Genomic DNA, 57671 nt, shown 5'->3' with positions numbered 1-57671 from the left:
CTCCGGGGCCCGCACCACACGCCGCCCCGGACGGATCAGCGAACTCGGCTGAGCGCCGAGCGGATCGGGGTGGGCCCGGTCCGAACCGGCGACCCGACACGGGCCGGGCCAGCGGGTTGCCCGATGAGGTAACGACGGCTGCCCGTTGGTGTTCCTCGATCGCGGTACTGCCGGCACCCGTCGCGCGGCGAGACTGCGCGGCATGAGCGCCGCTGTGGGACTTGCCGAGACCGAGCTGACCGTCGCGCCCGGCGACGAGGTCGGCTGCACCGTACGGGTGCGCAACACCGCCTCTGTCGTCGACCACTTCACCCTCGACGTGGTCGGCGACGCTGGCTCCTGGGCCCAGGTCGAGCCACCGACGATGAACCTGCTGCCCGGCGCCGAGGAGGAGGCCCGGGTCACCTTCCGACCGCCCCGGTCGGCCACCGTCCCGGCCGGCGACCTCGACTTCGGGGTACGGGTCCGGGGCCGGGAGGACCCGGACGGCTCGGTGGTCGAGGAGGGCCGGGTCACCGTCCTGCCCTTCGTGGAGCTCGCTGCCGAGCTGGTGCCCCGGACCTCCCGGGCCCGTCGGACCGGGGCCCACCAGCTGGTCGTGGACAACACCGGCAACAGCGAGACCACCGTCGAGGTGCTGCCCACCGACCCGGACCTGCTGCTCGGCTTCCGGGCCCGGCCCGCCGCGCCGGTGCTGCGTCCGGGCACCGCCACCTTCGTCAAGCTGCGGGTACGCCCGAAGAAGCGGTTCCTGCTCGGCCCCGACCGCAGCCTGCCCTTCCAGGTGGCCGTCACCCGGCCCGAGACCGAGCCGATCACCTGCGACGGGCTGCTGGTGCAACGGGCGGTGCTGCCCGCCTGGTCGCCCCGGGTGGCGCTGGTCGCCGTCGCGGTGGTCGTGGCGGTGGTGGCGCTCTGGTTCGCAGTGCTCAAACCCACCGTGCAGTCCACCGCCAAGGAGGCTGCGCAGGTGCGGACCCAGCAACTCAACCAGGAGTTGAGCGAGGAGGTCGCCGAGGTCAGGACGCAGGCCAGCGAGGCGGCGCAGACCGCCGAGAAGGCCGAACAGGCGGTGACCGGGGGTTCCGCCTCGCCGAAGCCGAGCGCACCGCCGAGCCCGACGGCCGGCACGGGGAACGGCCCGGGTGGAACACTGGAGAACGCCGACCCGGACACCGCCGCCGACTTCCGGGTGGCCACCAACGCCTCCCCGACGTCGAACGAGTTCGCCCTGTCGACGTACCGGCCGGCGGCGAGGAAGGTGCTCTGGGTGACCGACGTCGTACTGCAGAACCCGCACGGCGACGCGGGCGTGCTCCAGGTGCGGCGGGGTGACACCGTGCTGCTGGAGACCGGCCTGAACAACTTCCGCGACCTGGACTACCACTTCGTACAGCCGTTGAAGTTCTCCGCCGACCAGCCGGTCACGGTGGCCGTCCGGTGCACCAACCCGGGCAACACACCGTGCACCCCGGCGGCGTACTTCGCCGGCCAACTGGTGCCGGTCGCACCGGCGACCAGCGCGTCCGCCAGCCCCGGCGCCGCCCGATGAGCGCCCGGCCGAAGTCCGGCGGGGCCACCGACCTCACTCCCGTACGCACCGCGGTCCGCGCCCGCGACCCGATCTCCCAGGCCGGGGTGATCGCCCAGCTCGGCGCCGATCCGGGCGGCGGGGACCCGGCCGGGGTCCGCCCCGTGGTGGTGGCCGGGGACGACGCGACGGCGGACGTGCTGGTGCTCGTCGGGGACACCGTGGACGACTGGCTGCTGGCCCAGCTCGACGCGCTGGCCGCCGCGCCCGGACCGGCACCCCGGCCGGTACTGGTCGTGGGACAGCTCGACGACACGGCGGGGCTCCAGGCCATCGAGGCAGGCGGGCTGAGCATGGTCCGACGCGCGGAGAGCACCGCGTCGCTGCTGCGCGAGGTGGTGCGGGCCGCCGCCCGAGGTGAGGCGCGGCTCCCCACCGATCTGCTCAGCTCCCTGCTGACCCGGGTGGGACGCGCCCAGCGCCAGCTGCTGGCCCCCCGGGGTCTGACCATCCTGCCCCTGTCGCCACGGCAGCTCGCCGTGCTGCGGATGATCGCCGCCGGGGCGGACACCGCCACGATCGCCCGGGACCTGTCCTACTCGGAACGCAGCATCAAGAACATCGTGCACGAGATCACCGTCCAGCTCGGCGTCCGCAACCGGACCCAGGCGGTCGCGCACGCCATCCGCGAGGGTCTGATCTGAACGTCCGACCGTTCCCGGTCGGCGGAAGTAAGGAAGGAGCGGCGACGTGGGCGTACCCGCGGCGAAGTTCGGCGACAAGGTGGTCGGCACCGACACGCACATCGTCATGCTCCCCTCGCCGGTGGGGCCGGTGCCGACCCCGACCCCGATGCCCTTCACCGGCACGATCACCACCGGGTGCAGCACCGACGTGCTGATCGAGGGGAAGCCGGCCGCCGTGGTGGGCAGCGGGGCGGTGAACGCGCCTCCGCACGTGCCCACCGGCGGACCGTTCCAGGTCCCGCCGACCAATCAGGGCACCGTCCTCGCCGGCAGCCCGCTGGTGCTGGTCAACGGCAAGCCCGTCGCCTGGCACGGTGACAAGGTCAACACCTGCAACGATCCCGCGCCCGCGCCGAACGGCACCATCGTCGCCACCGGTCAGGTGCTCGTCGGCTGATGGCACCGAAGGTCAGCGACGCCGGGTGAACACGCCCGGCTGCGCCGTCGGGGACTGCACGAGGAACGTCCCGCTGGTCACCGTCCCGACCGTCGGCACCGCCGCGACCGCCGTGCGGGGACCGGCCGTTCCGTCGGCGAAGACCATCATCGGTACGGCGAACCGGCCGGAGGCGTCCGCCGCCACGGTCACCGCCCCGGTGCCGTCAGCCCAGGCCAGCGAGACCGTCGCGCCCGGTGGGAAGTCTCGGCCGATGCCGGTCACCACCTGACCGGGCCGGCCGACCCCCGGGTTGAACGTCAGGCTCGGGCTGCGGCCGAAGACGCGCAGGGTCAGCGACTGCGCCGCCCGTCCCCCGGTGTCGGTGGAACTGGCCAGGGTGAGCACCGTGCTGGCTGCCCCGATGACGCGCGGGGTCGCCGCGACGTCCAGCACGCAGGAACTGCCGGCGGCGAGCACCGGGCCGCACCCGTTCCCGCTGACCGCGAAGGCCGCCGGGTACGGCTGCGGGCCGAGCGTGGCGGCTACGCTGAGCGGGTAGTCCCCGGCGTTGCTCAGGAGTACCCGGCGGGTCGGGGCGGCCACCCCGAGAGACGCCTCACCGAGGTCGAGCAGGGTCGTGTCGGAGTGCAGCACCGGCACGTCGGGGGCGGCCCCGGTCACGGTCACCGCCAGCCGCTCCCCCGTGCCGTGGACGATCCCGTCCACGGTGACCGTGAGCCGGCAGGCGTACTCGCCGTTGCGGGCCTTCGGGTCGACCCGGACCGTGAGCGTGACGTCGACGCTGCCGCCGCTGTCGACGGTCCGCTCGCCGGGCGTGACGTCGGCGCTGAGCTGCGGGTCGCAGTCGGAGACGCGGACAGTGACGGTGGACGGGATCGCCCGGATGCCGGCAAGGATCGCGGTGGAGACCTCACCGGCGGAGGCCGCCCTGAGCAGCACCCCGTCGGTGCGAGCGGTGATTTCGGTGAACTGACCGGTCTGGTCGAGGCTGGAGAGCGGGGACGCGGTGACGTCGACCGCCACCACCCGGATGCCCCGGGCGGTGAGCGCGGTGATCGTACCGGCGAGGTCGTGGCCGAGGCTCGGATCGTGCGACGGCGCGTCACCGAAGATCACCAGGATCGGGCTGCTGTCGGTGCGGAGGGCGACCGCGCCGGCGGCGACCCGGGACATCGCGTGCAGGTTCGCCTCCGGGGTGTCCCCGCCACCGGCCGCGGTCCAGGTGTTCACCGCCTCCTGCACGGCGGCGGGGTCGGCGGTCAGGTCCTGGTTGACGCGGAAGGCGTACTCGTCGCCGCCGTCGCGGTACTCGGCGACGGCGAACCGGGCGTCCGGCTGTACGGCGCTGATGTCCGCGACGATCCGGCGGGCGTTGGTCTTGACGTCCTCCAGCGCCCCGCCCATGCTGCCGGTGGTGTCGGCCAGCAGCACCACGTCGGGGCGGGGCGGCACGGTGGCCGTGGTGACTGTGCGGGTGAGCGTCGCCGACCCGCCGGGGGTCAACCCGATCGTCGTGTCGGTCAGGCCACCGCCCGGCGGGACGGCGGCCGGTGCGGCGGCGTCCGCGACGCTGATCCGGAACTCCGCTCCGCCGCCCGTGGCCGGTGCCGCGAGAAACGCGGCGTGCCCGGCCGGCGGAGCGCTGGCCACCAGGATTGCCATGACGGCCAGCGCCGACGCGGTGCGCAGTGAGCGGGAGGCGAATGCGGCCATGCCGGCATTGAAGCCGGCCGGGCCTACGCCGCGCAGCGGGTCGGCGGACAGACCTGGGTGCACACCTTCCTGCACCTACGGGCAACGCCGACCGCACCCGCTTCCCTCGAACCGGCCGGCGCACCTGGTTGCCGGCCGGCCGCGTCGGGTCAGGACAGAACCTTGACCGTCATGCCGTCCGAGCAGCGCCGGACCACCGCGACCAGGCTGGCCTGGTGGCTCGCCTTGACCGGGGTGACGGTGAAGTACGCCTTACGGCCCTTGCCGTGCCGCACCACGTAGCTCTCCGCATCGCCGCCGACCCACAGGTCGCCGAACGTCTTCAGCACGTTGTAGATCGGCGTATACATGTCGTTCTCGTCGACGTAGAACATCACCAGGTCCTTGAACTGGACGTAGTGCGTGTACGCGCCGTCACTGTCGAGGGTGGCGATGATCCCGGTGTTGTGGGCGTTGAGCGCCGAGTCGATGGTCACCGTCACGTCCACGCTCTCGCCGATGATCGAGACCACCATCCGCTCGTCCCGGTACATCCGCGCGAAGCGGTTGCCCATGGCCTGCTCGATCCGCTCGACGAGTTCGTCGAGGTCGACCCCCCAACGGCCGAGGTGGACCTGCGCCTCGTCCCAGCCGAACGTCTCGGGCAGGTGGGAGTTGGCCTCGGGGTTCAGGGTGAAGGCCACCCCGAGCCGGAAGGGGTAGGACAACCAGGGATACCGCCTCGCCGCGACCTCGGCGGGCTCGCTGAACGACACGCCCGGCTTCCGGACGACGGTGACCGTCCCCTCGTCGCCGCGGACGTGCCCGGTGTCGTCGCTCTCCTCGTGGCCATGGTGGCCCTGGTGGCCCTGGGCGTGGCTCGGGATGTGGAGCGGGTCGTCGACCCGTTCCTTGCCCTTCTCCAGGGCCTGCACCGCCTGGTGCTCCTTCGCCTCGTGGGCGAGCAGCACGCAGTCGTCGAGGAAGGCGTCCATCACCCCGCCGTCGCGCAGCAGCGCGACGGCGGCCTGCTGGATTTCCTCCCGCCACAGCCGAAACGTGTCGATGTCGGCCGAGAGCGCGTCGGCGAGCACCATGACGTCGTGGTCGTCGCGGACCTGCGTGGGCACGTGCGGGAACCGGGCGGCGGTCCGCTCCAGGGCGGTGAGCATCGCCGGATCGTCCCACGGGCGGGGCAGGCGTCGGTGGAGGATCTCCATCGTCTCCGCGACGTCCTCGGCGTAGGCGTTGGTGACCAGCAGGTACTCCACGGCGCGGAACAGCTCGTGCGAGTACGGGTAGCGTTCCTCGACCCATCGGCCGAACATCCGCGTGCCGTAGTCACCATCCAGGACGGTGGCGAACTCCACGGCAGCGAAGTACGCGGGGTCGGAGGCAGCGTCGTGCCAGTAGGTCTCTCGCCAGGTCATGACCGCTCTTCTCGCTCGGCGACAGTCGACGCGGTCACCATGGCGCAGCGGTGGCCTCACCGACACGCGCGGTCGGCGGTCTTTGGGGCAGTCCGTACTGCCTCACCGGGCACCGCGGGCCGCGGCGCCCTGCGCGGCTCTGCCGCCGACCGAGCGCGGCTTTGGGCCGTTAGACACGGCCCCCACCGAGACCCCTGGCCAGCGCGGCGACATCGCGATTGGTGAGAATGCGGGACCGAGCCGAGCCCGGCAACGCTACCGGTCCGCCGCGCCGTCTCGGCTGCCGCAGGGTCCTGGCGGGGCAGCTGCCGTCGGCTCACGGCTCCTGGGCCGAGGGCGTCCTACCCGTCGCCAGCGTCTGCATCGTGGTCAGCGCGCCGCTGGCGCTCTGCACGCATGCTGCACCGAGGCGGCAGGCGACGGCCGCATGGTCGCTGCACTACTACGACCACGTCGCCTCGCCTTCGCCGCCGTGATCCCCGGACCGCTGTTCGCGCCGGACTAACCGGGCAAACTTGCACATGCACCGCCAACGACACGAGGGGTGGGGGAAGCCCCAGCGCAACGAGCCGGGCCTTCGAGGGTGACGTTTACTCGGTGACCGGCGCGCCGAGACACAGCGCGCACGGTCGGCGGCAAGAGCGGATGTGGCTGTTCGCCGGAAGAGTGCCACGACTACGGTGTTGCTGTGGCGGTGTGGGAGCTCTGGCGGCAGGACGACAACGGCAACCGAGTCCGGATGGGCACCTTCGCTGACCGGGTTGAGGCACTGGCTGAGGTCCTGGCGCTGGAGTCCGGTGTGGTGCACAAGCAGACCTACTGGATCGACGGGCCACCCGGACCGGCCTGCCGCACAAACCGCGACCTTTACCAGCGCCTTGTCCGGGAAGGCGAATGCATGAACGCGGCCGCACGCAGTTTGGACGTGTTCCTGCGTTCGTGGTGGCGGGTTGCCCGGCCGCTGTCGGGTCGGGTCTCGCTGGACCTGGACACGGTTGCCGCGATGGTCGTGGCGGCGGGCACGGTCGAGCCGGCGCCGCTGCAGGCCTCGTGGCGTTCCGCCTCGTTTCGCTACACGGACGAGCCGACGTCGCATGCCGACTGGGAAGCCGTCGTGCTGTCTCAGATCGCGGACCTGGCCGACTTCGCCGACCAGGGACCGCTGGACGAGTACGCCCGGTTCGGTGTTGACGTCCCCCGGGCGGCAGGATGCGTGCGAGCCACGGATCTCCGTTGGTACAACTTTGATCCGCAGGCGTACCTGGAATGCGGAATGGCCGGAGCACTGGGCGGCTGGAGCGAAGACGACGGCCTACGGAAACCAGTTCCTGGCCCCGTCGTGCCGTTGGTGAACGAACCGGAGCCGGGCGAGCACACCATCGGCTCCCTCGGCTGGGCCGATCTCGCGGAACTGGCCCGGTGCGGGCAGGAGTACGAGTAGCACAGACCGATTGCAACGCTTGCGGCAACGCCACTGGGTCGATATCAGGCCGCACCTCGTGTAGCAGCCGGCCTCATCCCAACGAGCAGACGCACACGCTCAATTCAGCCAATGCACACCATCGGCACGCCGACCCGCTGTGCCCGGCACGGCCAACGCGACGACAGCGGCGTGAGCCGATGTCAGCGAGAGCATCTCCCATCGTTCACGGCTGCGTGTTCGACTCGTACGGCGCCGGACGGCATCGGGCGATCGACACCCTTGCATGAGTCACAGGCAGCACCAGCAATACACAGCCTCGCCCGCGTCTCGTGCACGCTGGGCAAGGGCGGCGATCTCCTCGATGACAGGCAGCATCTGGTCGTCAGGCAACGGACCTGCCCACGCCAACTCCTCGATCCGTCCCCATCGCGCCGACAACTCAAGCAGTCGCGTGTCGTTGATCGAGGCGAGGGTGTCCCGCGTGGCGCGGTCGAGCGACATCAGCCACGGCCCTTCCCTTTCGTCCCCGCTCCACAGCAGCTTGAGATCGACCAGGTTCACTCGCCAACTGACTCCGCGAACGAAACTCACGAGCTTGCCGAGGGTCACTGCCGGCTCGATGCCCTTAAGGTCAATCGCATCGACAGTTGCGCCGTCGCTGCTGACAACGACCGGCCCGCCACCGAGATCCTCCATCAGCCTGACAGCCGCAGCGTCATCCTTTGCCCTGAAGTAGTCATACAGCACGCCCATGGCAAGCACTCCACCACAGGGATATGACATCGCTCGAGCACCAGCTTCGCGGCCATCCGACCCTTCGACCACATACATCGATGGTCACGATGGCGACGCCGACACCAGCACCGCGCCAAAACACCCCACTACCAGCGAAGACTCCAACTTCATCAGGTACGGCTTGGAGCGGTCACGTCCCGGGGAGTGGTGTAGGAGCTGACCTGCTACGGCGTGCCGCCGAGATAGAGGCGGGTCATCGCGTGAGTCTCTGTGTGAACAACCAAGAACACGCAGAGAACGGAGTACGCGATGACCCTGGACCAGTCTGCCTTGTTGGACGTACTGGACGCACTCAAGGCCGCCGACGTGAACGATCGTGTCCGGCAGGCCGCGGAGACGATCTACCAGGCGTTGATCGAAGCGGAGTTGACCGCGGTGATCGGCGCGGCCCCACACAAGCGCAGCCAGGCCCGGTTGGCGCAGCGCAACGGCCACCGGTCCCGCACGTTGACCACGACCGCCGGGGACCTGGAACTACGGATCCCGAAGCTGCGCACCGGGTCGTTCTTCCCCAGCCTCCTGGAACGGCGCCGGCGGGTGGATCAGGCGTTGTTCGCGGTGGTGATGGAGGCCTACCTGCACGGCGTGTCCACCCGCAAGGTTGACGACCTCGTAAAGGCGTTGGGCGCCGACTCGGGGATCTCCAAGTCCGAGGTGTCACGGATCTGCGCCGACCTGGATGAGGAGGTCTCGGCGTTTCGGGACCGGTCCCTGGCCACGGCGGCGTTCCCGTACGTGTTCCTCCACGCGACGTACTGCAAGGCCCGTGTCGACCGCAGGGTGGTGTCCCAGGCCATCGTCGTGGCCACCGGAGTCCGCGCCGACGGGTGGCGGGAAGTCCTCGGCTTCGCCGTCGGGGACAGCGAGGACGGCGCCTTCTGGACCGCCTTCCTGCGCAGCCTCAAGGCTCGCGGCTTGGGCGGGGTGCAGCTGGTGATCTCCGACGCCCACACCGGCCTCAAGCAGGCCATCGCCGCGGTGTTCATCGGCACGGCCTGGCAGAGGTGTCGGGTGCATTTCCTGCGTAACGTGCTGGCGCAGGTCCCGAAGGGCAACGCGGAGATGGCCGCCGCCGCGATCCGCACCATCTTCGCCCAACCCGACGCCACCCACGTCCGCGAGCAACTCGACGTCATCGCCGGCATGCTCGGCCGACAACTACCCAAGGTCGAGACCATGCTCCGCGACGCCGCCGACGACCTCCTCGCCTTCACCACCTTTCCCGTGCCGCACTGGAAGAAGATCTGGTCGACCAACCCCCTGGAACGGCTCAACAAGGAGATCAAACGCCGCACTGACATCGTCGGCGGGTTCCCCAACCCCGAAGCCCTGCTCCGCCTCGCCGGCGCCGTCCTCGTCGAAGCCCACGACGAATGGCAGACCGGCGACCGCCGCTACCTCGCCGAAGGCACCATGGCATCGATCACCACACCACCAACCCCGACCACCGCGACAACCGAACTGGCAGCCGCATGACCACCATCGCCTGGCCCGACCGCAGAGCCGACATCACCAACGCCCTGTCCATCCTCGCGACCCTGCGCCCACACCAGACCACGTCCTGGCCCGGCCTGACCGAAGCCGTCCACTGGCTCATCGACGACACCTTCTGGGACCAGCGCCATCCCCGCCACGACATCGGCACCATCCTCGCCAGCACCAACGAGGCCAACGCGATCACCGCAACACTCGAACCCCTGACCGCCATCCTCGACGAACTCGGACCCACCGCCCCCGACGACGACTACCTCGCCCACCCCAAATGGCATGAAGTCACCCACGCCGCAACCCAGGCTCACCAGCTCATGACTGGTAAAACCCCAAGCCAACACCCACACTGAACGGACGAGCAGAGACTCACGGCTCTACACCACTCCACGGAACGCGACCGCTGGAGAAAGAAGAAGAAGAAGAAGAAGAAAAGCACTAGAGCCGGGCCGAGCGGGTCGGCGCGGCGAGGGGCCGACCGACCCGGAACAAGGCGAGCGGCTTGCCACCCACCCGTTCCGCGAGCCGGGCGGCGGTCACCGGGCAGTCGATGAGCTGGCTGAGCGGGTGGACCGCCAAGCCGTGCCTGGCGAGGGCCAGCCACGTGCGCAGGAGACGGCGTCCCGCAGCGATGTGATCGTCGCCGTCCGCCAGCATGACCAGGATGCTGCCGTCGTACCGCAGCAGGCTCCGGCCGCTGACGGCCAGCAGCGCCGCGAGGCCCAACCGGCGGGTGACGGGGTACGCGCGCAGCGAGGCGGCCAGGAACCGCGCTTCAAACCGGGACAGGACGAGAGCCCGGTCGGTGAGTCCGTCGAGGTGGTAGCGCGGATGGCGTGGGTCGAGGCGCAGCCAGTCGCGTAGCTCGGCCGCGACGGCCGGGGTGCCGAACAGCCAGCGGTCGGCGACCACCAGTTCGCGCGCGAGATCCCGGGCGGGAAGGTGGACGAGGCCGGGTTCGAGGTCGGCGAGCACGGCCGGGTTGACGGGCCCGGTCGCGTACCGGCCACGGGCGACCCGGCGGGATTCGATGTCCACGATCGTGAACGGGGTTGGGTACCTGTGCGGCGCGGCGACCAGGCGGGGGCCGGGCGCCGCGGTGACGTTGAGGCCGAGATCGGCGGCGACGATGAGGCACGTCTCGACGAACGCGCCGATTCCGAGGCCGAGGTCCCGTCCGGTCGGGTCAGAGTCCGGCAAGGACCGGGACTGATCGACGTTGATGACGATCTCGTCGGCGTGGTATTCGGGCAGCCATGGCTGCGTGTTGTGTGCGCTCGGCGCCCTGCGGCAGGTCGCCTCGTGCGCCCGTAACTGCTCGACCCACGTCATGCTGACCGCTTCTCGTAGAACGTGTACCCGTGCAGTGGCCGCCCGCCGGCCCGCCGGTACTGGGCGGCCGAGGCGGCGTTCTCCCGCTCGACGAAGGTGCTACGCAGTGTCCGGTACCCGCCGGCAGCGAGGTTGCGGTGCAACTCCCGGGACAGCAGCGTCAGGTACCCCTTGCCCTGTTCCTCGGGCACGGTGCCCTTGATGATGAGCACTGCGTCGCGCCGGTACCGGCCGCGCGTCGCTAGCAGGCGAAGCTGATTGAGTACGCCGAGCCGGCCACCGACCTTCATGAGAAACTCGGAGATGTCCGGCACGGTCACCACGAACGCGATTGGCCGGCCGGCCTTCTCCAGCCAGAGCAGCAACGCCTCGTCGAGCAGGTAAGCGAGGCCGTCGGTCTGCTCCGCCAGTTGCTCGGTGGAGATCTCGGTGTAGTAACCGAGCTGCGCGAAGCTGGCGTTGAGTAGCTGCCGCAGAATCGGCAGCTGCTCGCGGAATTGCCGCCGCGAGCCGTGCCGGATGATGAGCCGCTCCGCGGGGATTCGGGTGTCGTCAAAGGTAAACCCGTAGTCACGGTCGGTGCCGACTGGAGCGCCAGCGGGGATCGAGCCGGCCCCGGAGTCCCGGCTGTCAAGGTCGACCAGCCAGGTGTCGGCCTCGAAGCGGCGCTGGAAGCCGTGCCGCTCATACATCACCGGGTAGTAGGCGGGGTTCCAGGCTGAGTCCACGAAGCCACGCTCGGCGAAGCCGGAGGTGATCACCCCGCCGGTCTGGTTGGGCAGCAGCGCGACCGGTCCGAACAGCGGCCGGCCGTCGGCCCTGGCCTCAACCGTGTCCATGATGGCGGCGAAAACGGCGTCGTCGTCGACGAACTCGGTGTGCCCGAACAGTTGCCGCGGACCGACCTTTGCGTCGAAGGCGGTGCTGCGGTGCACGCTGGTCCGTCCGACCACCGCGCCGCGTCCGTCGCGGATCAGAAACAGTTCGGCGGTGCGGCGGTGTGCGGCGATCACCGACGACAGCAGGGGCACGTACCGGTTGGTCGGGTGCAGCCGAAGTGGGAAGTCGACAAACGCTCGCAGGTCGGCCCGTGACTTCACGGCGGACACTCTCATGCGCGGTGCACCGGCGGGCCGGCCGTCTCGGTGGACAGCGGGGTGAACGTCTGGATGTGCGCCATGCCGTCGGCCTCGGCACGCCAGACGCCGTTGGTGTAGCCCTCGGGCTCGGCGTTGTACAGCCGGATGTAGCCGCCGGTCGCGTTCCGCGTGCCGTGGTCGGTCACCCAGCACATGAGGTCGCGGTGGTGGCGGCTGCGGGCGAACTTCAGCAGCGCGTCACGGTCGCTGAAGAAGGCGATGGTGCCAAGCGTGAACGGGAACTGGTAGTACACGGTATGCCACCGGTATCCGTCCATGCGTTTCATCTGCTTGACCATTTTGAACCAGGTGCGGGTGAGGGTGAGGATCGAGCGTGGCCCTCGGTATCGGGTGGCGCCGACGAACATGGCGGTCGCTCGACCAACCGGCGGCGCGGCGGAAAAGTCGGAGGTCCTCACGTCGTCGCACCCTTCACCAGGTACACATTCTTGATTTTGGATGTTGTGCCGGCGAACGGGCCGGTGCCGTAGTCATGCACTCTCACCCGCAGGTCGGCTGCGGACGGGTCCTCGACGAGGGACTCGGCGAAGTCCCGACTGACGTCGGCGAGGTAGCGGAGCACCCCACCGCGGCAGGTTTCGGCGAGGGCCAGCCGCTCGTCGGGGCCGAGCGCGAGGTCCTCGCGCAGTTGCAGGTTGATGACCGGCCGGCTCTCCAGGTCCGCATGCTCCTCCAGCTCCAGGCAGAAGCTGTGCAGCAGGTGAGCGAGGGGATTGCCGGCGTAGAGCCCGTACTCGACGTCCTGCGGGTAGATGTTGGCACCCATGTACGAGATCGTGCTGTCCTTGCGGCCGAACAGGAACAGCAGCGGCAGCTGCATCCGGTCGGACCGTCCCGCGCGTTCGGCGTCCGACCGCGCGGCCGGGTCCCCGATCGCGGCCAGCACATCCGGGTACGCGATCAGCCGGCCCTCGTCGCCGATGTTGTAGCGGACCTTCGGGTTGAGCACCGCCGTCGAGTTGATCGTGCAGAGCACCTCGTGGTCGGCGTTGGTCTCCAGATACGTCTCGAGCGGGTTGTACTGGAAGATCATAGGCAGCCGGTGCTCGTCGGGGCCGAGCAGGGCGGTCCGCAGGGCGACGTCGGTGCGTAGCCGGCGGCGGACCCAGACGGTGAAGTCGGTCTCCCCGGCGATACCGATGGTGAGGTCGCTGGCGCCGTAGCCGGAGCGCACCTTGAGGAAGCGCTCCTCCAGATAGTCACGCAGCGCCTCGGTCATCCCCTCCCCGCCGACCAGACCGCTGACGCGGTACTCGCCCCACGGGAAGCCCTCGGTGTCGAGCTTGTCGCGCAGATGCTTGAGGAACGGCGGATACGCGGTGACGATGTACTCGAACCCGGGCCCGAAGTACCGCAGCGTGTCCGCAATCTTCTGCAGATCCGGGCCCGTGTTCTTCACCATCGCGATCTTGGACATGGCGATGCCGGTGTTGGTGCCCGTGGCCCAGGCACCCATGGAGTACGCGTTGATGACGAACCGCCGTTTCGACGGAAACACCATGGTCGCGTAGCCGGCCAGGTTCTTGTGGACCGAGCGCAGTTCGCGGCGGCTGCGAATCCAGTTGAACGGCTGACCTGACGATCCCGAGGACTCGTCGACGACGCTGCCGGCGATCTCGATCTCACCGTGCCAGCAGCGCTGGGCCTCCGGGTATGCCTTCACGTACGACTGCTTGTCCGTCGGCGGGTACGACGACAGGTCGAACCAGCGGAACCGCCATCCGTTGCGCCGCAGAAAGTCGCCGTACGCGGGCACGTCGATCGCGGCGAACTGACAGGTCATCCACGCGTGCAGTCGAGCGAAGCGACCCATGTACGGACGGTAGTTCCGCGCCAGGAGCCGCCACACCGCCGGATGAATCTGGTGCAGCATATAGAGCCAAGTCAGTGCAAAGCTCGTGAACCGCAGCGTTCCCTGGCGCAGGAAGGTCATCACCACGCGTCCACGATAGGAGTCTTCGCAAGTCCCTCACCTGGTCACGGATACTCAGCCGCCCTGGGCACCCCAACTCAACGACCTTCCGCCTTCCGCCTCGGCGTGTCAGGCCACCGGCGTGCGGCATGAGCGAGCACCTGATCAAGAGGTCCCGCCGGGAGTGGGGCCGGCGGCGGTCCTGGCGAAGCGGCGGGCCAGGTAGCCGAAGGCGTCGACAAGCTCGGCGGGGCCGACAACCTCGATCTCGGTGTCGAACCGGGCGATGGCGGCGGCAAGGCTGTGCCAGGACCAGGAGCCGAGAGTGAGCCGGCAGCGGTCCGAGCCGAGCTCCTCGACGATCCCGTCGCGCGTGGAGGGCCACGGTCGCGGCGGGCAGGTCGAGGATCGCGGTGCCCTGGCAGGGCCAGCCGATGGTGCCGTCGTCAGCGCCGCGGAACCTGCCGGTGACGAAGGTGGTCACATCGCCGCCGGGCAGTTCCCTGGGCGTGAAGCGGGGTCCGTTGGGGATGCGCAGGGTGATCCGGTCGGCACGGAAGGTGCGCCAGTCCGACCGGTCAAGGTCCCACGCGACGAGGTACCAGCGTCCGTCCCAGGTGATGACGTGGTGCGGCTCGACGCGGCGCGGGGGCTTGTCCGCGGTCTCGGAGCCGTAGTCGAAGCGGAGGATCTCCTGGGCTTGCACGGCGGAGCTGATCGCCAGGAGCACGTCGCCGTCGATCGAGGCGGCCGGTCGGGTGGCGGGCCGTTCGACGGCGGTGATCTGGAGGGCGTCGATGCGGTGCCGGAGCCGGGACGGCATGACCTGCCGGACGGTGGTCAGCGCCCGTGCTGCCGCTTCGCCGGTGCCGTCGCCCAGTGTGGTAGCGGCGATCTGCAGCGCGATGGTGAGGGCGACGGCCTGCTCGTCGTCGAACAGCAGAGGCGGTAGTTCGGTGCCGGCGCTGAGCCGGTAGCCACCGTCGGGACCCTTGACGGCGGAGATGGGGTAGCCGAGCTCGCGCAGCCGGTCGACGTCGCGGCGCAGTAGGTGCCACAACCTGTCACCTACGCCGTCGAACCTTGGTGATGACGCCGGCCGGACACCGTGACCGGAAACAACTCTCACCAGGAGTCTTGATGAGCATCACCACCACCGCCCACCTCAACTTCCAGGGCAACGCCCGGGAGGCGCTGGAATTCTACCACTCGGTGTTCGGCGGCGAGATCACGGTCATCACGTACGGCGACTTCGGGATGCCGAAGGAACTGCCCGACGCCAGCAAGGTCGTCTGGGGCCAGGTCGCGGCCGACGACGGCTTCCGCGTCATGGCCTACGACGTGCCCAGCCAGGCCGGAGCCGGCATCGCGCCGGTGCCCTCCACGCGGCGTGAGAACGGCATGACGCTGACCGGCGAGCCGTTCTTCCTGTCCGTCCGGGGCGAGACCGTCGAAGAGGTCGGCGCGCTGTGGGAGAAGCTGGCCGATGGCGCCACCGTCATCGAGGCGTACGGCCCGGCCCAGTGGGCGCCGGCGTTCGGGATGCTGACCGACCGCTTCGGCATCACATGGATCCTCGACGTCGCCGCCCCGTACGCCAACGCCTGATCCTCGCCCTCCGGCAACGGAACGAGGCGGCACCCAGCCCGGCGGCCTCGTCCCGTTGCCAGACCCCCGGCCTTCAAGAAGCTGCCTGGGCACCATGATGTTCGGCCCGAACGGCAACCCCGACCACGACGACTACATCCGAATCATCCACCAGGCCCTCGACGCCGGTATCAACGTGGACCCGAGAAGAGGTCGTCTCCTGACTCGTATGCGTGCCGACGGGACGGAGCGAAGCAGACGGCACGCCCGCTCACGGCGGCGAGCGGGAAACATCCCCGCCCGCCGCCGCCGTCGTCGTCGTACGGTCAGTCTGCGGCGAGGGCCCGCGCGTCGGCCGCGACGACGCGCGCCAGCTCCACCGGGAGCCGCTGGCCGGCCTGCTGGTCGGCGTAGCGGGCCAGCTCGGCGTAGCGGCCCTGGACGAGCAGCGTGCTCAGCGCGGTGCGGGCGCCGTGCTCGACGTCGGAGGTCAGGATCACGTACCCGAGCCCGGCCGGGGTGGCCGCGACGGTGAAGGTGCTGGTCGCCGTCGCCCGGCCGGCCGGTCCGACGGCCTCGGCGCGCAGCGTGTGCCGGCCGGCGGGCAGGGTGGTCAGGTCCAGCGCCACGCCGGGCTCGACCCGCTCGCCGTCGATGGTGACCGTGACCGTCTCGGCGTGCGTGGTGGTGACGGTGACGGTCGGCGCCTGCGCCCGGTCCAGGGTGGCCCCGTCGGCCGGCGCGCCGATCGCGACGGTCGGCGTGGCGGGCGGACGCTGCGCGTACGCGGCGTTCCAGCCAGCCAGCTCGGCCGGACGGTTGGTGATGATCCCGTCGACCTCGGCCTGCTCCAGAGTCTGCCACTGGCTCGCCGAGTCGATGGTCCACACCAGGACGGCCACGCCCGCGTCGTGCAGCTCGCGCACCACGCCCGGTCGGGTCAGCAGCGCCGTCCCGCTCGGGTTGTACGCGGTCAGGCCCAGCTCGCGGGCGACCGCCACCGGGTCGGCGTCGAGGCTGCTGCGTAGCAGCCCGAGGGGCAGCTCCGGGGCCAGCTCGCGGGTGTGGCGCAGCGCGTCCGTCTCGAAGCTCTGGACGAACACCCGGCCGGTCATCCGCTCCGCGCGGATCACCTCGACGATCCGGGCGACCTCGTCGCGGGTGTGCGCCCCCTTGATCTCCAGCAGCAGGTTGCCGCCCCGGACACGCAGGTCGGCGAGTTGCTCGGCGAGCGTGGGCAGCCTCTCCCCCGCGTACGACGGCGCGAACCAGGAGCCGGCGTCGAGCGACTTGAGTTGGGCGGCGGTGAGGTCGCGGATCCGGCCGGCGCCGTCGGTGGTCCGGTCCACCGTGGTGTCGTGCAGCACGAACGGCACGCCGTCGCGGGACGGCTGCACGTCGTTCTCGATCCAGTCGGCGTTGGCCCGCCGCGCGGCCTCCTGGGCGACGAGGGTGTTCTCCGGGGCGGCCGACGACGCGCCGCGGTGAGCGATCACGGTGAGCGGACTGCCGTCGGGGCGGAGGTAGCCGTTGGGGGCCAGCTCGGTGATTCGCACGTCGTCGAAGGAGACGGTGGCGCCGTTGACCAGTAGTGCCTGCCCGCCGTCGGCGGAGCGTTGCAGGCTGCTGGTCTTCAGCGCCTCCCGCCCGTCGACGAACCAGCGCGCCTGGCTGCCGTGCACCTCCACGGCGACCCGCACGTCCCGGCCGGTGCCGGCGGCGTACGGGCCGGCGCCGGTGTTGGTGACGTTCCAGGTGTCGGCGGTGGTGCGCTGCGCGAACTCGAGCCCGTTGCTCGCGGTGGTGCCGCTGCGCATCGTGGCGATCCACCACGGGTTCGCGCCGTCGGCGGGCACGTCGAGCCCGAGCGCCGTCCAGCGGGTGGCGGACGCGACGGACTCGAACCGGACGGTCGCCTCGAACCGGAAGTCGTTCAGGTGCCGCCCGAAGGTGATCTTGTTGTTCTGGCTGGAGCTGGCGGACGTGCCGTACAGCCGGCCGTTCTCCACCTTCCAGGTGCCGTCGACGGCCCGCCAGCCGACGGGCAGCCGGCCGGCGGAGAAGTCCTCCGCGACCACCACCGCGCCAGGTTCGGCGGCGGCTGGTGGCGACGGGGGCAGCACGGCGAGCACGCCGGTCGACAGCGCCAGGGCGGCGAGCGCGGCGACCGTGCGGCTCGGGTTCCCGCGCGGGAGGCGGGCAGGGCGAGGTGTCATGACCCGGACCGTAGGAACGCCACCGGAACGCCAGGCCAACCCGGCGTGGCGGCAGCGCCAACGTCAGCTCTCCAACGTGCGACGAACGTGGCCAGGATCTTCCAGCCCTTGAGGGGGGCGACGGCGCGGATCCTGGAGTGGTGCCGGTTGACGGTCCGCGACCCTGTCGATCGGGATCAGCGAGCAGGGCCCGGCCGGCATCAAGACGCCGTCACCGGCCGCGGCGGCGGGTGCGTCCGGCGCGGACGAGGTCGGCCAGAATGTCGACACAACCTCCCCCGCGCCCACTCTGACCAGGGCTGTCACGATGAAGTGCCGCAGTGCGAACCCCAGCATCTGCCCCACACATCGGCCCCGGCCGCTCGCCCTGCTCCGACCGTTTCACCGTACGGCAGCCCGACGCGACACGTGCCCGCCCCGTCCGCTGAATACGCCGTACCGATCGCCGGCCGGCTGCGGCAGAATGCCAGGCAGGCGGCCCCGGCGGCGCAGGCCGGGCGGACAGCCCCGGCCGCCCTCAGCCGCCCGATCCCTCCGGGAGGACGACCATGCCGCACCATCGCCACTCCGCCCGCCGGCAGGTCGCCGGGAGCTCAGGTTCCCCGTCCCGGGCGGCCCGACGGCCGCGCGCCTAGCTCCGGTACGCCAGGCGCTGGCAGGTGAGCGTGATCCGGTTGGTGACGGGGAACCCGGTCGTGCGGCGTGGGTCGGCCCCTGTCCAGGGGCGGATCTCCTCCCCCAGGCTCATCGGGCGGATCCGGGAGCTCGATCTGCTGGTGTCGACCCTGGCGACGCCGCCCGCCGCGGTGGTGCTGGAGGGAGAAGCAGGAGCCGGCAAGACCCGGCTGATCACCGAGGTACGAGCCCGGCCTGAGCTTGCGGGGCTGAGGTTCGTGCTCGGGGCGAGCCGGCGGATTCGCGAGCCGTTCCCACTGGGCCCCATCATCGACGCGGTCCGCGGGCTCGGCACGGAGCTGGCGGAAACCCGGCTGTCGCCGCTGGCCGGCGCGCTCCGGCCGTTGCTGCCCGAGCTCGCCGAGGCACTGCCACCGGCGCCCGAGCCACTGGACGACCCGGCTGCCGAGCGCCATCGGGTGTTCCGTGCGCTGGCGGAGGTGCTGGGGTCGGTGGGTCCGTTGGTGCTGGTCCTGGAGGATCTGCACTGGGCCGACGAACAGACCCTCGACTTCACGAGCTACCTGCTGGGTGATCTGCCAGCACAGCTGTCGGTGCTGCTGACGTTCCGCAGCGAGGAGGCGGCCCCGGGCGTACGGGCGATGACCGCACGGCTGCCGGCGTCGACGCGGCACGCGCAGGTGGTGCTCGCCCCGCTGGACGCGGGGCAGACCGGTGCGCTGGCTGCGGCCATCCTCGGGCTGGCCCGGGTTTCCGAGGAGTTCGCCGACTACCTGTGCGAGTGGGCCTCCGGGCTGCCGTTCGCGATCGAGGAGCTGCTCGCGTTGTTGCAGGCGAACGGCCAACTGGTCCGCCGGAACGGCGGCTGGGCACGCCGGGAGCTGGGTGAGCTCAACGTGCCCACCGGAGTCCGTGACCAGGTGCTCGAACGCGTGGCGCACCTGTCCGACGAGGCCAGAGCGGTTGTCGAGGCGGCGGCCGTGTTGCACACGTCCGTACCGATGTCGGTGGTGGTGGCGACCTGCCGGATACCGGCGGCCCGGGCGTTGCCGGGCTTGGAGGAGGCGCTGGAGTCGGGCCTGCTCGTCGAGCATGGCGAGTTGGTGGGGTTCCGGCACGTGCTGGCCGCGCAGGCGGTGGAGGAGGCGTTGCCCGGCCCGCGCCGGCAGCAGCTGCACGGTCGGGCGGCGGCCGCGCTCGGCGCGCTCGTTCCGATACCGCTGGGGCAGCGGGCACACCACCTTCGCCACGCCCGCCTGCTGGACGAGTGGGTACGCGCGGCTGAGCAGGCCGCGGATCAGGCGGCGGCGCTGCGGCACGACGCGGAGGCGGTCCGGCTGCTCGAAGACGTCGTCCGGCATGGGCCGCTGTCCTCACAGGAGCGCGCGCGGTTGGCGGTGAAGCTGGGCTGGGCCGCCCTTGAAATGGTACGTACGCACGAGGTCGTCGGCCTGCTCTGGGCGGTGCTCAAGGAGAACGGGGCGCCAGCGATGCAGGGGGAGCTGCGGTTCCTGCTGGCCTCGGCGCTCAACGTGGCTGGCGAGGATCCATCGGTGCAGCGCACGTTGTTCGCCACCGCCATCGAGCAGCTGCCGCGCCGGCCAGACCTGCGAGTGCGAGCGACAGTCGCGGTCGGGTTGCTGACCGCGTCCATCGGCACGGTCACCCGGGGTCGGAACTGGCTCTACCGCGCGCTGGAGCTCCTCGCGGAGGTCCACGACCCGATGGTCGGCGTGTTCGTGCTGGGCAAGGTCGGGATGGGGCTGGTGACCCTCGGCGACCCCCGCTGGCGACAGGTGCTCGACCGCATCGAAGCGGCCACCGGAAGTTCGCCCCAGTCGCTGGCCGAGGTCAACGCGTACTTTTCGGTCGGCACCCAGTGTTGCTACTTCGGGCACCACGAGGTCGGGCAGCGGCTGCTGTCGACTGCCCTGACGGGAGCGGTCAGGTACGGCAGCCGCCGGCTGGAGCTGCTCACCCGGTCGGCGCTGGTCCTGCTGCACTATCTCCGGGGCACCTGGGACGCGCTGACCGACGGCACCGACGCCCTGCTCGACGCCCTGTCCGACTACCCGCTCGGCCGGATCGAAGCCGAGCTGGCGCTGGGTGGCCTGGCCCTCGGTCACGGCCACCTCGACGACGCCCAACACCGACTCGCCAGTGCCCGGCAACTGGCCGAGGATCTGGGCCTGGTGGAGTCGCTGGCGTTCCCGGCGAGTGGTTTGGCCCGCATCGCGCTCGCCCGGGGAGACGTCGACGCCGCGTTGGCCGCGACACAACGATGTCTCACCGTGTTGACCGGCAAGGAGGCGTGGGCGGCTGCGGCACCGGTGCTACCGGCCGCCACCGAGGCACTGGTCGCCGCGGGCCAGCTGACCGACGCCGACGTCCTGCTGACCGACTACGAACACCGGCTGAGCGACCTGGACGTCTCCATCGCCCCGGCCGTTCTCCAACACGCCAGGGGCCTGCTGGAGACGGCTGCCGGCGACCCGCCGCGAGCGGCCCGCCACCTCGTCGAGGCGGCTCACCACTACGACCGGCTGCCCTATCCCTACCAGGCGGCCCAGGCACGGGAGCAGGCGGCGTCGGCGCTGCTCGGTGCGGGTGACCACGAGGCCGGGGCCGCCGAGCTGTCGGCGGCCCTGGCCACGTATCAGCGCCTGGGCGCCACCTGGGACCATGCCCGCGCGGTCGGCGCGGCCCGGCAGCGGGGCGTGTCGCTGCCCGGTCGCCGCCGGACCGGGCGGCCCAGCTACGGCAACGAGCTGTCACCGCGGGAGCGGGAGGTGGCCGAGCTGGCCGCCGCGGGTCGCACGAACAAGGAGATCGCCGCAGAGCTGTTCCTCTCCGTGTACACGGTCGAGCAGCACATCACGTCCGTACTGCGGAAGCTGCACATCCGTTCCCGAGCGGCCATCGCGAGCCGGTTGAGCTGACTGGCAAGCCGTTAGTTGCCGGGTTTCCGGGATTGTTCCCGTGCTGCCTCGCGGCCAGGCTGCTGCCATGCATCATCCTGAGCCCGACGAGACCCCTGGACCGTCCGGGTCTCCCAGCGAACCAGCGCCACCTGCCGGTGCGGTACGGCCGGCTGCGGGCGCACCGCCGAGCCCGGCCGAGGACGAGAACGCACCGGCCGGCGAGACGGCGGAGGGGACCCGGCACGAGGGCGGATGGCGGTCGGTATGAGCCCTTCCGCCGCTACGGACTCAGGCCCGACAAGGGACAGCGGGCGAGACCGCACCGCGAGGACAGAGGAGAGTTCCTTGAATGGATTGGCGACGGGTTCCCCGACGCTCGTGAGCGCCCCTCGGCGGCGAAGGCTCCGACTGGGTGCCGTCCTGGTCACGGTCGTGCTGCTCGTCCTGGGGATACCAGGAACGGCGGTGGCCGCACCCACCCGGACGGCATCGGTCGAGCCGGCGCTGCACACCACACTTGCCGCGGACGGTACCGCCACCTTCTGGGTGTACCTGCGGGACCGGGCCGACCTTTCCGGAGCGGCCAGGATCACTGATCGGGCCGCGCAGGGCCGGTTCGTGTACGAGAGGCTGACCGGCACCGCCAGGGCCAGCCAGGCTGGTCTGGTGGCGATGCTGAAGGCCGCGGGAGCGAGCCACCAGCCGTACTGGATCGCCAACACGGTCCGGGTGACCGGCGACGCGGCGCTGCTGAAGCGGATCGCCGCCCGCCCAGAGGTCACCCAGATCACCGCCGACCAGGTCTACCAGCTTCCCACGCCGGAAGCAGCCGGCGAGGAATCGCAGATCACGGCCGTCGAGTGGAACATCAGCCGGGTCAACGCCCCGCAGGTGTGGCAGCAGTACGCGGTGACCGGTGAGGACATCGTGATCGGCAGCATCGACACGGGGGTGCGGTACAACCACCCGGCGCTGGTGAAGCAGTACCGGGGCAACCTGGGCAACGGCGCGTTCGACCACAACTACAACTGGTGGGACCCGTCGAGCGTGTGCGGCGCGCCGTCGTTGGTGCCGTGCGACAACAACAACCACGGCACCCACACCGTGGGCACCATGGTCGGCAACGATGGCGGGGCCAACCAGATCGGGGTGGCGCCCGGGGCGAAGTGGATGGCCGCGAAGGGCTGCGAGTCCAACTCCTGCACGTCCGCCGCGCTGCTGTCCAGCGGCCAGTTCATGCTCGCCCCCACCGACCTGCGTGGAAAGAACCCGAACCCGGCGCTCCGCCCGCACATCATCAACAACTCCTGGGGTGGCGGCGCCACCACCTCCCCCTGGTACCAGCCCACTGTCCAGGCCTGGGTGGCGGCCGGGATCTTCCCCCAGTTCTCCAGCGGCAATCCGGGGTCAGCGTGTGGTCAGGCGGGCAACCCCGGCAACCTGCCCGAGGCGTACTCGGCCGGTGCGTTCGACGTCAACGGCGCCCTGTACGTCAACTCCGGCCGCGGCCCCTCGGCTTGGGGCGCTGACCAGGTGAAACCGAACATCGCCGCCCCGGGTGTCGCGGTACGCTCGGCCTTCGCCAATGGCGGTTACGGCGCGCTCACCGGCACGTCGATGGCTTCCCCGCACGTGGCGGGCGTGGTCGCGCTGCTCTGGTCCGCCGCGCCCGCGCTGGAGCGCGACATCGCCGCCACCCGGGCCATCCTGGACGGCTCCGCCGTGGACACCGCGGATCTCACCTGTGGCGGTACCAGCGGCAACAACAACGTGTGGGGCCAGGGCAAGCTGGACGCCCTCGCCGCCGTCACCCAGGCGCCGCGTCCGGCGAAGGGACAGCTGACCGGCACGGTGCTCGCCGCCCCCACCAACACGCCGATCGCCGGTGCCACCATCACCATCGCCGGGTCGGTGAACCGGACCCGTACCACGGGGCCGGACGGCCGGTACGCGATCACCCTGCCCGCCGGCAGCTACACCGTGACCGCGTCGGCGTTCGGATACCAGGCGGCGAGCGGCCCGGCGACCGTCGTCGAGGGCGGCACCGCCGCCCGGGACTTCGCCCTGGTGCCACCGGACGGACGACAACTGAGCGTGGCACCCCGCTCGCTGGACTTCGGCGTGACGAAGATCGGCGACACGGCCGGGCCGTTGACGGCGACGCTGACCGGCACCGGCGCCGAACCGGTGACGGTCAGCGCGATCACCGAGCCGGGCGGCGGGTTCGCGCAGTCCGGCGGCACGTGTGGCGCGCTACCGGTCACGCTCTCGCACCTGCAGAGCTGCACTGTGGCGTACACGTTCACGCCGACCGTTGAGGAGCCGGCGACGGCGCCGGTGACCGTTACCAGCGACGCGGTCGACGGTCCGCACGCGATCACGCTGGAGGGCGTCGCCATCCGGGTGCCGCTGCGGGTCGACGCCGCGACGCTGGCGGCCGGTGAGAACGTACTCTTCTCCGGGTTGGTCGATCCCGCCGGCCGGTACGCGTACTTCGGTACGCAGACATCCCCGGGTCGGGTGGTGAAGGTCGACCTGGGCACCTTCCAGCGGGTGGGTGCGATCACGCTGGCCGAGGGCGAGAACTACCTCAACTCGGCGGTGATCGACCCGGCCGGCAGGTACGCCTACCTCGGCACGGGCACCGCACCCGGCCACATCGTGAAGATCGACCTGGCCACCTTCCAGCGGGTCGGCACGATCACGCTCGACAGCGGCGAGAACTACCTGCGGTCGGCGGTGATCGACCCCGCGGGGGCATACGCCTACTTCGGCACCGGCACCGCGCCGGGACGGGTGGTCAAGATCGACCTGAACACCTTCCAGCGGGTGGACGCGGCCACGCTGAGCAGCGGCGTGGACAACCTGCGCTCCGCCGTGATCGACCCGGCGGGTGGGTACGCCTACTTCGGCACCGGCACCGCACCCGGGCTCGTGGTGAAGCTCGACCTGACGACGATGGCGGAGGTCGGGGTGATCGCGATGGTGAGCGAGAGTCTCTTCTACTCGGCGGTGATCGACCCGGCGGGCAGGTACGCCTACTTCGGCACCGGCACGTCACCGGGACGCATCGTGAAGATCGACCTGGCCGCCTTCCAGCGGGTCGAGGCGATCGAACTCGCGACCGGCGAGAACTCGCTGTTGACGGCGGCGATCGACCCGGCCGGTCGGTACGCCTACTTCGGCACCGGCACCGCACCCGGCGGGGTCGTGAAGATCGAGCTCGCCGGCTTCCAGCGGGTCGGTGCGGCCACGCTGGCCGACGGCGAGAACTCGCTGCTGTCCGCGGTGATCGACCCGCAGGGTGGCTTCGTCTATCTCGGCACGCTGAACTCGCCGGGTCGGGTGGTGAAGGTGAAGGTCGACACGGCGATCCAGCTCAGCGCCGCAACACATCGGGTACGGGGGAACGCCGTCGTGAATCTGGCCTGGGACGGCGCTACCTCGACCAACGTCGACGTCTTCCGCGACGGCACGCGCGTCGCCACGGTGCCCAACAACGGCACGTACGCCGACGCCGTCGACGGCTCAGGCGCCGTCACGTACACCTACCGGGTGTGCCACGCCGGCACGCTGAAGTGCTCGAACAAGAGCACCGTGCGGTTCGCAGGCCAGCAGGGATGACCGGTCACGTCGGCGCCCACCCCCAACGAAGGAGACAACGAGTCATGAGTACGAGTCGACTGCGACGTGCTCTGGGTGCCCTGCTGGCGATCGGCCTCACCGGCGGCACGGTGCTGGCAGCCAGCACGGCCGCCGCCGATACGGCAGCCAGCGACAACCAGTGGACGGACAGCTCGGGTCTGACCGCGGACGCGTACGGACACCACCTGGACGGCGTTGCCGCGACAGCCACGGCGGGCGAGACCGCTTCCGCGGTGACGTCCACGGCGGCGGCCTGGTCGCTGCTCGGGCCGCCCGGTGGCGACATCTACGACACCGCTGTGTCCACCGCGGATCCGGGAATCGTGCTGGCCGGCTACGCACCGGGCGGTGGATACAACGGAGGTCTGTACCGCTCCGGCGATGGCGGCACCACCTGGTCCGAGGTGCCAGCGCTGCACGGCAGGAGCGTCTTCGCCATCGAGTTCACCGCTGGCGGAACGGCCTACGTCGGCACCCAGGACGGCGTGTGGCGCAGCAACGACGGTGGCCTGACCTGGGTCGCCAGCAACCTCAACATCGGCCTCAACGACCAGGTCCTGAGCGTCGCGGTCGACCCGGTCAACCCGTCGGTGCTGTGGGCCGGGATCGCCAATGCCCTGGGCTCCCAGAAAGTCAACCTCATGCGGTCGGCCGACGGCGGCGTGACCTGGACCAACCGGACCCCGGCGATGGGTGCCGCGCTGTCCGGCAGGTCGATCGCGATCGACCCGAACGACCCGAACACGGTGATCGTCGCGTTCGACGCCGGCCAGGTGTGGGTCACCCGGGACAGCGGGGTCACCTGGACGAAACGCTCCGCCGGCCTTCCCACCAGCCCGTTGTTCGACATCGGGTACGACGGAACGCGGCTGCTTGTCGGTGGCGGCCAGCTCTTCTCGAACCAGTACCTCGGCCTCTACCAGTCGACCGACCTCGGTGTGACCTGGACCCCACTGCACAACAGCAGCTGGCCGACTCCGGTGGTCCACGGCATCGCCGTGGATCCGCACGACCGGGACACGATCCTGGTGACCACGGCCGGCACCGGTGTCCACCGCACCACCGACGGCGGCGCGACCTGGGAGATCAGTGTTGGCGGTACCGACACTCTGACCGGGCGGTCGATCCGCTTCGCGCCCGGCAACTCGCGGCAGGTCATCCTCGGCACCGACACGCAGGCCGTTTTCCGCTCCACCGACGGCGGCACGTCGTTCGCCCAGTCGTCGAACGGCATCGCCGAGATCGACCTCCGCTCCATCGACGTCAACCCGCGTGATCCGAACGAGATGGCGATCGCCTTCCAGGGACAGAACACCGGCGGTGTCTACTCCACCGTCGACGGTGGTGCCAGCTGGAAGCGGGAGCCGGTGCCGCCGACCCGGTACAGCACCGTCCGATTCGCCCCGGACGGCATGCTCCACGCCCTCTCCAACGGCCCCACGACGGTGGCCCAGGAGGGGCTCTACCGGCGTGGAGGTGACGGGAGCTGGACCGTACTCGGCCCCGACCAGGGGGCCTACTACGAGTCTGACCTCACGACGATCCGGTTCAGCCGCACCGACCCGGACCTGATCCTCCTCACCGGCACCGACTTCGGGTACGCCGGCACCGAAGCCACGATCTGGCGCACGCTGGACCGCGGCAAGACCTGGGCCAAGGTCCATGAGGGAACGTCCGGCCAGGCGGCACTCGACATCGAGATCGTGGAGAACGGCACCGACCAGGAAATGATCGCGTCGATCAACGACCGGAGCGGTGCCTACGCCAGCAGCGTCCTGCGCTCGGAAGACGGCGGCACGTCGTGGTTCACGTCGATGATCGGCCTGTCCGGAAGGTACATGAATCCATACCTGTGCGCGTCGTCCCACAACCCGCACGTCGTCTACCTGGCGGCCTGGTTGACCTCCAGTTCCACTGGCGTGTACCGCAGCCTGGACGGCGGCGTCACGTGGGAATCCACCGGCTGGACGAGCAACGCCACCGTTGCCGACCTGGCCTGTGACCCGGCCGACGGGCGGACTCTGTACATGTCGATGAACGCCGACCCCCGGGTCGTCCGCTCCACGGACGCCGGCACCACGTTCTCCCCCTTCGACAGCGGCATCGAAAAGGTACGGCAACCTCGGACGCTGACCTTCGCCGGTCCGTCCCGCCTGCTGCTGGCGACCGCGAAGGGAAGCTACGCGACCAACCTCGACCGCGACACCATCACCGTCGGCACCTCGGTACGCCGGGACAGGGGCCAACTCGTGGTGGATCTGACCTGGCAGGGGGCAACCTCCGTCGACATCGACATCTACCGCGACGGCACGCTGGTCGGCACGGTGCCGAACGACGGCGCCCACACCGATCCCATCGACGTCCAAGGCCGCGGCACCGCTACCTACCAGGTGTGCCGGGCGGACAGTTCGGTCTGCTCAGCCAAGACGACGGTGGCGTACGGCGGGCCACCGGCCTGAGCCGGCCGGGTCGCGAACAACCGCGTGGTGATGGCCCGCACGGGCCATCACCACGCGGGGCGGCCATCACGTACCAGGGAGCGTTTCGACCCGCGGCGCAATCATGATCAGGGTAGGCAGCGAGGGAACGCCTGACAGCCGGGGCGACCGATCCCTCAACTGCCGCCCACGGGTAGCCTCCGGCTGCGGCAATCCGATGGTCCTCGATCCGACTCGGCGTCCAACCGGGTTCGCTCACCTACGGCATGGTCGAAGGGTGTAGCCGCTGAGCACTCTGTGCAAAGCAGGACGCTACACCGGCTCTGACCTGCGGAAACAAGAAGCCGCAGGCAGGGGCGGTGCAGTTGGGCACCGTTCGACGCCGGTCTGCGCAGTTCAGGGCCGTTCAGTGCGCCCTGCTGCTCCCAACCTGCTCCCCGACGCAGTCCTGTGGGACGGTGGTCGGAACGGATCCACCGACGTTGAAGGTCAGGGCTTACGGGCGACGCCGGCCCAATAGTAGGCCGCGTGCGGGTCGTCCGAGCCGGCGTCATCGGGCCGCCACGCCATGACGGGCACGATGCCCGGCTCGATCAACTCCCACCCGTCGAAGAACCGCTCCACCTCAGCGCGGGTGCGCGGCACCAGCGTCATGTGGCCCTGATTGGCGGCGGCCACCGCCGCGGCCATCTCTGAGGGGTTGAAGTCCTGGGTCGGGTGGGTGATGGCCAGGTAGCTGCCAGAGGGCAAGGCCCGCATGATGGTTCGCAGCCTCTCCCCCGGCTCGTCCTCGTCGCGCAACAGCATGAGCACCGCGATGAGCGTGAGCGCCACGGGCCGGCTCAGGTCTAGCGTGCTGGTGAGGCGGTCGGCGAGGATCGTCTCCGGCCGGCGCAGGTCGGCGTGGATGTACTCACTGCGCCCCTCCTCGCTGCTGATCATCAGCGCCCGGGCGTGCGCCAGCACGATGGGATCGTTGTCTACGTACACCACCCGGGTCTCGGGCGCCAGCGCCTGGGCGACCTCGTGCAGGTTTGGCCGGGTGGGGATGCCGGTGCCGATGTCGAGAAACTGGCGGATTCCAGCCTCGGTCACCAGGTAGCGGGCCACCCGGTGGACGAACCGCCGGTTCTCGGCGGCCATCGTCCGCAGGTTGGGGATCGCCTCGATCAACGCGGCGCCCACCGCCCGGTCGACGGCGAAGTTGTCCTTTCCACCGAGCCACCAGTCGTAGACCCGGGCCGAATGCGGTACGGAGACGTCCACGCCGGTGGGCGGAATCTCCTCAGTACGGCTTCTGGCGTGACGTGTCACGGTCGACTCCCTCGAAGAGGCCGGGATAGACGTGCGTAGCCTAGACGACGTCCACCCGCCCCGCGATCCGGTCCTGTTCGGAGGATGACCGCACTTCCGCCGATCAGACCGCGAGAGTTACCCGGCATCAGCGATGGCCGTCCTGCTTCCTCGCCAGCAGGACGGCGTTGGCCGGGCTCTGACGCCCATCGACGTCTTGGAAGGATGGGCGCCAGAGCCACCGGTGTCAGTAGATGATCAGGTACGGCTGCCGGTTGCTCTCCCGACTGTCGATGGCGACCAGTCGCCCAGCGGTCGTGTCGTCGGAGAGTCGAAGCGTCAGGGCTCCGTCGGCCAGGTTGGCGTTGACCGCGCCGGTGACGTCAACCGAGTACCAGCCGGGGCGATCCGCCCGGACGGTCCCGAGCACGCTTCCGCCCGCGCTGGACGGGCGGCCGTTCCAGCTCACGCCGCTCTCCGACCATGAGTCGTCGACCAGCGCCCGCACCGTCACCGGTACGGCGCCAACGCCCGGCGACACCGAACTGACATGGAAGTACAGCCGGGCGGAGACAGTCGCAGTGCCCGGATAGCCGCCGAGTCCGGCCTTCAGGTAGGCCATCCGGTCGCCGTCCGGACTCTGCGTGTCGGGGAGGTCGGCGATCTCCAACTCGCTCGCGGAGCCGTAGGCGGTGTCCGCGTACGCACCGGCGCGTACGAAGGTGTCGGCGACCACCGGCGTCGTGGTCTGCCACCTGGTCTCCACGTTCCGGGCCCGGTCGTGAGCGGATGCCCAGTAGTAGCCGGGTGCGGTGATCCGCAGTGGTTGGAAGCCCACCTCACCGGCCCGGAAGCCGATCGTCTCCGAGACGCCCGACGCCTGGCCCTCCGAGTTCGCGTTCATCGTCAGGTACCGGCCCGCCATCTTGGTGAACCGGCCGTGTACGGCCGCCGCCACCGGCTCCCCGGTGACCAGATCGGTCACCCGGAGCCGCACGGTCGCCGGACCGCCCGCGGCGGTCACCGTCAGCTCGGAGACGATCAGTGGCCGCAGGTGGGTACCGGCGGTGGTGGCGGAGACAGCCGGCGAGACCGGCCCGACGTTGCCGTGTACGTCCACGGCGGCGACCCGGTAGTGGTGGGTGGTGTCCGGCAGCAGGCCGGAGTCGGTGAAGGTCAGGCCGCGCGACTGCCCGGCGAGGTTCTTCGGGTCGGGCGTGAAGCCCGGATCGGTGGACCGGTAGATGTTGTAGTGCTCCACCTCGGTGTCGTCGAAGGCCCGGCCGTAGACGAGATCGATGCTCTGGTGGTCGAAGGCGTTCGCCGTCGGCGGCGAGCTCACCACGCCGGGCGGGCCGGTGTCGGCCGGCAGCGGCGCGTACACGGCGTTGGGTCCCCACACCGACGGGAGCCAGCGGATGGAGTCGTAGTGGTGCATAGCGATGCCGCCGAATGCCGGACTGCCGGCGAAAGCGTCGTACACCTTCCGCAGTTCGCGCTCGGCGACGGCGCGCCCCTCCTCGCGGAAGGTGATGGTCTCCGGGTCGCCGCTCCAGGCGATGTCCAGCGTTTCCACCCCGATCACCACCGAGTTCGGCTTGCCGATCGCCTCGGCGTACGCGATCTCGGACTGGGCCTGGGCGATGATGCCGACCGACCCCTCCGCGGTGTCCCGGTAGTCCATGATCGAGATGTAGTCGCTCATGTCCTGGATGTGTTCGCTGAGCGGTTTGGTGGCGCCCTTCCAGGTGATGCCGGTGCAGCACGGGTTGACGTCCAGCCAGCGCGGGATCGCCGGGCCGAACGCCATTGGCGAACCCGCCGCGTTCCTGCGCTGGATCAGCTTCTCCAGAATCTCGAGCCACTGCAGTTGCAGCGCCGGCTTCTCGGCCGCGAACCCGGGATAGATGTAGGGCTCGATGTCCACGTTGACCCCGTCGAACCGCTCCGCCGGCCGTGAGGCGAGGTTGTAGTTGAGGATCTTCTCCATCTCCCGGACCGCGCGGGGGTGGTAACGCTCCAGCCCGCCGAGGAACGGCGGTTGGGTCCCGCCCGCGATCGTGGCGTACACCGTGAAGCCCTGCGCGTGGGCCCAGCTCACGAAGTCCCGCACCTCGGCACGCTTGTCGTAGAGCATGTCCAGGTCGCCGTACCGGTCCACGCCGACATAGAGCGTGGTGATCAGCCGCGAGCCGAAGGTGTCGGCGTCGCGCGCCGTCGTCGCGAGCAGTCGGCGGGATCCGGGGTTCAGGATCAGGCCGTACGACGCCCGCTCCCAGATCCACATCGCCCGGTCCTGCGGGCCGATCCGTACCGGCTCGGCAGCGCCCGCGCCGACCGCGACGTAGACGGTCGGGCTGTACCCGGTGTTGCCGTACGCGTCGACCGCTCTGGCCTCGATGCTCACCATGGCGTCACCGAATTCGCGGGGATCCCACAGATGGGTGTAGGTGCCCTTCTCCCCGAGCGCCCGCAGCCAGGCTCCGCCGTTGACGCGTACCGACACCTCACGCACGGTGTTGTGCGCGGCGACCGAGACGCGGACCGGTGTCGGCTGCCGCACCGTACCGCCGTCATCGGGACTGGTCACCGTCACGACCGGGACGTTGGCGGCCGGGTTGTCCACCCGCAGGGTGACGAACGGGGACCAGACACCGTAACGGTTGTCGGTTCGCTTGGCGCGCACCGCGACCTCGATCTCACCGTCCACGCCGGTCGTGTCCAGGTCGTAGTACCAGGTGCCGGTGTCGTCGCCGTCCGGGTCCACGGTGTGTACGCGGGGAGTGCTGCGGCCGTCGAGCACGACGGTCAGTTCGTACGCGTCGGTGTAGCTGCCCGACAGGCGGACGGTCCCGGCCGGCACCGCGTCACCGCTGGTGTGCGAATCGATGGTGACCGAGGGCGCGGCGGCGGAGGCGGGCTGCCCAGGCGGCAGCAGCAGAGCGGCCAGCACGGCGGCAGACAGCGTCAGCCGCGAGCGCCAGGACTTGCTTCGGATCAGGGACACGGGGGTGCTCCTCTCGGGGGGTTCAGGAGATGAGGAGGTACGGCTCGGTGCCCGCGCCGTACTCGCGGGAATCGATGACCACCAGCCGGTCGGCGACCGAGTCGTCGGCGAGTCGGAAGGTGATCTGGCCGTCGTTGAGATTGCTGTTCACGGCACTGGTGACGTCGATCGCGTACCACCCGGGTGTCGTCACCTGCGGGGTGCCCAGCAGGGTCGCTCCCGCGGTGGGCCGGTTGTTCCACGTGATCGTCGAATCCGACCAACTGTCGGCGGTGAGCACGCGGACGGCGATCGGGACCGGACCACCGTCCAACCGAACGCGGCGAACGCCGGATCCGCGGGACCGGCGTAGCTGAAGTCGTCGAAGAACTCTGGGGCACCGCGGCGGTGCGCGCCGGCGCGTGCACCCTGGACGGTGTCACCGCCAGCGGGACCGACGCCACCGCCAGCGCGGCGGCCAGGACGGCGTGGGGGACTTTCATGGCTCCTCCTGCTATGTGTCGAGCCAGCGGTCCAGGTGCGCGGCGACGAACGCGTCGTCCTGCAGGTCGGGGTACGCCCGGATCACTCGGTCGAGCTCCGCCGCCTGCCCGGGCGAGAGCCGCTCCTGCTCGTCGAGCAGCCGTACGTTGTCCAGCAGGCCCTGGCGCCACAGCACCTCGTGGATTCCGGCGACGCAGCCGGCGAAGCCATTGGCGACGTCGAAGACGGCCGCGTTGGCGTCGGTCAACCTCGCGGCCGTCGTGAGCAGCTCCTCGTCGAGCTGTCCGGTCCGTGCCGCCTCGCGGGCCCGCTCGAACAGTTCCACGGCGCGGCGGGTCCACACGGCGTACTGGCCGAGCAGCCCGCCTACGATCCGCTTGCTGACCTGGCCGCCGTTCACCGGGAAGCGGTACGTGGTGAGCAGGTCGACGATGATGTTGTCGTCGTTGCCGGTGTAGAGCGCGATCTCCGCCGCCCGTGTGGACTCGCAGACCGCCCGGACCACGTCGAGGGTGCGGTACCGGTCGAACGGCGCGATCTTGATCGCCGCCAGGCAGGGCAGTTCGGCGAGCCGGGCCCAGAAGTCGAACCCGAGCGTCCGACCGCCGACCGCGGGCTGGAGGTAGAAGCCGAACACCGGGAGCACCTCGCCGACCGCCGCGATGTGCGCGATGAGCTCGTCGTCCGTCAGCTCCGCCAACCCGCGCAGGATCACCATGGCGAGGTGGTAGCCGAGGTCGGCGGCGAGCTTGGCCTCGGCGACCGCCTGGTCGGTGGTGCCGGAGACTCCGGCGACCAGCACCACCGGCCGGTCGCGCGGCGCCTCCCGCACCGTGTCGACGGCGATCCGTAACACCGGTTCGAGCAGCCCGGCATCCCGGATCGCGAACTGGGTGGTGTGCACCCCGACCGCCAGGCCGCCCGCCCCGGCGTCCAGGTAGTACCGGCTCAGTGCACGCTGTCGGCGCTCGTCGAGCCGCCCGGTGGCGTCGAGCGCGAGCGGGTGAGCCGGGATCACGACGCCCTCGCGCAGCGCGGCGCCGACATCCAACGGTAGTGCTGCCGACATCAGAAACGCCCCTCTCGCTCCTGAAAGTGGGTGTCCTTGCCGTGGGTTTCGCCGCCGCCGAGCACCCATTCGGCGGTCCACTCGATCAGCGTGCGCAGCGGCACGGCGGGGTAGCCGAACAGCTCGTTCGCCCGCGCGGCGTTGGAGAGCAGCGCGGTGGGCTCCGCTGCCCCGGTGAATGTCGCGGGCACCCCGAACAGGCGATGGCGGCGGCGGTGCTGCTGCTGTCCCTGCCGTTCGCGCTGCTCACCGCCGCCGCTCACCACCGGCACCAGGGGATAGACGTTGCCGGTGGAGAAGGCGACGATCCGCGAGTCGCGGAACCGTTCGGCGACCCGCCCGGGAAGGTAGGTGTTGAGGGCCCAGGTCTGGTGCTCGGCGCCGTCGGTGCCGAACTTCCGGCCGGCTGGGCATCGGTCGGTGCCTCCTTGAGGGATGGCTGTGGCTCGGTGCGGGGCGACGGGATGGCGTCGAGCGGCCGGTACGTCGCGCCCGCCGCGGCGAGGCGGGGCAGGTGCGCCGTGACCCGGTCGCGGAAGCTGGCGAAGGAGTGCCGGGACCCGGTCGACCAGACGGTCTCGCTGAACGCGCAGAGGCGGGGAAACGCCATGCGCTCCACGTCCTCCGGCCGCGGCATGTACTCGGTCCACAGTTGGCACTGGGCGCCGAGCGCCCCGACGGGCTGGTCGGCGTCGAACTCGTACACCCGATCCAGCGGCGTGTGTCCGCCGATCGCGAGGGGTTCGATGTCCCGGTCCTGGCTCTGGTAGTAGTCGAGGTAGAGGTGCTCGTGTGAGGCGAGCACCACGTCGTGGCCGTCCTGGTGGGCCGCCATGGCCGCGCCGTCGCCCCGCCACGGCATCGCGATCGCGTTCGGCACCCGCAGCGCGGTTTCGGTGTCGTACCAGAAGACGGGGCGGCGGCCGCGGTCGGTGACGAAGCTGGCGAGCTCTCCCACGTACCAGCCGAGCAGGGCTCGCTCGTCGGGCAGTCCCAGCTCGGCCAGGCGTGCCGTGACGGCCGGGTTGGCCCGCCACTGCCCGGTGGGGCACTCGTCGCCGCCGAGGTGCAGGTACTTCCCGGGGAAGAGCGCCATCACCTCGTCGAGCACGTCGCGGTAGAACCCGAGCGTCGTCTCGGAGACGGCGAGCACGTGCTCGCTGATTCCCCAGTCGGTCCAGACGTCGAGCTGCCTGCCGGTGTTGCCGAGCTGCGGGTACGCCGCTATCGCCGCCTGTGAGTGGCCAGGGCTGTCGATCTCGGGCACGACGGTGACGAACCGTGTCGCGGCGTACGTCACGATCTCCCGGATGTCCTGCCGCGTGTAGTAGCCGCCGTGCCGCACCCCGTCGTACCGGCGGGGGGTCTGGCGGGCGTGTCCGACCAGGGTCTCGGCGCGCCACGCCCCGATCTCGGTCAACCGCGGGTAGCGCGGGATCTCCAGCCGCCAGCCCTGGTCGTCGGTGAGGTGCAGGTGCAGCACGTTGAGCTTGTGCAGCGCGAGCAGGTCGATGAAGCGCAGCACGAACTCCTTGGGCATGAAGTGCCGCGCCACGTCGAGCATCACGCCGCGCCAGCCGAACCGGGGGGCGTCGGCCACCTCGAGGTACGGAAGGCTGACGGTCCGGCCGGACGCGCCGTCCGGCAGCAGCTGGCGCAGCGTCTGGGCGCCGTAGAACACCCCGGCAGGCGCGCCTCCGGTGATCTCCACACCGCGCTCGTCGACGGTGAGCCGGTAGCCCTCCGGTGCCAGGCGATCGTCGAGGGCCAGGCGCACCGGGGCGTCGGACAGCACGGCGCGGGTGAACCCGGGCACCTCCGCGAGCCAGTCGGCGACCCCCTCGGCCTCGGGCACGGCCACGACCGGCACCGGCCCGGCGACATGCAGCGCACCGGAGTGCCGGCGAATCGCCGCGGGATACGGGATCAACGAGGTCATCACGCCGCCCGGTGCGCAGCGAGTACCGCCCGGAACGCGCCGAGCGCGTCGGCCAGCGGCGGCGCCTCGGGGAACCAGGCCCGTTCCCACTCCAGGGACAGCCAGGCCCGGTAGTCGAGGCGGTCCAGCTCGCTGAGGATCTGGCCCAGCGGGACCGCGCCGTGCCCCGGCAGCACCGGAGCCAGGTCGTCGGTCGCCCGGACGTCCTTGAGCTGTACGTGTCGCAGCCACGGCGCCAGCGCGTCGGCCGCCTCACGGGCGCTCTCCCCCACCCGCCACGGGTTCACCGCGTCCCACAGGGCGGCCACCACGGGCGAGTCGACCTCGGCGAGCACCGCCGCGACGGCGCGTGCCGAGCAGAACACGTCGTGGGTCTCCAGCAGGATCGTCACCGGCCCGCCCTCGATCCTCCGGGCCACCTCGCCGAGCCGCTGCACCGCCACCGGATGCGGGTCGGCCTGGCCGTCCCGGCCGCCGAAGACCCGCACGTAGCGGGCGCCCAGGTGCTCGGCGATCTCGACGTGGTGCAGCAGGTCGGTGACCGGGTCACCGTCCGGTGCTGCGATACGCACGTACGAGGCGACGCAGATCGGCTCGACACCCGCGTCCGCGAACCGCTTCCCGGTCTCTCGCAGCGTGCCGGCCGGGGTGTCGGGCGCGACCGGCTCACCCTCGGCGCAGCGAAGCTCCACGCCGTGGCAGCCGGTACGCCGGGCCAGCTCCAGCACCGATTCGACCGCCTCGGCCGAGCAGCCGAGGGTGCTGAACGCGAGTCGGCCCGCTGCCCACGCCGGTACCGTGTCGACGCCGCTCACGCCGCCACCTCGCTCCGCTCCGCGGCGGCGCGAGGCGCCACGCTGCTGAGCCGAATGGCTCGCTCGCTCCGCTCGCTCACGCCGCCACCTCCACGGTCAGACCGGGGATCCGCACGATGTCGGCACGCTCGGCCGACTCGTACAGCGCGAGCGCGGTGGCCACGACCGACTGCCCGTACGCCGCGTCGACCGCCGGCACCCGCCCGTCGCGGCAGCTCGCGACGAAGTCCGCCAACTGCTCCCGGAACGCCGCCACGATGTCGTCCTGCTCGGGCGTGACCACCTGCACCGCGTCGTCCCCCTGGTACGTCCACAGCCCGTCGCGCCGGGACAACCGCAGCGCGCCGTGCTCGCACACCACCTCGGTCTCGTCCTGAAACGGCAGGCCGGTCCCGGTGACCGAGAGCATGACTCGTACCCCGTTCGCCAGTTCCAGCAGGCCGACCGACTCGGTTTCGACCTCGACGCCCGGCTGGTGCCAGACGTACCCGTGCACGCTGACGGCGGGTGCGTCGCCAAGCCAGTGAGCCTTGTCGATACTGTGTGTGCCGACGTTCATCACGATGCCGCCGCCGGCGAGCGTCGGGTCGAAGAACCAGTCCGGCCGGGAACCCCGCTCGTACCGCGCGGTACGCCGCTCGGTGATCACTACGGGCCGGCCGAGGCTTCCCGACCGCAGGGTCCGCCACGCCTCGCGGACCGTCGGCAGGAAGTGCAGCACGTGGCCCACGGCAAGGCGCACCCTGTGGGTCGTGCAGGCGTCGATCATCCGCTGGGTGTCCTCGACGCTGGTGGCCATCGGCTTCTCCACCAGGACGTGCAGTCCGGCCGCGGCGGCGTCCACGGTGATCGGTGCGTGCAGCGTGTGCGGCGCGGTGATCAGCACTCCGTCCAGCTCGCCGGCGGCGAACATCGCGGCGTGGTCGGCATACGCGCGGGCGCCGAACCGGGCCGCGAGCTGCTCGGCGGCCGGCAGCCGTACGTCGCAGACCGCGGCGACCTCGACCTCGGGCAGGCCGGCGGCCGCGTCGAGGTGCAGGGCGGCGACGCTACCCGCCCCGATCACGCCGACGCGGAATGGTCGATTCCCCCATGTTTCGGTCACTGCACGTTCCTTTCGATCAGGACAGGTGTGTCGGTAGGGCGAGGGTGGTCAGGGGCGCTCGGGCGGCCCCTCCCCACGCTCGTGGTGGCGGGGCGGCAGGCGAGCGCTGATCAGCCCTTGAGACCGCTGGCCATCGCGCCGCGAACGAAGTAGCGCTGGGCGAGCAGGAACAACAGCAGCATGGGCAGGAGCGACATCAGCGCGGCGGCGGTGACGAGCTGGTCGTTGCCCATGAACTGGCCCTGCAGGCTCATCACCCCGATGGGCAGGGTGTAGTTCTCCGGCGAGGTGAGGTAGATCGTGGGCTCGAGCACGGCGCCCCAGGACGCCATGAAGGTGAAGACGCCGAGTGTCGCGAGTGCCGGCTTGGCGAGCGGCATGTGGACCCGCCAGAACACCTGCCACGGGTTGGCTCCGTCGAGCGCCGCCGCCTCCTCGAAGTCGCGGGGGATCGCGAGGAACGTCTGGCGCATCAGGAAGATCCCGAACGGCGTCGCCAGCCAGTACGGCACCACCAGCGGCAGCATGGTGTCGAGCCAACCGAGGTGCTTGTACAGGATGAAGTTGGGGATGATCGTCACGACGGTGGGCAGCATCAGGGTGCCGAGTGCCGCGGCGAGCAGCACATCCTTGCCCGGCAGTTTCATCCGGGCCAGCGCGTGGCCCACCATCGCGCTGGTGACCACGTTGCCGACCACCGAAAGGCTCGCGATGAGGAAGCTGTTCCAGGCGTACAGGCCGAAGGGGGCACGTTCCCAAACCTGCGTGTAGTTGGACCACTCCGGCGGGTCCGGGATCCAGATCGGCGGCACCGCGACGTACTGCGCGAAGCTCTTCAGCGAGTTGGCCACGGAGGCGACGAACGGAACGACCATGATCGCCGCACCGAGGCCGACGAACAGGTACGCGGCCGGATGTCCACGTCGATCTTGGCGGCGCCGGACCCGGCCGCGCTGACCGGTCTCAGGCATAGTGCACCCACTTCTTCTGCAGGCGGAGCTGGACCAGCGTCAGGAGGAAGATCAGCGCGAACAGCACCCACGCGACTGCCGACGCGTAGCCCATGTTGAAGAACTCGAAGCCCTGCTGGTACATGAAGAGCACCGTCATCTCGCTCGCCCCGTTCGGCTGGCCGGCCGGTTGGCCCCGCATCGGTCCGGTCATCACGTAGACCTGTTCGAAGGCCTGCAGGGTGGTGATCGTCGAGAGGACCAGGACGAGGAACGTCGTCCCCGATATCCCGGGGAGGGTGACGCGGCGGAACCGTTGCCAGGCCGATGCGCCGTCGATCTTGGCGGCCTCGTACAGCTCCTCCGGGATGTTCTGCAGCCCGGCGAGGAAGAGCACCATCATGTAGCCGACGCCCTTCCAGACCGCGACCAGGGCGAGCGTCGGGATGACGAGCACCGGACTCTGCAGCCAGGTCGCCTGGGGCAGGCCGAGCCACCCCAGTACGGTGTTGGCCATCCCGAACTGCGGGTTGAAGACCGCGTCGGCGACGTACGCCACGACGACCCACGACGAGATGACCGGCACGAAGTACGCACTGCGCAGTAGCGAGATCCATCGCAGGCGTTGGTTCAGCGCAACCGCGAGCAGCAGCGCGAGGATCGTCTGGGTGGGTACGAACAACACCGCGAAGTAGGCGGTGTTGAGCAGGCTCCGCCAGAACGCCTCGTCACCGAGCAGGCGGCGGAAGTTGTCCAGCCCGACCCACCTCGGTGGGGAGAGCGTGTCGTAGTCGGTAAGGCTGAAGTAGAGCAGGGCGAGTACGGGCCACGCGGTCAGCACCACCAGGTGCGCCAGGTACGGGAAGGCGAACACGCTCGCCCATGCCCGCTGACCGAAGCCCGGCCGTTCAACCCCGGTTCTCCTTCCGTCCCGGGGGGAAGGGCGACGCCCCCGTTCCACCCGGTCCTCGATGGTCGTCACAGCGCCACCTCCTCCCTCCGTCTGGCGGGGCTGACTCACTTTTTCGCGTAGAAGCGGTCGATGATCTGTTGTGCCTCCCGTTGCGCCTCGGTCAGCGCGTCACCGACGGGCCTCTCCTTGGCGAGCGCCCGGTCGACCTGGTTCGCCACGGCCGTGGTGTACTCGGTCCACACCGGGTTGAGGCCGAGGTCGTCGGCGTCGGCGAGGGCGTCGAGGAATGCCTGCCGGTCGGCCGGCGGGGTACCCGGCCTCAGGAACACGTCGGACGCGGCCACCTTCTTGTTGATCGGGATCGCCTCGCCGATCCCGGCCCAGGTGGTCTGTGGTTTCTCGGAGGCAAAGTACGTGATCCACTTCCAGGCGGCCTCGGCCTTCCGCTGGTTCGCGGCCTTGTTGATCACCCAGGAGTTCGCGATCGCCACGTGGCCGCGGCCCGCCGGGCCCTTCGGCATCGGTGCCACGCCGAGGTCGATCTTCGCCGCGTTCGCCGGGATGGTGCGGGCGTAGATGCCGAACTGCATCGCCACCCGGTTGCTGGCGAACATCGTGTGCGGGCTGCCCAGCGCCTTGGTCGTGACCACGTCGGGGCCGGCATTTTCCGTGTACATCGCGTTCAGCATCCAGTCCAGCGCCGCGCGGCTCTGCGGGCTGTCGACGACGACCTTCCGCCCCCCGTCGGCGACGACGTCCCCACCGAACGCCTTGACCATCGGCCACCAACTCTCGGTGAAGCCGGGCGAGTAGACGCGCATCCCCCACACGTCGGGCTTGCCGTCACCGTTGGTGTCCCGGGTCAGCTTCTTCGCGGCCGCGGTGAGGTCGTCGTACGTCCAGTCCCCGGTCGGCTCGGCGACGCCCGCGTCGGCGAACATCTTCTTGTTGTAGAAGAGCACCGGGGTCTGCGCGCCCTGCGGGAAGCCGTAGATGTGGCCGTCGGAGTCGCGGTTGAGGTCCACGCCGTAGTAGTCGTCGGTGTTGACGGTCTTCACGAAGTCGCTGAGGTCACGCAGGCTGTTGCGGCCGGCGTACTCCTGCACCAGCACCCCGTCGGAGAGCCACACGTCAGGCCCCTTGCCGCCGGCGAGTTGGGTGCGCAGCCGCTTGAAGAAGTCCGTGTACGGCGCCGATTCCAGCTCCAGCTTGATGCCGGAGTTCGCCTTCATGAACTCGTCGGCGAGCGAGCGCATCGTCTTGTCGGCCGGGCCGCCCGCTTCCGCGTAGTAGCCCAGCCTGATGGTCACCCGGCCGCCGCTCTCCTCGTCGCTCGCGCCGCAGCCGATCAATGTCGCGGCGAGCGCCGCGACGCCTGCCAGGGCGACGAGACGCCGGCCTGGCGAGAAGCGTTGCATCCTCATCGTGGATCTCCTTGTGTTGGTCGCCCGGCGCGCAGCGGTCTCGGGTCACCGCCTCGACGGTGCGCCTGCCCCTCGGCCGGTCACGGACTACCGGTCGCGGGCGGCGCCGCACGAGGCCCGGATCGCCAGCCGTGGTTGCAGTTGGGTCTGGTGCACGGGGGCCGAGGCGCCCTGCTCGATGCGTCGCAGCAGGACCTCGGCGGCGAGCTTGCCCACCTCGGTCTTCGGCGGGGAGATGGCGGTGAGCGGCACCTCGCCGAGGTCGGCGACCTCGTCGTCGTAGGCGATCACCGCCATCCGGTCCGGCACGGTCAGCCCGAGCCGGCGCGCGTGGGGCAGCAGTCCCGCGGCGTCCCGGTCGCCGAGGCAGAACACCGCGGTGATCTCGTTTTCCCTGCAAACCTGTGCGTACGCCGCGAGCTGGTCGGACGTCCATTCCTCACGTCGGACCGCGGCCGCTGGGAGACGAGGCAGGCCGAAGTCTGCGACCGCGCGGTCGAAGCCCTCCGCCACCATGTCGGCGGTCGCGGTCCGGATCCGGCCGAGGTGGCCGATCCGCTTGTGCCCCAGCTCGACGAAGTGCCGTACCGCGGCGTAGCCCCCGCCCAGATGGTTGGTGCAGACGTACGGCGTCGCGTCGTCCGGTGCGGGAGCCGGCGGCCGCCGTTCCACGAGCACGTACGGGACCGGTAGCCGGTGCAGTTGGTCGACGTACTGCTGGGGCTTCTCGATCAGGTGCAGGTTGGGCACGAGCAGCAGGCCGTCGACGTCTGCGGTGAGCAGTTGGTTGATCTGCTGCGCCTCCAGATCCGGGTCGTACTCGGAGCTGGAAAGGATGATCCGGACGCCGGCGGTGGTCATCACCCGCTCGATGCCCTCGATCACCCGTGGGTAGAAGTACGAGGTGGACGGTACGAGCACCCCGACGAAGCGGGCGCTACGCCCGGCCTGCGCTGGTATCGCCACCACGTAGGTGCCGGAGCCCTGGCGACGACGTACCAGCCCCTCGTCCACCAGCAGGTTGATCGCGCGGCGGACCGTGTTGATCCCCACCTCGTGGGTGTGGGCGAACTCCTGCTCGGTGGGCAGGCGTGCGTCGACCGACCACCGACCTTCGGCGATCTGTTGCCGAAGGTAGGCCGCCAGGGCTCGGAATTTCGTCCCGTGAGGGAATGAATCCAAACCATCAATGCCGGTCATGGCTGAGGATTCTTGAGCAGCAGACGAACCTCCGTCAATCCCTTCCGGCAAGAATTTTCCCTGCTTTACGCGGCTCGCCGGGCAGGTATGCTCCGGATTGCCATCGACTAGCGGGAATGAATTCATTCCCAAATAGATGCCACGGAAGGTGAGTACGGCATGCCGACTCTTGGGCCCGAGCGCACCGGGGCACTGAACGGTCTCGTCGTGGAGCGGGTGGAGACCTTCGTGGTCGAACTCCCGACGATCCGTTCGTTCGAGATCGCCGGAGGGACCGTCGCGACCGTCGGGCAGCCCAGCCGGCGGGTGCTGGTGAAGGTGACCGCGGACGGAGTCGTCGGCTGGGGCGAAGCCACCCCGACGCCGTCCTGGACCTACGAAACCACCGAGAGTATCGTCACCACCATCGATCGCTACCTCGCGCCCGCGGTCCTCGGCGCACCGGCGTGGAACCTCGACGCGGTCACGGCAACCTTCGACCGCGTCATCAACCGCGGCTTCACGATCGGTGCGCCGATCGCGAAGTCCGCGATCGACATCGCGCTGCACGACCTCGTCGGACGGGCGGTCGGCGTCCCGCTCGGAGTGCTCTGGGGGCAACGTCGCGTCGGACGGATCCCACTCGGCTGGATCATCTCCGCCAAGACCCCCGAGGCGGTCGCCGACAGCGTCACGGAGGGCCACGCCCTCGGCTACACGGCCTTCAAAGTCAAGATCGGGCTAGCCGAGATCGACCAGGACCTCGCGTTCGTCGAGGCGGTACGCCGAGCGGCACCGAAGGCGGCGATCTGGGTGGACGCCAACCAGGCGTACCAAGTCGACCAGGCACTACAGGTGGCCCGCCGGCTCGCCGAACTCGACGTCGCCGCGTTCGAGCAGCCGCTGCCGGCCAACCAGATCGCCGGGCTACAACGGCTGCGGGACCACTCCCCCGTGCCGGTCGCGCTCGACGAGAGCCTGCGCCACCCCAGCGACCTCGCCACCTTCGTACGCCTGAACGCGGTCGATGTCGCGATCGCCAAGGTGCAGCGCAGCGGGGGTCTCACCCTGTCCCGGCGGATGTGCGCCCTCGCCGAGGACAGCGGGGTTCGCCTGATGGGCTCCGGCCTCACCGACTCCGACCTCGGCTTCGCCGCCTCGCTGCACCTGTTCTCGGCGTTCGGCATCGACACGCCCGTCGACCTCAACGGCCGGCAGTTCATCGAGTCCGCCTACGTCGGCGGACACACGGTCGAGGTACGCGACGGGGAGGCCGCAGTACCCACCGGCCCCGGCCTGGGCGTTGACGTGGACGAAGCCGCGGTACGAGCCCTGGCCGTCGACGTGCTCCGCGCCGATCCGCGGGTTCACCGTCGCGGACGCCTTCGTCGGTGAGTCCGTCACGCGCACCGGGTCGACCACCGGCACCCACAGGGGTACCGTCACCGCGTTGAACGTTTCGGTCCGCTACGTCGGCAAGGGCGGCGGCACCGTCAGTGGCATGATCCAGACCACCGTCTGCGCCGAGCCGGGCGACTCCGGCGGCCCGCTCTACGACGGCACCAAGGCACTCGGCATCACCTCTGGCGGCAGCGGCGACTGCCGCTCGGGCGGCACCACCTTCTACCAGCCTGTACGCGAAGCAGCCAACGCGTACGGCGTGACCGTCTACTGATCCACCAGCGAGGCGAACGGAAGGGCTCCCGGCCACGGCCGGGAGCCTTCTCGCCGTCATCTGCCACGTCGGTCCCTCGGCCGAGCGGTGACCGCCACGGTGTCGCCGGGGCGCAGCAGTGTCGCGCCGCCGCGCAGGACCTGCTCAACCCGTCGGCCAGGCCGGCCAGGTCGCGGTAGGCAAGGTTGCCGCGGTCGGTGCCGTCGTTGCAGGCGTTGTCGAACTTCGCCACCACGTCGACGCCGGGACGGACCAAGGCGTGCACGGTAGGCCCGCACGGCGGTGAGGTGGCCACGAGCGCGACCTGCCCTACGAGGGCCGCCGGCAGCAGCGACTGCAAGCGGGTCGCGTCGCCACGGACCACCGACGCTTGTCCGACGGCGCCCTGGATATGGGCGTGGGTGATGTTGGCGTCGACGATCTGGCCTCGCGTCAGGATCGTGTTGATAGCAGCGGGTGCGGCCGCTTGTCAGCGCCATGAGAGCGCGGGCGACCTCGTAGCCCGCACACACGTGCTCTGCCGCTGCTGGTCGTTGCAATAGAAGATGGCTGACCGGCAACTGGTTCCTACATCGCCGCCCTGACGATTCTTCGTGGTCGGGTAATGGACTTGGAAGAAGAACTCGAGAAGCTCCCTGTAGGACGGTTTCTCGGGGTCGTAGGCGATCTCGAACGCCTCGGCATGCGAACCATGGTTCAGATAAGTCGCGTTCGGCACGTCCCCGCCGGCGGATCCGATTCTGGTGGCGAGCACGCCGGCGCGTTTCGCATGAGGTCCTGCATTCCCCAGAAACAGCCGTCAGCCAGGACCGCCTTCTCAGCCGTGTCGGTCATCGCTTCGCCCCGCCGTCCGGGTGCTCAAACACTTTGCGGTACTCGCCATAGCCTTCATGCTCGAGGTCGTCGCGCCGAATGAACCGAAGTGCGGCTGAGTTCATGCAGTAACGCAACCCGCCAGTCTCCACGGGACCATCGTCAAACACATGGCCAAGGTGGCTCTCCCCGTGTGCTGACCGGACCTCGGTGCGGACCACGCCGAGGCTCGAGTCCTGGACCTCGACCACGTTTCTCGGCTCGATCGGCATGGTAAAAGTCGGCCAGCCGGTACCGCTGTCGTACTTGTTAACGGAAGCGAACAGGGGTTCACCGGACACGACATCGACGTAGAGGCCCTGCTCCTTGTTGTCCCAATAGGCGTTGTCGAAGGCTGGCTCTGTCCCGCCTTCCTGAGTGACTCGGTACTGCTCCGCCGACAGCCGAGAAATTGCCTCGGGGTTCTTGCGATACTCGTGTGACACCGTTGTTCCTCTCGGATGGATCGTCGGCAAGAAACGGCCGGGTTCAGCTGGCCTCCACACGCGTCGCGAGGGCGTACCCCGTCCTGGGGCTGACTAACCACGATCTCGCCCGGCTTGGCGAATGGGTGTAGCTGTCCGGTCATCGCCGGCAGCGCGTCGGCCACCTCGTAGAGGTCCGCTTTGATGTAGGTGGTGGTGGACGATCCTGGGCTGTCGGTGCAGCTTGACGCGGTCTCGCTGGTTGCGGGTTCCGTCTCGGCCGCCGGGGTGCAGCGGACGCTCTCGGCGGTCTTCTCCAACTGCGGGGAGTCGGCCTTGACGGTGTAGACCTCCCAGGGCTCGTTGCCAGGGCCACGTACCCAGGCCTTGTCCTGGAGGGCGTAGCAGCTGCACGGCGAACCCGAGTCGGGTCGCTCCCGTCTTGTTGCGCAGCCACGTCACCCTCGTCGCCCACCAGCGTAAAGTGCTCGACCACCGCGTCCAGCCCGAGCTCGCCCGGCCGATGCGCGCAAGACGATCAAGCAGCATGACGTGGCCGCGTGGGCCTCGTCGTTCATGACGTCGCTCGCCCAGGTTCCGGCAGCCACGGGAAGTCGCTGAGGCCCGCGCGGACGTCCTAAGACGACGCGTCGCCGTGACGGTGGAGGTCACCGCCACGGCGACGCTCCGGCGTCAGTCGCGGATCGACTCGCTCAGCACCCGGCCCTGCGCGCCCAACGGCGGCTGGATGCCGAGCAGCGCGGCGATCGTCGGGGCGATGTCGACGTGGTGCGGGTCGACGGGGTGCAGACCGGGCAGGACGCCGGCGCCGGAGAGCACCAGCGGGATGTGCAGCTCGGTCGTGGCGCCGTGACGGCCGGCGACGCCGCCCGCCGGGTCGCCGCCGATCGACCAGCCGGACTCGGGCTCGATGACGAGCTCACCGAAGCGGGGGCTCATGTGCATCGCCTGCTGGGCGGCCTTGTCGAACACCTGGCTCACGTGCGGGGTCGCCTCGAGCGCGGCCTTGATCTTCGCGACCGCCTGCGGGTCGTTCTTCGCGGCGCCGACCAGATGCAGGCTGCCGATGCCGCCGACGACGATGACGGCGTCGGTGTCGGGCTTGGGCGTCTTGCCGGTCCCGAGGAGCTCGGCCTTGTAGCCGGCCTTGGCGATCGCGTCGATCACCTGCGTGCCGAAGCCCTTGGTGAACGTGGTCATGCCGTGGTCGCCGGTGATGACGAAGGTGGTGCGACCGAAGATGCCGGCGTCCTTGGTGGCCTGCACGATCCGGCCGATCTGGGCGTCGAGATCCGCCAGAGCGTCCGGGATCCGCTGGTCGTGGTCGCCACCCTCGTGGCCGATCGCGTCGAGCGCGTCGCAGTAGACCGCCATGAGGTCGGGGATCTTCGGGGCCGTGACCATGGTGGCGCCGCTCTTGACGGGCTCGCCCTTGATCACCTTCACGATGTCGTCGACGCGACGCGAGCAGTCACCGCCGGGCTGGGTGTAGATGCCCTCCGGGTCGCCGTACGCCGTCCCGTGGTTCTGCACGATGAACCACTGCGACGACATCACGGTGCCGCCCTGGGCGCGGACCGCCTCCGCGATGGTGGGCACCGCGAGATCGCGCTCCTGGCCGCGGGCGGTGTGCGACACCGGGTCGTAGACGTAGGCGGTGTTGAGGTGCCGCTCCGGCCAGGCGCCGGTCGCGATCGAGGACCATGACGGGTTGGTGATCGACTGCATGACGCCGGTCGACTCGGTGACGCTGCCACGCTTGACGAGCTGGTCGATGTTGGGCGTCGGCACCTCGCCCAGGTAGTCGTAGTCGAAGCCGTCGAGGCCGATGAAGATCACGTGGTCGGCCGCCGGCGCCGCCTGCGCCGGTAGGGAGTCCGGCACGGCGGCGTACGCCGGCAGCGGGGTGAGCAGAGGGAGGGCGAGGGCCGCGGTGAGGTGGCCCAGGGTGCGGAGAGTTCGGATCATGGAGTGCACTGAATCGGGTCGGGTTGGCGCCCCCGTGAGCCCAAGGTGGCGACGTCGTAAACGTGCAACGTGGTTTCGCGTCGTTCACACCTCGTCGCCCGGGAGCTTCGCCGGGCGCCCGGTCGGCAGGCCGCGGGCCTGCTTGGAGGCGGGCGCCGGCGGCACGCTCCGGCCGGAGCCGCCCAGCGGATCAAGGACGGTGCGATCCCGAGCAAGTCGCCGCCGACCTCGGCATCAGCCGCGCACACGGCGAAGGTCTCCTGGCGACGCAGCGCGGCCGGTATCGCTGCCCGGGCGTCGTCGGGTGGCGCGGAACGAAGCACGTGCAGTGCCGCGTCGAACCCGGTGAGCAGGCTGCCCACCGTAAAGAACACCGGCCACACCTGGCAAGACGACGGTCGGGACGGGCACCGGGTGTCAGGGTGTCCACCCCGCGGGGGAAGCCCATCCAGTTTCGCGTTCCGCTGGTCAGTTTCGGTCGGTTGCCGGGTCAGGGGGAAGCGAGGGTCTCGCCCTCGACCAGTTCGCACGGAAGCAGCCGTTGGTGGTCGCTGCTCCGGTCGTGCAGGATGTCGCTGAGTACCTCGATCGCCTGCCAGCCCATCTTCTTCCTGGGGATGCGGAAGCCGGTGAATTCGAGGTCGGTCTCGGCCGGTCGGGTGGGATCCCCGAGTGCCACCAGGGACAGGTCACCGGGCACGGACAGGCCTCGGGTCCGCGCCGCCTCGGTCATCGCGACGGCCTCGACCAGCTCCTCGCAGAAGACGGCGGTGACCCGGGTCGAGCGCAGTGCGTCGAGCAGTTCCGCCGGGGTTCGTCCGTCGACCGGTTCGTGGAGACCGTCGACTCCGGTCTCCCCGACCGCGGCGGTGAAGCCGGCCAGTCGGTCGACCGCGGACTCGGCGCCGGCACCATCGCCGACGTACGCCACCACCCGGTGCCCGAGGTCGACGGCGCGGTGGACGAGAGCGGCGGTGGCCTGGGCGTAGTCCGCGCCGACACAGGGCACCGGACCGCCCTCACCGGAGGGTAGATAGGCGTCGTCACGTCGACCGACGGACACGAAGGGCGTGTTCCCGGCGACCATCCGGGCCAGCTCGTCGCGGGGAATCTCCCGACCGAGCAGCACACAACCGTCGGCGAGTCGGATGCGGTTGTTGTCGTGGAAGATCCGCCGGCTGCCGCCGTTCACGGGGGCGCTGGTGAAAAGCAACAGGTCGCACCCGATGTTCTCCGCACACGCCTCGATGCCGGACAGGAACGGGTGGTAGAAGTTCGCGCTGGCGCTCGGGAACACCGACTCGTAGGTGAACACGCCCAGGATCTCGTTGTGCTGTTGGAGCAGCCGTCGGGCGAGCGGGTCGGCGACGTATCCCGTCTCGCGGATGACGCGCAGCACCCGTTCCCGGGTCTCCGGGGCGATCCGCCAGGCCGCCTCACAACGGTCGTTGAGCACGAGTGACACCGTCGTCTGGCTCACTCCGGCCATCCGCGCGATCTCGTGCTGCGTCAGCCTGCCCCGTACTGCGGACACGGTTATCGGCCACCTTCTGAAGCGTCGCGTATCGGCGGGGATTGTTGCGGAGGATGCTGCCCGGCCCGCAGAACCGGTGTCAAGGGCCGCCGGAGCAAGTAATACGTATTACGGGCTCCGGCGGTCTTGACCCGGAGTTCTTGTCGATCCAAGACTCAGCGCATCCCCCGGCAACGCAAGGAGCCGACATGCCTGATCACGCCCTCTCCCGCCGTGGCCTTCTCCGGGCAGCCGGCCTCGCCGGTCTTGCCGGCGCCGGCCTCGCCGCCCTCGGCCGCCCGGCCCATGCCCGGGCACAGACCCCACGGCTCGGCCGGATCGCCCTGGTGCCGCTCGACGACCGGCCCTACACCTGGTACGCCCCGCAACAGATCGCCACCGGCGCTGGCTACGACACCCTGCTGCCGCCACGGGAAGCTCTGGGGCGACATTTCACCCCGGGCGATGGACGCGCCGTCGGCCAGTGGCTCACCTCGTCAACGACGCGGGCGGACGCGCTGGTCGTCGCCCTACCGATGCTCGCCTACGGTGGACTGCTCAACTCCCGCAACAGCTCCGTACCCGAGACCGAGGTGTTCGCCCGGCTGGCGGCGGTGCGGGCCGTCCGACGGAGCCGCCCACACCGGCGGCTCTACGCCTTCGACACCATCATGCGGCTAACCCCTGAGGGGCCGTGGCGCAACGAGCTACGGGCCTGGGCGACGGTGAAGGACGAGGTCGACAACCTCGGAATGGTGGAAAAGCGCCCTCAACTCGACGCGCTGGAGTCCCAGATCCCGGCCGACGTGCGGAGCGACTATCTGGCCACCCGGGCACGCAACCACCGGGTCAACCTGACGATGATCGAATGGGCGGCCGAAGGAATCTTCGACTTCCTCGTGGTGGGCCAGGACGACGCCACCGGCCACGGCCTACACCGACCGGAGTCCCAGGCACTCGCCGCCCGCATCGCCCAGCTCGGCGTCGGCGATCGGGTGGTGATCTACCCAGGTGCCGACGTGGTAGCCGCCCTGCTCATAGCCAAGATCGCCATCAGGGACGCCGACGTGCAGCCCCGGGTGAGCGTGGAGTACTCCCGGGTGCCGGGAGAGGCCTGGACAGCGCCCTACCAGAACATCCCATACGCCCAGCTCATTCGGGGCTACGTCGACATCCTCGGCGGGACGGTCGTGGACCAGCCGGAACAGTCCGACCTCGTCCTGATGGCCAACACGGGTGGCAGTTCGGCATCGGTGGCACCGTTCGCCGACCGCCTCGTGGCCCACGTCCGGGCCGGCCGCCTCGTAGCCCTCGGCGACGACGCGATCGCCGGGCACTCCGACCGGCGGCTGCTGTCCCTGCTCAACGGCCGGATCCGGTACGTCGAGCTGGCCGGCTACTCGGGCTGGAACGTCGGGATCAGCCTCGCCCAGGCAATGTCCCGCTTGGCGCTGCAGCAACGATCGGCCCGCGGTGACCTGCCACCCGGCGCGCCGGCCACCGTCGGTGAGCCGGTCCTGGCCGCACGGCGGGCACTCCTGCACGACGCGGCGCGAGCCAGCATCGAACTGTCCATCTCGGAGCTGGTGCAGACCGATTCGTACCGCAACAACGTCCGCACCGCCACCACCGCCTACGCGATCTCGCTGGGCGAGCCGGACCCGCAGAACATCCGGACCTACTTCCCCGAGATCAACGCGTACGCGGTCGACAACACCGTCCCGTACGCCGAGAAACTGTTCGCCGACGAGTTCGCCGGGGCCACGCTCGCCCTCGGCAGTGATGGACGAGCGCCGGTGGCGGCCCGCGTGGAGCGGCTCGACGCCTGGCACATCCACCTGCCCTGGAACCGCACCGGCGAGATCGCCGCTGAGCCTCGGATCGTCCTGACCCCGGACCGGGGGCAACGGTGAGGGCGCGGGCGGCGGCGCTGCTGGCTGACCTACGGCGTGCATCCGTTCGTCGACGGAATCGGCCAGCCCACCACCCCGCCGGGCGGCTACGTGGACCAGATCTCCAGTTGGAGCAACCTCTACTCGACGATCTCCACCTGGAATCTCACGGCGATCGCGTTCATGCAGCGGTTGGAGACGGCCGTGGCGCCACCGGACAACCGGTACGCACAGTCAGCCGCCATCGCCCGGCAGTTCCTCAGCACGGGACCCCAACTCGGTGCGGACTGGTACACCTTCGACTTCGACTCCCCCACCACCAGCCAGAACCGGGTGGTCGCGCAGAGCGCGTACAGCGCGGACTGCCGTGACAACCGATGGCACCGCAAGTGCTCCTGCACCTACACCAACGGCCAGATCGCTGGCGGAACCCTGGGCACCGACATGGTCGAGTACGGGCTGGACGGGCTCTACGACCACGAGCGCCAGCTCAACGGCGCCAGTTCTGCGGCTGCCGCCGCGACAGGCCCCCGGTGACCGTGCCACCGAACTCCGATGACCTCGTCCACCACCCGACGAAAGTGAACCGATGCGTCGCAACAGACGACTGATACCCCACACCCTCAGCGTGATCACCACCACCGCGGTCACCCTCACCCTCGCGCTCGCCCTCCCGGGCACTCCGGCCACGGCCGCCAGGCCGCCGGCCAACCTGGGCCAGCTCGCCGTCGTGCCGCTGGACGACCGGCCGTTCACCGCGTACACGCCGGTCGCGGTCGCCGAGGCCGGCGGACACCAGGCGCTGACACCCCCGAAGGACCTGCTCGGCGAGTACTTCACCTACGGTCAGGCCGACGCGGTCGGCGCCTGGTGGCGCGAGGCCGCCGCCGACGCAGACGGCTCGGTGGTCGCGGCCCCGATGCTCGCCTACGGCGGCCTGGTCGCCTCCCGGACCTGCCAGACCAGCCTGGCCGACGCCCGGCGGCGGCTCGCCGTGCTGGACGAGGTGAAGCGGACGAACCCCGACAAGCCGCTGTACGCCTTCGACGTGATCATGCGCCTCACCATCGAGCCGACCAGCAGCTACCCGGGCATCCACTCCGGCCCGATCCGGCGCTGGGCGATCCTCATGGATCAGGTGGAGAACCTCGGACAAGAGGAACGCCGGGCCGAGTACGAGCAGGTCGCCAACGAGATCCCCGAAGAGATCAAGGCGGACTTCCTCTGTGCCCGGGCTCGGGACCACCAGATCAACCGCGACATGATCGAACGGGTCGCGAACGGCACCATCGACTACCTGATCCTCGGCCAGGACGACGCCACCGAGCACGGCCCGCACCGCCTGGAGAAGGCTGCCCTGGCCGCGCTCACGGCGAAGCTCGGGGTCCAGGACCGGGTCAGGATCTACCCGGGCGCGGACATCCTCGGCGCGCTGCTGGTGGCCAAGCACATCACCGAACGGCTCGGCGCCTCCCCGACGGTCGACGTCGAGTGGTCCCGGACCCCCGGTGACCAGTGGGTGGCCCCCTATCAGGACGTCCCCTACGCCACCCTGGTCGACGAATACGTGCGTACCCTCGGCGCCCGCCCCTCGGACAGCTCCGACGCCGACATCCTGCTGATGGCGAACACGGCCGGAGGCGGAAACCTGGAACCCTTTGCCGACCGGATCCACGACGCGGTGGCCCGGGGCCGGCTCGTCGCAGTCGGCGACGACGCGCTGGCCGGCAAGGTGGACAGCGAGCTACGTTCGCTGCTCGCCCCCCGGATCCGGTTCGGGGAACTGGCCGGTTGGTCCGGCTGGAACATCGGCCTGTCCATCTCCCAGTCGGTGGTCCGCGCAGCGCTGTTGCAGGCGAGCCGGACCGGACGCCTGCCGGGTTTCCCGGGCAAGTCGAAGGGAGCTCCCTTCCAGCAGGCGCGCCAGGCCATCCTCCTGGGTGCCGCCACCGCGCACGTCGAGCTGACGCTGCAGGAGCTGACCCACACCGATGTCTACCGCAACCAGGTGCTCAGCCAGGTCCAGGCGTACGCTCGGAACAACGGCGACGATCCGCAGTACATGACGAAGGTGTTCGAGGGCGCCAACCAGCTCGCGGTGCAGCAGACCAGGCAGCTGGCCAATCAGCTCTTCGCCGACGAGTTCGCCGGCACCCCGGTCCGAGCCGGCAACGACGGCCGGTACGAGGTCACCGCGGCCGTGCACCGGCTGGAGTCCTGGGAGATGACGCTGGCCTGGTCGCGCTACCAGGAGCTGGAAGCCTTCCCCACCCTCGCACTGAGCACGACCCTCACCGACCGCGGTTCGCTGCTCACCGTCTCGGCCCTGCCCCTGCGGACCACGGTGCGGCCGGAGTCGGACGTGGACGCCCGGGTCACCACGGTACTCCGTAACGACGTCGGCACACCCGTGACCGCACAGCTCAGCGCCGTTGTCCCTGACGGGTGGGTCGCCCCGGCCCCGGCGGAGGTGCGGCTCGCGCCGTTCGCGGTGGTGGAGGTTCCGTTGACCGTGGGAGTCCGACAACTCGCGGCCGAGCAGAGCGCCACCGTCACGGTCGACGCCCCGCACGGCATGCTGCCGGACGGACCCCGACAGTTCGCCGCGAGCGCCACCACGATCTTCGGTGCGGTGTGGCACAACGTGGCGCTGGCATCCGAGGGCGCCACGGCCACCGCGTCGGGCTGGTGGCGGCAGTACGTGCCGTCGCACGTGATCGACGGCAACGTGGTCAGCGCCGGTAGTCGCTGGATCACCGATCCGGGCGACAGCCACTGGCTACAGGTCGAGTTCGCCGATCCGGAGCTGATCGACACCGTGCGGCTGCACCAGTACGGCGGGTACGAGCTGACCGCCTACCGGATCTCTGGGCTCGTCGACGGTGCCTGGCAGTCGCTCAGCGAAGTCACCGGAAACACGACCAAGGTCACCACGCACACCTTCACTCCGGTCCGCGCAACTGCAATCCGCCTCGACGTGCTCGGCAGCCGGGACAGGCAGGCCAGGCTCTACGAGATCGAGGTGACCTGCCGGGACGCCTCCTGCGGCTGACCGTCAACCCCGCTGAACCCGCGGACCAGCGTGGCAGGATCGCCAGCGGGACCGGCGTCCCAAGACATCCCTACACCGCTGCCTCGCTGGCGAGCTCACGCCGGAACCGGCGTGCGCACCACCCCACCCGAGCTCGGATGGTCGCAGTGATGCCGATGGCACCGGGGATGACGAGTTGTCCGACGTGGATGTTCTGCGGTTTGCGGGCGTCGTGGAGCATCGCCCCGTAGGCGGACTCGCCGGCGAACGCGATCGAGGTGCCAGCGACGCTTCAGCCGGAAGGCGGTCCGGGGAAACCCACAGCGGCAACGCTGCAGGGCGCCCCGGACCGGCCTTACGGCTACCACCCGTTGTTCTGCTTCCTGGACAACCCCCCGAAAGCTGCTGTCCGAATGTTGCGCCGGGTCGGGCCGGGTCGAACGCCACCGCGGATCACATCACCGTCCTCGACGCCGCCCTCGCGCAGCTCCCGGCCGCCTGGCGCTACCTGCCCCACGACTTTCCGTCCTGGCAGACCGTCTACGGCTACTTCGCCGCCTGGACCGCCGACAGCATCTTCGCCCAGCTCAACCACGACCTCACCGGCCTCGCCCGCGCCAGGGCCGGACGCGCCACCCAGCCGTCGGCCTGCGTCATCGACACCCAGAGCGTGAAGACCTCCACCAACGCGCCGCTGGCCACGCAAGGCATCGATGCCGGCAAGAAGATCGCCGGACGCGAGCGCGGCATCGTCACCGATACCCTCGGCCTACTCCTCGCGGTCGTCGTCACCGCCGTCAGCGCCAGCGACAACACGATCGGCATCGAGTGACGGTTGGTCAGTCCGGCTGCTGGCGGGCGGCATAGGCCCGTACCTTGGCCCGGTTGCCGCACCTGGCCATGCTGCACCAGCGACGCCGGCCCCGCCGGTCGAGGAAGAGCCATCCGCAGTCGACGGCCGGGCAGGCGCGTACCTCGGTGCGGGCCGGGGTGCTGAGCAGGTCGGCGGCGGCCCGGGCACCGGCCAGCAGCGGCAGCAGCAGACCGACGTCGTCGGGCAGGGTCCAGTGGGCGAGTCCGTCCTGGTCCGACTCCAGCACCGCCACGGCGGCGGCTCGCTGCGCCTGCTCGGCGACGTGCCGGAAGGCCGCGGTGTCGCCCGGGTCGAGCAGGACATCGTGCAGCGCGGTGCGCAGCAGCCGGGTCGCCACCAGTACGTCGTGTGCGGCGGCCGGCTGGCGGCGGCCGTGTTCCCGGAGTCGACCGACGGTGGTCGGGGTGAGTAGCTGGACGTACCCGGTCCACACCGCCAGGCGGTCGAAGTCGCGAAGCCACTCCCGTTCCGGACTGGGTGGTGCCGCCCAGCCGGCCCAGGTGTTGCAGAGCTCCAGGGCGGGATGCCCGCCGACCGGGACGGGCATCGGATAGCCCTCGACGTTCACCCAGTGCATGTCGACAGTGTGCCTTGACTCGGCGCAGTTAACCAGTACTGTCGACCACACCGGTTAACTGACATTTACTGGTTAGGTGATGACATGCGCCTGGGAAAGACCGTCAGTCGGTCGCTGCTCGGAATGCTGATGGTGTCCACGGCCCTCGTGACCGCTCCCGCCGGCCCGGTGGTCGCTCAGGACAATGGATCCCAGGTGACCGTGTCCGGTTGGCGACGCTGGGACGGCAACCGCCCCGAGCCCTGGCGTCCGTCGATCCAGGAGGAATGGACCGGGCCGGCCGGCCGCTACTGCTCGTTCCCGATCCACGTCCGCGTCGTCTCCCAGGACGTACGGGTCCGGGTGCTCGCCCGGTATGCCACCGGTGCCGTTCGACGTGAGGAGTACGCCGGCCCGCTGACCGTGGACTTCGTCAACACCGACACCGGAGAAGCCGTACGCCGGGACGCGGGCGGCTCCGGGCTGCTCGAATACCGCCCGGACGGCGGGTGGCTGCGCTACACCATCGTCGGGCCAGCGGGGTTCGGCTTCCGGTTGGGAGACCGCCACCCGCGTGGCTACTACATCCTCGACGGGCTGCACGTCGTCTCGATCGATCCGGACGGCACCCGTCAGCTGACGCTGGGGATCGGCCGACAGGACAACATCTGCGTCGCTCTCGGTGACCCGACCGCCTGACCACGGCGACCCGGTGAAGGTGGTGGGTAGGGATGGCCGACGTGCAGCTCTCCGTACTCGGGCCACTGACCGCACACCGCGACGGGGCGGAAGTGGCGCTCGGTGGCCGCCGACAGCCCATGGTACTCGCCACGTTGCTGGCGGCCCGGGGTCGGATGCTGCCCGCCGAGCGGCTGCGGAACCTGGTCTGGAGCGACGGTGGGCGTACCGCCGGCCCGGCGACCCTGCACGGTTACGTCGCCGGACTGCGGCGGGCGCTCGAACCGGACCGACCACCGCGCTCACCGAGCACGGTGCTGCTCCGGGAAGGCCCCGGGTACGCCGTCCGGGTGCCGGCTGAGCAGGTCGACGCGGAACGGTTCACCGCGCTGGTCGCGCACGGCGTGACGATGCTGGAACGGGGGCGACCCGCTGCGGCCGTCACGACCCTGACCGGCGCGCTCGGGTTGTGGCGCGGCCCGGCGTACGCCGATCTGGCGGAGGCGTCGTTCGTGCTGCCGGAGATCGCCCGCCTCGACGGGTTGCGGGCCGCTGCCACTGAGTCACGGCTGACCGCCGCACTGGCGCTGGGCCGGCACGCCGAGGTGCTTGGTGAGCTGGAGGCGCTTGTGCTCGAACAGCCGTTGCGGGAGCGCGGCTGGGAGTTGCTGGCGATCGCGCTGTACCGGGCCGGTCGGCAGGGCGACGCGTTGACCGTGGTGCGCCGGGCCCGGACCCGGCTCGCCCGGGACCTCGGTGTCGACCCCGGGCCCGGACTGCTTCGCTTGGAAGCGGCGATCCTCGGTCAGGACACCTCCCTCGACCTTCCGGCCGGTCGGGCCGCACCGTTGGAGGTGCCTTACGGCAGCGGCCGGTCGTGGTGGGCGCCTCGCCGCACCGCCGAGGATCCCAGTGGGATCCCAGCGGACCGTGGCACGGTCGACCACACGACCATCCACTGTGAAGGGAGACACCGTGCGTGGGCTGCGACCGATGACCAACGCCGAACCGGAGTTCGAGGTCAACGTCAAGAACAACTACGTCGACTGCGTCGATCTGTCGAACGGACGTACCCGGCAGCGGCTTCCCCTGCCGGACGGAACCACATCCGCCGAGCCGGCCGGGACGCACCGGGACCGGTCACCGTCCCGATTGCCGGAGTCCCGGTGACCCGGACGGCCGCCGAGCCGACCGGGCTCACTCCGCAGTGGCGGGCCTGGACGGCCGAGAACCTGGCCCTCGGTGTGCCGGCCGGGGAGGTCCGGGAGGCACTGCTGGCGGCGGGGCTGTCCGGATCGACGGTCGACGAGGAACTGACCCGTATGCCCGACCACCCGTACTTCCAGGCCTGCCTGCGGCTGGCCCGGGAGTACGCCTGGCTGGAGTCGCTACTGGACTTCTACAGCGATCTCCGCTCGGCGCAGCTGGCCGGCGGGCTGGAGCGCCGGGCCGGCCTCTCCGCTGCCGAGTTTTTCGACCGGTACTACTTTGCCCACCGACCGGTGATCCTGGCCGGGGCGGTCGACGACTGGCCGGCCCGACAGCAGTGGTCGCCGACCAGCCTGCGGGACCGACTGGGTGAGGTCGAGGTCGAGGTGATGACCGGGCGGGACAGCAACCCGGAGCATGGCTGGCAGCACGACGCACACCGGACGCGAATGACGTTCGCCGACTACCTCACCATGGTCGAGACGGGTGGGGAGACCAACGACTACTACATGGTCGCGCGCAACGACAACTGGCAGCACGGTCTCAAACCGTTGACCCAGGACATCAAGCCGGTGCCCGGCATCATCGATCCGGCTCTGCTGCCGGAGGCGGTGACCCTGCTGCTGGGGCCGGCCGGCACGGTCACCGCACTGCACCACGACAACATGAACATCCTGCTGTGCCAGGTGATGGGCCGCAAACACGTCCGCCTCGTGCCGTCGTACCAGCGTCCCCGGGTGTATCCCCGAGGCGGAACGTACAGCCACGTCGACGCCGCGCGGCCCGACCTCGACCAGCACCCGTTGTACGGGCAGGCCACCGTCCTGGCAGGGGTGCTGGAGCCTGGCGACGCACTGTTCGTGCCGGCCGGATGGTGGCACTGGGTACGGGCACTGGACATCAGTGCCACGGTGAGCCTGCACCATTTCCAGGTGCCCTCGGGCAACCACTATCTGCACCCGCCCCTGGTGCGTACCGACCCCTGACGGAGGGGACGGATGGTGTCGGGGGCACCGGTACCGGCGCCCCCTACATCCACTAACCCTTGTCCTTCTCCGGTGGGGGATCCGGGATCTCGTCCGTGGTCAGGCCGGGTGGGCCGGTTGGTGGTGGGTCGCGTACGTCGGCGCTGTACCGCACGTTCGGCAGTTCGTCGGCGCGGTGCCAAGCCAGCGGTGAGGGCGGTGGCGGCCACCATCGTGACGATCAACAACCTCCGCATGCGTCACCTCCTCTCCTCGTTGCCGGGGCGGACACCGCCAGGGGGTGCCCAGCGGGCAGCATCCACCGGTCCACTGGGATCTGGCTGGGAGCGGAGCTGGGGAGAGGCGCCTCAGGAGTCGGCGCAGCCGGGGCAGAGCAATGCTCGAAACCTGTGGATGAGCGTCGGGAGGCGTACCCTCCCGGCGACGCTCCATGTCCAAGGAATCGAGTAGAGCCCGCGCGCC

42 protein-coding genes and 7 pseudogenes (1 of these 49 running past the window's edge) are annotated in these 57671 nt (G+C 70.2%); 20 read left to right on the top strand and 29 right to left on the bottom strand.

The annotated features are described in order from the left end of the window. From AB0G14_RS23950 to AB0G14_RS23935, 4 genes are all read left to right on the top strand, one after another. Positions 1-52 carry the 3' portion of a Pvc16 family protein gene (locus AB0G14_RS23950; RefSeq protein ID WP_357700876.1) on the top strand. It extends 557 nt beyond the left edge of the window, so 52 of the gene's 609 nt are visible here — the last part of the coding sequence; its start codon lies beyond the left edge, outside the window; it ends in the stop codon at positions 50-52. A 150-nt stretch (positions 53-202) separates the two neighbouring features. Beyond that, positions 203-1552 carry a hypothetical protein gene (locus AB0G14_RS23945; RefSeq protein ID WP_357700874.1) on the top strand — a complete coding sequence of 450 codons (1350 nt, stop codon included), beginning with the start codon at positions 203-205 and terminating at the stop codon, positions 1550-1552. Continuing rightward, positions 1549-2235: a LuxR C-terminal-related transcriptional regulator gene (locus tag AB0G14_RS23940; protein ID WP_357700872.1), complete on the top strand. Its 687-nt coding sequence runs from the start codon at positions 1549-1551 to the stop codon at positions 2233-2235. The genes AB0G14_RS23945 and AB0G14_RS23940 overlap by 4 nt, the downstream gene beginning before the upstream one ends. Before the next feature lie 46 nt (positions 2236-2281). Further along, positions 2282-2674 carry a PAAR domain-containing protein gene (locus AB0G14_RS23935; protein WP_357700870.1) on the top strand — a complete coding sequence of 131 codons (393 nt, stop codon included), beginning with the start codon at positions 2282-2284 and terminating at the stop codon, positions 2672-2674. 12 nt (positions 2675-2686) lie between these two features. Here AB0G14_RS23935 and AB0G14_RS23930 read toward each other — a convergent pair whose 3' ends face one another. After that, on the bottom strand, positions 2687-4390 hold the full coding sequence (locus tag AB0G14_RS23930; RefSeq protein WP_357700868.1) for a VWA domain-containing protein: 1704 nt from the start codon (positions 4388-4390) through the stop codon (positions 2687-2689). 149 nt (positions 4391-4539) lie between these two features. Next, positions 4540-5799 (bottom strand): hypothetical protein, encoded by a 1260-nt coding sequence (locus AB0G14_RS23925; RefSeq protein ID WP_357700866.1) that lies wholly within the window; start codon positions 5797-5799, stop codon positions 4540-4542. Positions 5800-6487: 688 nt separating this feature from the next. On the opposite strand from AB0G14_RS23925, the gene AB0G14_RS23920 reads away from it, so the two are divergent. After that, positions 6488-7240 (top strand): hypothetical protein, encoded by a 753-nt coding sequence (locus AB0G14_RS23920; RefSeq protein ID WP_357700864.1) that lies wholly within the window; start codon positions 6488-6490, stop codon positions 7238-7240. 270 nt (positions 7241-7510) lie between these two features. Here the strand turns inward: AB0G14_RS23920 and AB0G14_RS23915 are convergent, their stop codons facing one another. Further along, positions 7511-7975, bottom strand: coding sequence for a hypothetical protein (locus AB0G14_RS23915; protein WP_357700862.1), 465 nt, complete (start codon positions 7973-7975; stop codon positions 7511-7513). Between the two features lie 291 nt (positions 7976-8266). Between AB0G14_RS23915 and AB0G14_RS23910 the strand changes: the two genes are divergently transcribed. Together AB0G14_RS23910 and AB0G14_RS23905 are read left to right on the top strand one after the other, a co-directional pair. Continuing rightward, the gene (locus AB0G14_RS23910) at positions 8267-9493 is read left to right on the top strand and encodes an IS256 family transposase (protein ID WP_357700860.1); all 1227 of its coding nucleotides are present in this window, start codon (positions 8267-8269) and stop codon (positions 9491-9493) included. Further along, positions 9490-9858 (top strand): hypothetical protein, encoded by a 369-nt coding sequence (locus AB0G14_RS23905; protein WP_357700858.1) that lies wholly within the window; start codon positions 9490-9492, stop codon positions 9856-9858. The genes AB0G14_RS23910 and AB0G14_RS23905 overlap by 4 nt, the downstream gene beginning before the upstream one ends. 85 nt (positions 9859-9943) lie before the next feature. On the opposite strand, the gene AB0G14_RS23900 is transcribed toward AB0G14_RS23905, so the two are convergent. The 6 genes and pseudogenes from AB0G14_RS23900 to AB0G14_RS23875 form a co-directional block, all read right to left on the bottom strand. Then, positions 9944-10837 (bottom strand): hypothetical protein, encoded by an 894-nt coding sequence (locus tag AB0G14_RS23900; RefSeq protein WP_357700856.1) that lies wholly within the window; start codon positions 10835-10837, stop codon positions 9944-9946. Next, positions 10834-11937, bottom strand: coding sequence for a hypothetical protein (locus tag AB0G14_RS23895; protein WP_357700854.1), 1104 nt, complete (start codon positions 11935-11937; stop codon positions 10834-10836). Before AB0G14_RS23895 ends, AB0G14_RS23900 begins: the two co-directional genes overlap by 4 nt. Positions 11938-11948: 11 nt before the next feature. Next, on the bottom strand, positions 11949-12344 hold the full coding sequence (locus tag AB0G14_RS23890) for a DUF4188 domain-containing protein (protein WP_357700852.1): 396 nt from the start codon (positions 12342-12344) through the stop codon (positions 11949-11951). 47 nt (positions 12345-12391) lie between these two features. Next, on the bottom strand, positions 12392-13810 hold the full coding sequence (locus tag AB0G14_RS23885; protein ID WP_357700850.1) for a phenylacetate--CoA ligase family protein: 1419 nt from the start codon (positions 13808-13810) through the stop codon (positions 12392-12394). Positions 13811-14074: 264 nt separating this feature from the next. Beyond that, a complete protein-coding gene (locus AB0G14_RS23880) occupies positions 14075-14272 on the bottom strand; it encodes a hypothetical protein (protein WP_357700882.1) in 198 nt (65 codons plus the stop codon). Between the two features lie 145 nt (positions 14273-14417). Next, positions 14418-14615, bottom strand: a pseudogene (locus AB0G14_RS23875) (WYL domain-containing protein); the annotation flags it as partial. Here AB0G14_RS23875 and AB0G14_RS23870 point away from each other — a divergent pair. Together AB0G14_RS23870 and AB0G14_RS23865 are read left to right on the top strand one after the other, a co-directional pair. Further along, the gene (locus AB0G14_RS23870; protein WP_357700884.1) at positions 14535-14861 is read left to right on the top strand and encodes a hypothetical protein; all 327 of its coding nucleotides are present in this window, start codon (positions 14535-14537) and stop codon (positions 14859-14861) included. The pseudogene AB0G14_RS23875 and the gene AB0G14_RS23870 overlap by 81 nt on opposite strands. A 188-nt stretch (positions 14862-15049) precedes the next feature. Further along, a complete protein-coding gene (locus AB0G14_RS23865; protein WP_357700848.1) occupies positions 15050-15517 on the top strand; it encodes a VOC family protein in 468 nt (155 codons plus the stop codon). A gap of 305 nt (positions 15518-15822) precedes the next feature. Here the strand turns inward: AB0G14_RS23865 and AB0G14_RS23860 are convergent, their stop codons facing one another. Continuing rightward, complete coding sequence (locus tag AB0G14_RS23860) at positions 15823-17712, bottom strand: glycerophosphodiester phosphodiesterase family protein (protein ID WP_357700846.1); 1890 nt, start codon at positions 17710-17712, stop codon at positions 15823-15825. A gap of 659 nt (positions 17713-18371) precedes the next feature. Here AB0G14_RS23860 and AB0G14_RS23855 point away from each other — a divergent pair. From AB0G14_RS23855 to AB0G14_RS23845, 3 genes are all read left to right on the top strand, one after another. Beyond that, positions 18372-21287: an AAA family ATPase gene (locus AB0G14_RS23855; protein ID WP_357700844.1), complete on the top strand. Its 2916-nt coding sequence runs from the start codon at positions 18372-18374 to the stop codon at positions 21285-21287. A gap of 447 nt (positions 21288-21734) precedes the next feature. Then, positions 21735-24893, top strand: coding sequence for a S8 family serine peptidase (locus AB0G14_RS23850; RefSeq protein WP_357700842.1), 3159 nt, complete (start codon positions 21735-21737; stop codon positions 24891-24893). 44 nt (positions 24894-24937) lie between these two features. Beyond that, positions 24938-27373: a hypothetical protein gene (locus AB0G14_RS23845; protein WP_357700840.1), complete on the top strand. Its 2436-nt coding sequence runs from the start codon at positions 24938-24940 to the stop codon at positions 27371-27373. A gap of 468 nt (positions 27374-27841) precedes the next feature. Here the strand turns inward: AB0G14_RS23845 and AB0G14_RS23840 are convergent, their stop codons facing one another. From AB0G14_RS23840 to AB0G14_RS23785, 12 genes are all read right to left on the bottom strand, one after another. Then, positions 27842-28666 (bottom strand): SAM-dependent methyltransferase, encoded by an 825-nt coding sequence (locus tag AB0G14_RS23840; protein ID WP_357700838.1) that lies wholly within the window; start codon positions 28664-28666, stop codon positions 27842-27844. A 226-nt stretch (positions 28667-28892) separates the two neighbouring features. Then, positions 28893-31652 (bottom strand): DNRLRE domain-containing protein, encoded by a 2760-nt coding sequence (locus tag AB0G14_RS23835; RefSeq protein WP_357700836.1) that lies wholly within the window; start codon positions 31650-31652, stop codon positions 28893-28895. A gap of 22 nt (positions 31653-31674) precedes the next feature. Next, the gene (locus AB0G14_RS23830) at positions 31675-31965 is read right to left on the bottom strand and encodes a DNRLRE domain-containing protein (protein WP_357700834.1); all 291 of its coding nucleotides are present in this window, start codon (positions 31963-31965) and stop codon (positions 31675-31677) included. Between the two features lie 180 nt (positions 31966-32145). Beyond that, a complete protein-coding gene (locus AB0G14_RS23825) occupies positions 32146-33204 on the bottom strand; it encodes a dihydrodipicolinate synthase family protein (protein ID WP_357700832.1) in 1059 nt (352 codons plus the stop codon). Then, positions 33204-33476, bottom strand: a complete 273-nt coding sequence (locus tag AB0G14_RS23820; RefSeq protein WP_357700830.1) for a hypothetical protein — start codon at positions 33474-33476, stop codon at positions 33204-33206. Before AB0G14_RS23820 ends, AB0G14_RS23825 begins: the two co-directional genes overlap by 1 nt. Next, entirely contained in the window at positions 33464-35143 is a 1680-nt protein-coding gene (locus AB0G14_RS23815; protein ID WP_357700828.1) for a family 20 glycosylhydrolase, read from the bottom strand. The genes AB0G14_RS23820 and AB0G14_RS23815 overlap by 13 nt, the downstream gene beginning before the upstream one ends. Beyond that, positions 35143-35958 carry a sugar phosphate isomerase/epimerase family protein gene (locus tag AB0G14_RS23810; protein WP_357700826.1) on the bottom strand — a complete coding sequence of 272 codons (816 nt, stop codon included), beginning with the start codon at positions 35956-35958 and terminating at the stop codon, positions 35143-35145. Before AB0G14_RS23810 ends, AB0G14_RS23815 begins: the two co-directional genes overlap by 1 nt. Before the next feature lie 76 nt (positions 35959-36034). Continuing rightward, positions 36035-37063: a Gfo/Idh/MocA family oxidoreductase gene (locus tag AB0G14_RS23805; protein WP_357700824.1), complete on the bottom strand. Its 1029-nt coding sequence runs from the start codon at positions 37061-37063 to the stop codon at positions 36035-36037. Between the two features lie 110 nt (positions 37064-37173). Beyond that, positions 37174-38034, bottom strand: a complete 861-nt coding sequence (locus tag AB0G14_RS23800; RefSeq protein WP_350705222.1) for a carbohydrate ABC transporter permease — start codon at positions 38032-38034, stop codon at positions 37174-37176. Further along, complete coding sequence (locus tag AB0G14_RS23795) at positions 38027-38995, bottom strand: sugar ABC transporter permease (protein WP_357700821.1); 969 nt, start codon at positions 38993-38995, stop codon at positions 38027-38029. Before AB0G14_RS23795 ends, AB0G14_RS23800 begins: the two co-directional genes overlap by 8 nt. 35 nt (positions 38996-39030) lie before the next feature. After that, positions 39031-40350, bottom strand: coding sequence for a sugar ABC transporter substrate-binding protein (locus tag AB0G14_RS23790; protein WP_357700819.1), 1320 nt, complete (start codon positions 40348-40350; stop codon positions 39031-39033). Positions 40351-40437: 87 nt separating this feature from the next. Further along, positions 40438-41532, bottom strand: a complete 1095-nt coding sequence (locus AB0G14_RS23785) for a GntR family transcriptional regulator (RefSeq protein WP_357700817.1) — start codon at positions 41530-41532, stop codon at positions 40438-40440. A 177-nt stretch (positions 41533-41709) separates the two neighbouring features. Here AB0G14_RS23785 and AB0G14_RS23780 point away from each other — a divergent pair, with 177 nt between their 5' ends. Further along, complete coding sequence (locus tag AB0G14_RS23780; protein WP_357700815.1) at positions 41710-42924, top strand: enolase C-terminal domain-like protein; 1215 nt, start codon at positions 41710-41712, stop codon at positions 42922-42924. Further along, positions 42899-43204: pseudogene (locus AB0G14_RS23775) on the top strand (S1 family peptidase); the annotation flags it as partial. The gene AB0G14_RS23780 and the pseudogene AB0G14_RS23775, both read left to right, overlap by 26 nt. 62 nt (positions 43205-43266) lie before the next feature. Here AB0G14_RS23775 and AB0G14_RS23770 read toward each other — a convergent pair. The 6 genes and pseudogenes from AB0G14_RS23770 to AB0G14_RS23745 form a co-directional block, all read right to left on the bottom strand. After that, a pseudogene (locus AB0G14_RS23770) lies at positions 43267-43625 on the bottom strand (site-specific DNA-methyltransferase); the annotation flags it as partial. A gap of 99 nt (positions 43626-43724) precedes the next feature. Further along, positions 43725-44038, bottom strand: a pseudogene (locus tag AB0G14_RS23765) (peptide-methionine (S)-S-oxide reductase); the annotation flags it as partial. Beyond that, positions 44035-44463, bottom strand: a pseudogene (gene msrB, locus AB0G14_RS23760) (peptide-methionine (R)-S-oxide reductase MsrB); the annotation flags it as partial. The pseudogenes msrB and AB0G14_RS23765, both read right to left, overlap by 4 nt. Before the next feature lie 293 nt (positions 44464-44756). Further along, positions 44757-44900: pseudogene (locus AB0G14_RS23755) on the bottom strand (glyoxalase/bleomycin resistance/dioxygenase family protein); the annotation flags it as partial. 274 nt (positions 44901-45174) lie between these two features. Then, positions 45175-46470, bottom strand: coding sequence for an alkaline phosphatase family protein (locus AB0G14_RS23750; RefSeq protein ID WP_357700813.1), 1296 nt, complete (start codon positions 46468-46470; stop codon positions 45175-45177). Between the two features lie 490 nt (positions 46471-46960). After that, complete coding sequence (locus tag AB0G14_RS23745) at positions 46961-48004, bottom strand: LacI family DNA-binding transcriptional regulator (protein ID WP_357700811.1); 1044 nt, start codon at positions 48002-48004, stop codon at positions 46961-46963. Between the two features lie 188 nt (positions 48005-48192). On the opposite strand from AB0G14_RS23745, the gene AB0G14_RS23740 reads away from it, so the two are divergent. From AB0G14_RS23740 to AB0G14_RS23725, 4 genes and pseudogenes are all read left to right on the top strand, one after another. Then, entirely contained in the window at positions 48193-49896 is a 1704-nt protein-coding gene (locus tag AB0G14_RS23740) for a DUF4127 family protein (RefSeq protein ID WP_357700809.1), read from the top strand. 36 nt (positions 49897-49932) lie between these two features. Next, positions 49933-50412, top strand: coding sequence for a hypothetical protein (locus tag AB0G14_RS23735; RefSeq protein ID WP_357700807.1), 480 nt, complete (start codon positions 49933-49935; stop codon positions 50410-50412). Between the two features lie 52 nt (positions 50413-50464). Beyond that, positions 50465-52927, top strand: a complete 2463-nt coding sequence (locus tag AB0G14_RS23730; RefSeq protein WP_357700805.1) for a DUF4127 family protein — start codon at positions 50465-50467, stop codon at positions 52925-52927. Positions 52928-53363: 436 nt separating this feature from the next. Beyond that, positions 53364-53732: pseudogene (locus AB0G14_RS23725) on the top strand (transposase); the annotation flags it as partial. A 13-nt stretch (positions 53733-53745) separates the two neighbouring features. Here the strand turns inward: AB0G14_RS23725 and AB0G14_RS23720 are convergent. Beyond that, positions 53746-54357, bottom strand: a complete 612-nt coding sequence (locus AB0G14_RS23720; RefSeq protein ID WP_357700803.1) for a CGNR zinc finger domain-containing protein — start codon at positions 54355-54357, stop codon at positions 53746-53748. An 84-nt stretch (positions 54358-54441) separates the two neighbouring features. Here AB0G14_RS23720 and AB0G14_RS23715 point away from each other — a divergent pair, with 84 nt between their 5' ends. Both AB0G14_RS23715 and AB0G14_RS23710 read left to right on the top strand, forming a co-directional pair. Beyond that, positions 54442-55035 (top strand): hypothetical protein, encoded by a 594-nt coding sequence (locus AB0G14_RS23715; RefSeq protein WP_357700801.1) that lies wholly within the window; start codon positions 54442-54444, stop codon positions 55033-55035. A 32-nt stretch (positions 55036-55067) separates the two neighbouring features. Beyond that, positions 55068-57209, top strand: coding sequence for a cupin-like domain-containing protein (locus AB0G14_RS23710; protein WP_357700799.1), 2142 nt, complete (start codon positions 55068-55070; stop codon positions 57207-57209). Positions 57210-57671: the final 462 nt, after the last annotated feature.

Source organism: Micromonospora sp. NPDC023814 (assembly GCF_040639595.1).
Classification (GTDB): domain Bacteria; phylum Actinomycetota; class Actinomycetes; order Mycobacteriales; family Micromonosporaceae; genus Micromonospora.
This window is presented reverse-complemented; position numbering and strand designations above follow the sequence as displayed.

What these genes read in the sequence shown, in the direction of transcription:
- AB0G14_RS23945 (WP_357700874.1), top strand. Translation starts at nt 203, where the DNA reads ATGAGCGCCGCTGTGGGACTTGCCGAGACCGAGCTGACCGTCGCGCCC.
- AB0G14_RS23940 (WP_357700872.1), top strand. Translation starts at nt 1,549, where the DNA reads ATGAGCGCCCGGCCGAAGTCCGGCGGGGCCACCGACCTCACTCCCGTA.
- AB0G14_RS23930 (WP_357700868.1), bottom strand. Translation starts at nt 4,390, where the DNA reads ATGGCCGCATTCGCCTCCCGCTCACTGCGCACCGCGTCGGCGCTGGCC.
- AB0G14_RS23925 (WP_357700866.1), bottom strand. Translation starts at nt 5,799, where the DNA reads ATGACCTGGCGAGAGACCTACTGGCACGACGCTGCCTCCGACCCCGCG.
- AB0G14_RS23915 (WP_357700862.1), bottom strand. Translation starts at nt 7,975, where the DNA reads ATGGGCGTGCTGTATGACTACTTCAGGGCAAAGGATGACGCTGCGGCT.
- AB0G14_RS23910 (WP_357700860.1), top strand. Translation starts at nt 8,267, where the DNA reads ATGACCCTGGACCAGTCTGCCTTGTTGGACGTACTGGACGCACTCAAG.
- AB0G14_RS23905 (WP_357700858.1), top strand. Translation starts at nt 9,490, where the DNA reads ATGACCACCATCGCCTGGCCCGACCGCAGAGCCGACATCACCAACGCC.
- AB0G14_RS23900 (WP_357700856.1), bottom strand. Translation starts at nt 10,837, where the DNA reads ATGACGTGGGTCGAGCAGTTACGGGCGCACGAGGCGACCTGCCGCAGG.
- AB0G14_RS23890 (WP_357700852.1), bottom strand. Translation starts at nt 12,344, where the DNA reads ATGTTCGTCGGCGCCACCCGATACCGAGGGCCACGCTCGATCCTCACC.
- AB0G14_RS23885 (WP_357700850.1), bottom strand. Translation starts at nt 13,810, where the DNA reads ATGGGTCGCTTCGCTCGACTGCACGCGTGGATGACCTGTCAGTTCGCC.
- AB0G14_RS23865 (WP_357700848.1), top strand. Translation starts at nt 15,050, where the DNA reads ATGAGCATCACCACCACCGCCCACCTCAACTTCCAGGGCAACGCCCGG.
- AB0G14_RS23860 (WP_357700846.1), bottom strand. Translation starts at nt 17,712, where the DNA reads ATGACACCTCGCCCTGCCCGCCTCCCGCGCGGGAACCCGAGCCGCACG.
- AB0G14_RS23845 (WP_357700840.1), top strand. Translation starts at nt 24,938, where the DNA reads ATGAGTACGAGTCGACTGCGACGTGCTCTGGGTGCCCTGCTGGCGATC.
- AB0G14_RS23825 (WP_357700832.1), bottom strand. Translation starts at nt 33,204, where the DNA reads ATGTCGGCAGCACTACCGTTGGATGTCGGCGCCGCGCTGCGCGAGGGC.
- AB0G14_RS23815 (WP_357700828.1), bottom strand. Translation starts at nt 35,143, where the DNA reads ATGACCTCGTTGATCCCGTATCCCGCGGCGATTCGCCGGCACTCCGGT.
- AB0G14_RS23800 (WP_350705222.1), bottom strand. Translation starts at nt 38,034, where the DNA reads ATGCCTGAGACCGGTCAGCGCGGCCGGGTCCGGCGCCGCCAAGATCGA.
- AB0G14_RS23790 (WP_357700819.1), bottom strand. Translation starts at nt 40,350, where the DNA reads ATGAGGATGCAACGCTTCTCGCCAGGCCGGCGTCTCGTCGCCCTGGCA.
- AB0G14_RS23780 (WP_357700815.1), top strand. Translation starts at nt 41,710, where the DNA reads ATGCCGACTCTTGGGCCCGAGCGCACCGGGGCACTGAACGGTCTCGTC.
- AB0G14_RS23750 (WP_357700813.1), bottom strand. Translation starts at nt 46,470, where the DNA reads ATGATCCGAACTCTCCGCACCCTGGGCCACCTCACCGCGGCCCTCGCC.
- AB0G14_RS23740 (WP_357700809.1), top strand. Translation starts at nt 48,193, where the DNA reads ATGCCTGATCACGCCCTCTCCCGCCGTGGCCTTCTCCGGGCAGCCGGC.
- AB0G14_RS23730 (WP_357700805.1), top strand. Translation starts at nt 50,465, where the DNA reads ATGCGTCGCAACAGACGACTGATACCCCACACCCTCAGCGTGATCACC.
- AB0G14_RS23720 (WP_357700803.1), bottom strand. Translation starts at nt 54,357, where the DNA reads ATGCACTGGGTGAACGTCGAGGGCTATCCGATGCCCGTCCCGGTCGGC.
- AB0G14_RS23715 (WP_357700801.1), top strand. Translation starts at nt 54,442, where the DNA reads ATGCGCCTGGGAAAGACCGTCAGTCGGTCGCTGCTCGGAATGCTGATG.
- AB0G14_RS23710 (WP_357700799.1), top strand. Translation starts at nt 55,068, where the DNA reads ATGGCCGACGTGCAGCTCTCCGTACTCGGGCCACTGACCGCACACCGC.